Genomic DNA, 54,997 nt, shown 5'->3' on the forward strand with positions numbered 1-54,997 from the left:
ATGGCTGGACTCCCCTCAACCTGGCAGCAACTGCAACATATCGAAGTCGCAGGTAGAGGTCACCCGTATTATCGACGTCTGCAACCCACGAGGATCGCTACCCATGTCGCTTTAAACTTCTTGAGTGGGTTCTTGCTTCCAGTGAGCGCCATAAAAACAAATAAAGAACATTCAGCCGACATCATCAGGCAAAACAAAACAGGAGTGGAGGGTTAGGTAGTTTGTCGACCCTGCCAACAACACCCTCACCTGGCTTCGGGTTGTACCTTTGCCGACAAGGACGCCGCGAGTGCCGGCAAGTTTCGGTCCGGCCGATGCGGAAACGATTATTCGTTGGCCTACCGCGAATTTGTTCTCGACCGCGAGGTCGTTAAGTGTGGGGAGATACCGATAATTTCGCGCCATTCTTTTATTTTACTCGCCTATGTCGTCTGTTTGAGCATGGCTTGCTCCACCTCATTGGCGAGCCTCCGTTAGGTGCTCGGCGAGCCGATCGAACAATTCCCACTTTGGTCTCTCGGACGCAAGATCGCAGATGTGGGCGCACTTCGCCGCATCTTTCCGCAGCTGTTCGCTTTGTGCCCGATGGTTCTGCATGGCGGGGGCGTGCACGGCCTTCTGAACTCCGTTCCACAGGCGCCTCGCGACGCCCAGGGCAGCCATTGCGCGTCAGGCACGTGCGAGTTGATTTAGATCAACCTCCAGCAAGTGTGATCGTCGAAGAGTCGGAGCATAAGACCCTCGATCTGGGGCAATAGTCATGAAAGGCTGGATGGCGCTTCTGATCTCGACGTCAGCGTTAGTCGGATCACACGCAAGCGAAGCCGCCGTGCGCATCACAGACGATCCCGGTGGACGAATCGGGAAATATATCTTCCGCTATGAGCGGCTGCGCGCTTCTGGCCACAGTGTCATTATCGATGGTTTCTGCGCGTCTGCCTGCACGATTGTCTTGGCGATGTTGCCCTCCGATAGGATTTGCGTCACGTCGCGTGCAGAACTCGCGTTTCACGCCGCTTGGGACATTGGGCCTCGTGGGCGGCCACTGACAAACGCCGGCGCGACCCGCATGATGTACTTGATGTATCCTGCCTCAGTGCGTCGCTGGATCTCCCAACGTGGCGGATTAACGCGGCGAACAATATTTCTGAGCGGAAGCCCACTAAAGGCCATGTATCGCTCATGCTCACCCGAGCCAGCGAGAGAAGAAGGTTCTGAGACGTCTGGCCCAAGGCAAGACTGACGGGGCAAATCGTGATTCAAATCGATTAAGCGAGGACGCACTCGACTGGCTTTGGTTGGTTATGAGCGCGCGATTTACCTGATCTATGGCGAAGACGTGTCGGAACACCTTATCGCGCGTATCGAGCAAATTGCGGGGCTATCGGTTACGCTACCGATTGAGCTTTGGGTTCACGCAGCACCCGGGCAACCAGCCGTGCATGTCAAAACTCTTTATCGGCTGGACGCATGAGCGATATCGATGGTTTCGCTCAGCTCTGGATTTCGATCCCGGCCAGCATTTGCGATCTGCGCGCGTCTGCACGCGTTCTTTCAGTGCAAGATTGCTAGATCAGATGACAGCGTCGAGGGACCGCCTGGCCGGTACGCCTCGCGCGCCGTCCTTGGTGGCAGGAAGCCCACGCCCGCAGCGGCATTTCAGTGAGCGAACGGAGCGGCGGTCAACCAGCCCGCGAACGCTTCTCGTCCTTGGACACGAATTGCATATCGTTGTCGGTCACTGCGTTTGAATTGAAGAAAGGATCCCCGCGTGTGCGACAGCATACGTGAGCATGCGTGAGCGGATTTCAGCTCGTCGGAGGCACTGAACTGTAGCCGAAAATGGGAGCGAGACTGAGCTCCGGCTTGGCCTTGTGATTAGGGTCCCTGAGTTCGCCAACGTTCGCCGACGCTTATTCAACGGATATTCGACGACTTCTATCGAAAGAGCCTAAGTCATTGAAATTTATGGCGCTCCCTAGGGGAATCGAACCCCTGTTTCAGCCTTGAGAGGGCTGAGCAGCCGAAGCGAGTTCGCGGCCGACATTGTCGCTGGCTTCAAGCGCCGAGTCCTTGGGGAATGGAGGAGACTGGTTCAAGCAAATGAGCAAGCAGCAACGACGACGGCCTTCAAGAGATTGCCTATGAAGGATTCAGCTACGAAGCTCTCAAGGACTAGATTACCGTTCGCAGCAACACGGCGCTACGGATGCGCTATGGACCGGTATTACGTCGAGGCGATCGGCATAACATATTGATATCGTGTGATTTTATGGTAGCGGGGGAGGGACGCGCTGCCAGGTCCAAAACCGAAGCGAAATCCTGAGGTTTTCCAGCACGTTGGCCGGAATGTGGTAGCGGATTTGAGGGTGTTACATCCCACCCGGATGTCTCACCCCGCCCGCCCCCGGAAAGGCTGCCAACGTGGCTCGTCCCTCCTACCTCGCCCGGCGCGGCGACGGTCGCTATTTCCTGCAAATTCGGTTGGGGAAACAGGCCGCAAAGCTCTTTGGGCTCCCCCTCCTCCGTGTCAGCCTCAGGACCGGAAACTTTGATGAGGCGAGGCGCCGGCTGGTGGACAATCTCGGATGGGTACAGGAGCTGATCGCAGCTCCCGACCTGGAGGCGTTGGGGACCATCCTCGACGCCCGGCTGCACGTCTATGTCGACCGTGGCGTGCCGGCCGACGAGCGGCTGCTGGCCGAGCGCTGCGCCTTCGAGCACGAAGTCAGGCGCTACCTGGCCCGCGCGCAGGAGCGCGGCTATGCCTACCAGCAGCGTTTTCCTCGCATGCCGAGCACCTGGGTCGACTTCGTTAACCAGAACAAGGCGGCCGAGAGCGAGGTCGCCCGCCTGAACGTTCGGCGCGCCTATGAAGACGGCCGGCACGAGGCGGCCGAGGCGGTCAAGGAAGGCTGGACGACGCCCACCACCCCGCCGGTGGTACAGCCGTTTGATCCTATCGCGATGATCGATCGCCTCGTCCAGGATGCCGTCGCTCAACGGCTTCAGGTGCTTCCGGCACCGAACGTCGGGTCGATCTCGCCAGCCGCGGACCCCGCATGCAACAATCAGGCTGCCGAAAACAATTCCTGCCGGATGTCCGATGTGCTGGCGGAGTTTCTCAAGCCGTTAGACCGCAAGCGCAAGCACACGGCAAAGGGCCGCGGCGAAGCGGCGCCGGTCGTCCAGTTCGCCGTCGATCTTCTGGGCGATCCTCGGATGGACGAGTTGACCGAACCCAAGTGGAAGCTGCTCGACGAGGCGCTGCCGGACATCCCCAATCGCGACAACATCCCGCGAAAATTCTCCGAGACGCTGTTCCAGCGCTACAAATATGCGGAATCGACCAAGTGGTCGAAGCTCGAGCGCGTGACCACCACGACCATCAAGAGCAGGTATTGGGCCGGGCTCTATAAGTTCGTCGACTTCGCCATCGCTGAAAAGCATTATCGCGGACCGCGTCCCAAGTTCGTGTGCATCGACCCGGAAAACCTGGCGCCGCTGCCGCGCGACGCCTTCGATGATGACGAGTTGCTGACCCTGTTGCAGTTGCCGCTCTTCACCGGCTGCAAGAACCGCGTCCACGTCTGGCAGCCGGGCGGGTACTTCGTGCAATCCCACATCTACTGGGGCTTCTTGATCTGCATCCTCACCGGCATGAGACCGGGCGAGGTCGGCCAGCTCAAATGCGCAGACATCCGCACAGATGGTGAATTTTACTATTTTGACTTGCGCCCGTTCGATGCCCGCAACGGGCGCGTCGCAGTCAAGGATTTGCGCAATCTAAAAACGAACGCCGCTGGGCGCGTCATTCCGATCCATCCGCTCCTCATCGAACTGGGACTGCTCGATCGGATGCAGGAACTGATGGACCAGAAGGAAGACCGACTCTTCCCCGAATGGGATGCTTATACTCGGAAGGACGGCACGATCCGCTGGTCGCAGCCGCTGAGCAAGGCATGGCAGTACGTGAAGACGAAACTGAAACTCGATCGCGCGGACCTTACCCTCTATTCCACGCGGCATCTTATGGCCGACTGGCTGGACAATGAAGCGATCGCACAGCGCACGCGCGATCGCATTCTCGGGCACGCCAGCGACGTTCGAGGGCGGTATGGCCGCAAAGGCATTCTTGATCCGCAGATCGCGGCGAAGATCGAAGCCCTAGAACCGCAGGTGATCAAGCAGATGAGGGAGATCTTGCTCGCCGCCAAAAACCGAGCCGATGCCGGCGAGCTCACAATGCTGAAGACGTACTGAGTCAGAGTTCGTTGGACTATTCTGAATGGCGCGCCATTCAGAATAAAACTGCGAACTCGTATGTCATTGAAATCAATCGGCAATCGAGAAGCTTGGCTTCGTGTGCGCCATCCATTGCCGTCTATATGATCGCGAGCCGGGCTCAAATCCCGGAGACGCAACCACCGATACCGACATTCAGTTTAAGTCGCGATCTAACCGAGGGGGCCTGCGCCCCTTCCGCGTCCGACGTCGGACGGGTTTTCTCGGCTGTGGGTATCAAGCCGCCTTCAACTTGGAATCCCTGCTTCGCGGCCTGCATCCTGCGTTTGACAACATTCTTAGCCGGGCTCCTGGAACAATCCTGTCGCGAGCCTATTGGCTCACTGACACAATCACTTTTGGAGAAATGCTATTATGAAAACCTTCGCAATCACTCTGGCAGCCGCCGCAAGTACGCTCATTGTGACCGCCGCTTCAGCCGCCCCGCTTTCCGCCAATGTATCAGTCGTACCGGAGAGCAACATTCAAAACGTTCGCATGGTCTGCAATGAAGATGGTCGCTGCTGGCGTGAACGCGGCGAACGCCATGTTATCGTCCGCGACGGGCGCGATGCTTACGGATATGCTCCTCGCGAGCGTTACATCGAGCGACGCGGCTATGAAGACCGCGGCGGCATCGGTTTCAGAGCTCCCGGCGTGAGCGTCGGAATCGGGACCGACCGATACTGATAGACGAGATACCTTATAAAAATGGCCGCGGAGTAGTCCGCGGCCATTTTCATTGGGGCTCATCTTCAAATGGCATAGATCGCATGCTCACTCGGCGTCTGATGTGATCTAGCCCGACTTTCCGATGCGAGGAGCGTTCGTCCCTCGCAACCGTTCCGCAAACCAGAACGCCCCGATCGCGACAAACGCGAGAAGAAAAATTCCTCCACACGACAGGAAGGTAAGCGTAAAATTTGGCTCCATGACATTCTCCTGAGAGAGGTGCTCGGGTGCAGTCTCGGTTCAACTTTGCCGCTACCCTGGTGTCAGCCCAGCCGAGATTTTTCAGATGGCCGGGGCCGACGTTTCGCCATTCGTCGAGCAGTTTCGCTGATCAGGCCGAGCCTGCAGACGCAGGATCGGTTCAAAAATTAGCGGCGACCAGGTCGTAAGAGCCCCTGCTGCCGCGGACGTACACCTTGGCAGCGGCGGCGCATATCAAGTCGCGATTGGAATCGAACGCGCGCAGAAAACCCGACTCGTCGTAACCGATATCTGGTTGAATTCGCTTCAGCGCATTTTCGTTGATGAAAAACGATGCCTCAATAGCGCTGTCGTGTCCCCAAAATCGTACGGCACGCCGCGTGCGGTCATATGACCGGCTATGGTTCGGAAACTCGATCATGTTGTCGGGGCCGATCAGTTGTCGGAGCACGAGACCTCCGTGCCGGCTGCACGCGATTTGCGTCGCGGCATATTCGATGGCGATAGCCGATCCTGTCTCCGACGCACTCGCGTGCAACCGGTCGATACGCTGACAAGATGTGCGGTAGCCAAAGCTTGGCGCCAAGGGAGGGAGTTTGGAGCGATCCGGTTGCGCCAGCCTCCAAATGGCTATGCTGGAAGCGGATTACAACCCCGCTCGATCCTGTCACAGCAAATAGTTGCGCCTGGCCTCGTTATTCTGCGGATCGGCACTATATCCTAGGCATCACCGCCCGCCCCTCGGCTGTTATCGGTGACTGAGAGCATCGTGCTCCCGCCGCGACCTAGAGGCGGTTACTATGTCAGATATCTCCAAATTCAGCGTTCGCGAGTGGCTGGTGCCTCCGGTACTGCTGCCGGTCTTTTTTGTGCTGCTGATCGCTGCTGCGATGCTTATTAAGTGGTAGTTTCCCTCGGTGGGCCCGCGCCGTCAGCTCAAGCCAACCGCTCATTCCGGCCAGTCAAGCGAGTCCAATCCTCGTTAGCTTGCAAGCTGAACATCCGGGCGGCAGACGCCCTGGATAGAGCCCGCAAGATGCCGCCGGGAGACGAGCGTGCGGATGCGATGAAAATGGCTACGATCCTGGAGAACGCCGCTGAAATGCTCGAGCATTTCAGCGGCAGGGTCGGCGTGCCAGCAAAATGACGGTTGAGAGCTATCTTCTTCCCGCGCTCCACCGTTCAGGCCCAAACTCGGATATTTAGGAAAACAGCACCTGGGCATGGATCGTAGGGGCACCGAGATGCTTGTCTCAGATCAATCGCTTGTTTCAGTCACACCCGTTTTCCCGTGGATGCCCATCCGATGGTGCCCGATCTTTCACGCAGTCCGGCCGTCGTTCTCGTCGTAGAGGACGAGATGATGCTCCGCATGCGCGCGGTCGACATGGTGGAAGACGCCGGTTACACGCCGCTTGAAGCTCTGGATACCGACGAAGCCGTCGCAATCCTGGAATCCAGGTCCGACATCGCGCTCATGTGCACCGACATTCAGTTGCCCGGCAGCATGGACGGCCTGGGTCTTGCGCATACCGTGCATAAGCGTTGGCCGGCGATCAAGATCATCCTGGTGTCGGGACAATTGAACCCATCGAGCATCGATCTTCCCCCCTGCAGCAGATTTTTTGGCAAACCACTCCAAGCCTGGCAAATCATAGCTGAGTTACGCAGCATGATTGGCCACGCCTGAATCTCGTCGTTCTTGGCGCCGGATGCCGCCAGAGGGAACGCTCGGCCGAAATCAAGTGCGGTATCCAGCCCAAGGTGATACAGTTGCAAATGCTTGAAGTTGATCTCCGTACGGACAAACGCCCCGGCGGCGCAGACTTCCACCAGGACTTTCTGGCGGCGGAGAATGTCAGCCTGCGGCTACTCCTGGCGCAGGCTGAGATCAATACGAGGAGCCTGCTTGCCAAGGCCGGTATCGATGCCAAAGAACGCGAGGCATCCGACAAGCTGCAGAAGCTGATCCTCGAAGAGCTGCATCACCGCATCAAGAACACGCTCGCGACCGTCGCCGCAATCGTCTCCCAGAGCCTGCGCAACCTGCAGGGGGTTGAGCACGCGCAGCGCGCCATCGAGGGCCGGCTCTTGGCACTCGGCCGGGCGCACGATCTCCTTCTGCAGGCAAAATGGTCCAGCGCCGATCTTGGCACGGTCGTTCGCAGCGCCGTCGAAGCCTTCGACAATCCCGACGAATCGAAATTCTCGATCACGGGACCCGATATCCGGATGGCGTCGGGTGCCGTCATCGCCGTCGCGATGACGCTCAACGAGCTTTGCACGAATACCACCAAGTTTGGCGCCCTGTCGGTCCCGGAGGGACGCGTCGACATCATCTGGACGGTGGACCAAGCGACACAACGCTTGCACCTCACCTGGACCGAAAAGAATGGCCCGATCGTCCAGCCGCCCGCAAAGCGCAGCTTCGGAACACGGCTGATCGAAACCCTGGGCAAGCAGTTGCGGGGTGACGTGCAACTAACCTATGCGTCGACGGGGTTTTCGTACACGTTCGAAGCGCCGATAGCCGCACTGAGCACCCCGGCCACATAGCTCGTGCGCGACGTATCGCGTGATGGACTCCCTTTTCGGGCTTCGGGCCCCTAGGTCTTGAGCGATATTACTTGTTCATCTGCCGTCAACCGGCAGACGAGCTCGCAATTGGGGCATTCGAAAGTTCGCAGGTCAGGATTGCCGTGGTCCGATTCGATCCGGGTCAGCGTCATGCGGCCTTGGCACTTCGGACAGCGCGGTCTTGCGATCGGAATAAGCGAGGGCTCGGGTCGTGCGAAGATTTCGGGCATGTGATGCTCCTTTGCGGGGTCGTCACCTGTAGTCGTGAAGCGAATCGGACGGCAAAGCACCAAGATCGCGCACCACCTGACCGGCCGCTGATCAATATTGCTCACATTTTCCGAGAAGTGATTGCAAGATCGGTCAAGGAGTCAGGCCCGCATTCGCGGCATCCGTAGACCTGTGCCTCGTTCAACCCGCGTCCTTTCTGAAGCGCTGGCTCCTGGACTGAGCAATATTGCTCAGCAAGACATACGGACGCGGATTAGCATTTGGTCTGATCGCCGCATGTACTGGGATAGCCCGCGTCGCTTATCGGCGCGGTGCTCGGTGCCATGGGTTACCTCGTGCCGGACCCGGGCTCGTCGTGATCATTCCGGTCGTCGATGACGTCGCGGCCTTGGCTTTGGCGGGTCACTCCGAAAGCAGCTAGACATGGTTCAACATCCACCGGAAACCCGCGCGCTCGCAGCGCTGCTCGCCCGGTATCGCCAACCCGATGACGCGCGCGGCATTTTCGAGCTGGTGATCACGGCAGTGCCCTTTTCTGTCATCTGGGCTCTGATGCTCGTCGGCGTTGCCCGTGGCCATGGGATTGGCCTGCTGCTGGCCGTGCCCGCGGCAGGCCTGCTCGTTCGTCTCTTCATGATCCAGCATGACTGCGGCCATGGGTCTTTCTTCCGCAGCCGGCTTGCGAACGATTGGATCGGCCGAGCCATCGGCGTTGTTACTTTAACTCCCTACGATTATTGGCGGCGCAACCATGCGCGGCATCACGCGAGTTCGGGCAATCTCGATCATAGAGGCTCGGGTGACATCGACACATTGACCGTGAGTGAGTTTGCCGCACGGTCTCGATGGCGCAAGATTCTGTATCGCCTGTACCGGCATCCGATCGTCATGTTTGGCGTGGGCCCGACATATCTGTTCATCTTGCGGCATCGATTGCCGATTGGGATGATGCGTAACGGCTGGCGGCCCTGGCTGAGCACAATGGGCACGAACGTCGCCATCGCAGTTCTGATCGCAGGCATGATCCGGCTGGCAGGCCCTGGGCCATTCCTGCTGGTGCATCTGCCGATCATGGTTCTGGCTGCGTCGATCGGCGTCTGGCTGTTCTATGTCCAGCACCAGTTCGAGAACACCTCATGGTCATGCGATGAAGCCTGGAGCTTTCACGAAGCTGCGCTCTATGGCAGTTCGCACTATCACTTGCCGTGGATCTTGCGCTGGTTCACCGCAAACATCGGCGTCCACCACGTCCATCATCTATGCAGTCGAATTCCCTGCTATCGGCTGCCGGACGTGCTCCGGGATCATCCGGAACTCGCAAATGTGGGCCGAATCACCCTCGTCCAGAGCTTGCGATGTGTGCCGAAGGCCTTGTGGGACGAGAAGGAGCGACGGCTCATTTCGTTCCGAGACGCCAAAATAGGTCTGGTCGCGCGCCATACGCGGACGCAGAGCAATGGTTCCGTTGCGGGTCCTGGAATTCGCCGCTTGAATTCGTGAACTTAACGATGGGTTCGCGCTTGGTTCATTGGAGAACCCGCTTGAGCCGCATGTTCAAACCCTTTGTGTTTCTGATCGCAGCCATCTACTTCCTGGTGGACGCGGTCTTTTTCACCCTCTTCAAACCTGTCTTTCGCCGGTTGGCGAACTGCTGGGTTTTCGAGCGCGTGCGAGCGTGGATCGAGTCGCTTCGCCCGTATCCGGCTCTGGCACTGTTCCTCGTGCCGGTCATCTTGCTTGAACCTGTCAAGCCTCTTGCGGCTTACCTGACGGCGACCGGGCACATCGGTCGCGGGTTTGCGCTCCTCATCGTCGGCGAGCTTCTCAAACTCCTGCTCATCGAGCGGCTCTTCTGCGTCAACCGCGACAAGCTGATGTCAATTCCTGCTTTCGCCTGGTGCCACGGTAGGTTTTGCCAAGGCCAGGACTGGGTCGCGTCCCTGTCAGCATGGCAACTCGTGCGCGGCTGGAGCTTCAATGCCAAGCTTGCTGTTCAACGACATGTCCTGGAATTCAAGGCTGCGCAGAAGCGAAAGCGGCTTTCCTGGCGATCTTGATCCGTCTCTTCGGGGCGGTCGAGCGGCAGGCATGGACTGCTGGGAGCTCAGATCGCAACCACATTTGCAGGCCGCGCTCTCTGCGCGCAGGAACGTCGCGGGGTCCTGCCAGTTAGCTCGCCGAGACTTTCACCCCAAGGAGTATCTGCTATGGAGAGCGATCGCATTGCCGGTTCGGCGAAGGAGTTCGCCGGTAAACTCGAGGGCACCGTCGGCGATATCGCCGGAGATGCAAAGAGCCAGGCAGCGGGCCGTCTCCGCGAGGCGAAAGGCACCGCGCAGAACCTGTACGGCCAAGCCAAGGACGCAGCGCGCGACGTTACGGATGCCGCCGCCGACTACGCCAAGGACGCCTATGAGAACAGCGGCGAGACCTTCCGCGACGGCACACAAGCGATCGCCAGGAAGGTGCAGGATAATCCGCTCGGTTCGATGCTGATCGCCGGCGCGATCGGATTTGTGTTGGCGCAATGGCTGGCGCGCCCGCCGCGGCGCGCGCGATAGCGTTTGGGACGGGTACAGCCGAGCAATTGCTGGATTGGAGATTGAATCATGAGTGACGACATCCCGCTCGCCCCCTTCCCCCACGAAAGCCTGGATCCTGCTTCAGAGCCGAAATCTCCTATCGCGGAAGTCTCCGACGCCGTGAAGGGGACCGCCAATCGGGTTGCGGGCGCGATAGAGGCTGGACGAAAGCCAGGAATGCCGCTGAGCGTCCTGAGCAATATCGCGCGCGAAGCCCCTCTTGGCTCTCTGCTGGTCGCCTTCCTGTTGGGAGTTGCCATCGCCCGCCGCCGATGACGGCCTGCGCAGCTCGCGTGATGGCTCAATCGGGGAAAGCGGAACTCTAGGAGGTCGGAGCCGTTGCACCTATGGCCGGCGTCCGTCGGCATAGATTCAATTTGAATTGGAAAATCAGATGAGAAAGTCATTAATGGTTTCTGCGGCCGTTGCGGCCCTATTGGCCACGACCGGGTTTGCGACAGCTCAAGGCGCCAATCAAGGAGCGGCGAAGGACTCTCCGACGGCCGCTTCGCCGAAAGGTGATAATGCGGCGCCGATGAATGCACCGGCGGCAAAGGGAGTCGAGAAGGCTACCCCAGGTGCTGGGTCAAAGGAGATGGCGCCCCAACATGCGCAGGGCAAGCCGGATGCGAAAACGACAGGTGACATGAAGGCCGATGGCAAGTCGAAGGCCTCGGAGTCAACGACGCCGGCCGCCACGAAGGACCTGAAGAATCCGGCCGCCGAAACGACGTCGCCTTCGGGCGGCAAGGCGGCGAGCGAGATGAAAGCCGAAAGCAAGACGAAATCGTCTGATTCGGCCGCGACCTCGAAGGACTTGAAGACACCGACTGCCGAGACCAAGCCCTCGACCTCGGACAACAAGACGACCGGCAACGCCGCAACCGCAGCGACAGCGACGCCTCCCGCCGAGAAGCGCACCCAGATCAGTTCGGCGATGAAGCAAGAGAAGGTCGAGGAAGTTGCAAACGTGAACTTCAACCTCTCGATCGGAACGGCCGTCCCGGCGGGCGTCCGCTACTATCCGATGCCGGCACGTATCGTCGAGATCTATCCGGAATGGCGTGGATACGATTTCATCCTCGTGCACGGAAGGTACATCGTTCTTCGCCCGCGCACCCACGAGATCGTCTACATCATCGAAGGCTAGGCGACCACGCCAGGCGTATGACAGGCAGTTACGAGGGCGGCTCGAGAGCCGCCCTTGTTGTATGGGTCAACCAGACATGCGAACCTGCCCTGGCATCGCTTGCGCCACGCCCTTCCGAAGATCTCGTCAGTTGTCGGCAAATTCAGATACATTTCCCGTCGGAATGCGATCGTCGCCATCAACCGAGCGAATCGTGAGCCCTTAACCCTCGTCGACCGGCGACATCATGGCGATCTTCATCGTCCGGCATAGTACAACGTACCGGTACGAGCGCGAGGTAAGGCTCGGCCGGCATCAGCTAATGGCGCGTCCGCGGGACAGCTTCGATCAACGACTGATTGACTTCTCGCTCGATGTGACGCCGAAGCCCTCAGAGGTGAGATGGCTTCATGATGTCTTTGGGAATTGCGTCGCGCACATCGAATTTGACCGCGCGAGCGATTACTTGCGATTCGACTGTGAAATCAAGGTTGACCACACTCCGGAGAACGCCCCGGACTTCAGGATTGAGGATTACGCGACGGACCATCCATTCACGTATCATGACGAAGAGGCGCCTGACCTGGCACCTTATGTTCAGAGATGGTTCTCCGACCCGGAAGATCATGTTGGCCGGTGGCTGGACACCTTTCTCACGCGGGGGACGAAACGTCCGACGGGCCAGCTCCTGATGACCCTCAATGAAGCAATCTCGGATGGCTTCGCATATGACCGCCGCACGGCGCCAGGAACTCAAATTCCCTCCACCACACTTGAACTGAGGAAAGGCACCTGCAGGGACTTTGCCGTTTTGATGATTGAAGCCGCACGCAGTCTGGGCTTTGCCGCGCGCTTTATCACGGGCTACATCTACGTACCGGATCGCGATGGACCTACCTGGCTGGGTGGGGGAGCCACTCATGCCTGGTGCCAGATTTACGTCCCCGGTTCGGGCTGGGTCGAGTTCGATCCGACCAACGGCATCGTCGGAAACCGGGACTTAATTCGCGTCGCGGTGGCCAGAATCCCGAGCCAGGCCATTCCCCTGTTCGGCACCTATTGGGGAAGTCGCGAGGACGAGCTTGGGATGAATGTGGAGGTCAACGTCAAAACGGCGTCGGCTCTATTGTAGCTGCTGTGATGACGTGGCTGGAACACAAGTACCACCAGGGCGTTGGGGTTCGCGCCGCGCTGTGTCGCGAGTGTAGGGTGAGCACACACAAGATCGAAGCAGTCGAGCAGCCTTCTCGACTTTGGAGGACGCCGCGTGAAGATTCGGGTCGGCTATGAGATGATCTACGAGTTTCCGCAGCCCACACCCATGATCATGGTCCTGGGCGTTCATTTTACCCGGGCTTCCGACGTTATCGTGCCTGACTATCTGACCACTGATCCTCCGGTGGCGATCAACCCATACCGCGATGGCTTCGGTAACTGGTGCAGCCGTATCGTTGCTCCAGCCGGTCGACTGCGGCTGGCGGCTGATGGCATCATTCGCGACACGGGCTTGCCGGACGCCACCGTGCCCTCGGCTTTCCAACACGCGGTCGAGGACTTGCCGGCAGAGACGATCGTGTATCTTCTCGGCAGTCGTTATTGCGAAACCGACCAGCTATCCGACACCGCGTGGAAGCTCTTCGAGAAGCAGCCGCCCGGATGGGCGCGCGTTCAGGCGATCTGCGATTTCGTCCACAATCACATTCAATTCGGCTACGAGCACGCGCGCGCCACCAAGACCTCCCGGGAAGTGTACCACGAGGGCAAGGGCGTTTGTCGCGACTTTGCGCATCTGGCCATTACGTTCTGCCGCTGCATGAACATTCCGGCAAGGTACTGCACCGGCTATTTGGGCGACATCGCCATGCCGCCCCCCTATGCCCCAGGAGACTTCGCCGGATGGTTCGAGGCCTACATCGGCGGACGTTGGTACGCGTTCGATCCGCGCAACAACGTGCCACGGATTGGACGCATCCTGATTGCCCAGGGACGTGACGCTGCTGACGTTCCGATTACGCAGACCTTCGGGCCCAACACCCTGGTGAGCTTTAAGGTGTGGACCGACGAGATCACTTCCTAGCAACGCGACTTGCGGCTTTCCTGGAACGAATGTCGGCGGCGTTGCTTGGTAACGGGCGACCGGATGCAAGTGCCCCCACGCATCCGATGAAATGACGGCCCCAGCGCGCCCCCACGCCCTGGGGCCGTTCCTTTAGGAAAGCCCTTCTGGTCTGCTCTCTGGGCCTGGGCTTCTCGCCCAAAATCAGCACTTCACCGTTTCGAAACCGAGATCGCCGTCAGCCAGTCACTTTCGGGGCGCCGTTGGGCTTCTTCGGTATCAGCCATTTCCTCATCTCAGCGGCAAAGCCAAGTTGCTCGGCTTTTCTGATGGCTTCGAATCGCATCGCTCCAGGCGGCAACTGCCTTGCTTGCGCCAGAGCCTCGGATGCCCGGGTAGCCCAATCGTGACGATCCAGATCGTTCCACGGCAGCGTTTTCATTTCATCGTCCTCACTGTGGCACTCGAAAGCCAGCACCGGTCGCCGCGTCGCGCGAGGTGTTAGGGGTCCTGGCCTCTGACCCGAGCACGCTCGCCCCCTGCGGAATAAAGGTAGCGGCACTATCGAACTCTCTCTCACCGATCGGCGCCCACGGCCGGTGCGATCGCAGCAGTATGGACCCGGCAGCGCCGCACGCTGGTCAATATTGCTCACGACAGGGAGTTCGACGGGATCATCGCAGTCCGCGGCAATGCTCTTTGCACCACGCTGGACGCCAAACGATGCCAACTATCGTGCAAGTTTATTTGGACCCTGGGCTCGTTGTCCGGACCTTTGATCCCCATATCTATTTGAGTCTGATCACCCCATCGGGGTTTGTTCGGAAGGGCCGCGACTTTCAACGAAAGGGGCCCGGCATGTTTAAATCTCAGCAATCTCGGGCGAGAGAAGCCAAGCACGGCGAACTGGCCGAGCACCCGCCCGATCCGGATGAGAACCGCTCGTATGGTGCAGCCCTTGCGGCCCAAGAAGAACGTGTTTTGCGGTGTCTGGGCGCGGCCATCATCATACGATGGAACGCCCTGCCGACGACGCTGCAACGGCCGATCTTCGACACTGCGGGGTCGGTCGGCAAGTTACTGGCGACATCGGCGCTCCGCAGCCAAATCGCCCGGTTTCTTCACAACCAAAAGGATGATGCCGGTCGCGGCAAATTACCGGTGACAGAAGACTCGCCTGCCGATGCAAGATCAAGTGCCCTGGCGCTGTCGCGATGGGACAACGAGGGAGGAGCAGTCCACGACTGCCCGCCGATCTAGATGGACGCCGATAACAGGAGGACTCCCATGTCGCTTACACAGTTTCGAGTCGATGACGGACCACACGTCATGGATGGACTAAGGCTTCTCGCTCAGGATGGAAATGATTGCGTGGAAGCGTTTATTGGGCGGAAGGTGATGGACGTCTGGGCGGACTCCATCGAGCATGGTGGTGGGCGACAAAGCCTGTTTCGCGATCAATACAATGCGCTTGGCAGACTGAACCTTGCCGCACTTCAGCGGATCGTGAGCGCGAAATACCAGCGAGGCGCGGTATTCAACCGACAGCATCCCTTCGTCGAGGTTCTATTCTCCGACATTGCGGACAGCGGGGAGGCGCTGGATCTGAGTCAACTGGTTCGAGAGACGTTGCCACCGGCATTTCACAGGATGGCCTGAGTCTCTGATTCCGAGAATGCTGCGACGTTGGCAGCGTCGCCGCGGAACCCTCTCAAGCCTGGGCCGTTCCAGACTTGCAACAGTCGTCAAGAGTATTGAGGAGCCACCGGTGCGAATACTTATGGTCGAGGACGATCCACTTGTCCGCGAATTGGTGGTCGACGCTCTGCGCGAGGAAGGCTACGAGGTCTTTCACGCCTCCAATGGTGAGCAAGCGCTGGCATTGTGCAAGAGGCAGATCGCGGACGTTCTGGTCACCGACATCAGGCTGCCCGGCGGAGTTGACGGGTGGCAGATCGCCGAACGTTGTCGGGAGCATGATCCCCAGCTGCAGGTGATCTACGCGACCGGCTTCTCGCCCGTCGAGGCCCGTCCGGTGCCTGGCAGTCTCACCTTGCACAAGCCCTACCAACCCGACCGCATCGTCGAAGCGGTCAGACAAATGGGAAAAGAAAGACGGCCTCCTTCCATCAGCTGACGGCGCTCCTTGCGGTCCGTCGATCGCCAATAGCTGACTTGCAGACATCTGCGGTGTGGCTTCCGCTTCGCCAAGGAAATCATTCAATGCGCGCAAATCTGCCCATAGGCTCTACGTCCGCGAATGCTCAACCAAGCGGCAATTGGTTCGCCCGGCTGGCAGTTGCGACCTCGCGCATTTCCGGCCGACCGACGACCTTTCTGCTGGCAGTTGCCGTCGTACTCGTGTGGGCGATCACAGGTCCCTTATTCGGCTTCAGCGATACCTGGCAGCTCGTCATCAACACGGGGACGACAATCGTGACGTTCCTGATGGTCTTTCTGATCCAGGCAACGCAGAACCGCGACACGCTGGCCTTGCAGTTGAAACTCGACGAATTGATCCTGGCGACCAAGGCCGCAAGCAACCGCATTGCGGGCATCGAGGAGGCGTCGGATGAAGAAATCAAGCAAGCGAAAGTCGAGATGCTCGAGCGCGCCGGCTGATCCGGATCGGCTCGCAGGACCGGACATCTCCACTGCATTCAGGCCTCGCAAACCGGACCGCGGCCCGGCGACGTTGGAGGAACTGCACGATAAAGGGCGATTCAGGGAGTCCTGATGGCAGGCACAATCAAACGAAATAACGTTCGCGTTCGCGGCGCCGGCCACCGGACGATGATCTTCGCACACGGCTTCGGGTGCGACCAGAACATGTGGCGCTTTGTGGCTCCCGCGTTCGAAAAGGATTTCATGACCGTTGTGTTCGACCACGTCGGCGCCGGCGGCTCCGACCTTTCGGCCTACGACAGCGCCAAATATTCGACCCTGTCCGGCTACGCCAAAGACGTGGTCGAAATCGGCACGGAGCTCGGATTGAAGGATTCCGTCTTCGTGGGACATTCCGTCAGCAGCATGATCGGCGTGCTGGCCGCCCGACAAGCCCCCGGGATGTTCGGCAAGCTCGTGCTTATCGGTCCGTCACCCCGTTACATCGACGACGACGGATACGTTGGTGGGTTCAGCGCCCAGCAGATCGAGGAATTGCTCAGGTTTCTCGACTCGAACCACATGGGTTGGTCGATGCAGATGGCGCCGATGATCATGGGCAATCCCGATCGACCGGAACTGGGTCAGGAGCTAACCAATAGCTTCTGCAGCGCGGATCCCGAAATCGCCAAAGCGTTCGCCCGGGTGACCTTCACCTCCGACAACCGCGAAGACCTCGCGGAGGTCTCCCTTCCGACCCTCGTTCTCCAGTGCAGCGAGGATATTATCGCCCCTCCGGAGGTCGGCGAGTTTGTCGCCCGCAATATTCCCAACAGCCGGATGATCGTCCTGGACGCGACCGGGCATTGCCCAAATCTGAGCGCGCCGGAAGAGGTCATCGCGGCGATGCGACCTTTTGTCTAGTGCGCGCCTCCGATCCCCAGTTCAAGGACATGATCGACAATGCGCCCTGCGGTTACGTCACCCTGCAGCCGAACGGCCGGATCGAGTACGTCAACCTCACCTTCCTGGAATGGAGCGGACATACGGCGCCACAGATGATCGGGAAGCGCTTCAGCGATTTCCTGACCATGCCGGGCCGCATCTATTACGAAACCCATATCGCGCCGCTGCTCCGAATGCAGGGATCCTTCGACGAATTCGCCATCGACGTGTTGACCGCCGCCGGTACGCCGCTGCAGATGATCGCCAACGCGAACGAGCGCCGCGATCCGGAAGGAAGGCTGCTGCTCATCCGTCTAGCCCTGATCAAGGCGACGGATCGGCGGCGCTACGAGCACGAGCTTCTGGCCGCCCGAGAATTGGCGATTGGCGCCGAGAAGGCGACGCAAGAACTGCTGCGGCTCGAGCACGAAACCTCCGAGTTGCGCGAACAGTTCATCGCCGTGCTCGGTCACGATCTTCGCAATCCTCTCGCCTCCATTAGCGCCGGCGCGAGAATTCTCGACCGAACCGTCCATAGCGAAAAGGAACACCAGATCATCGCCATGATGCAGACCACGGTCATGCGAATGGCCTCGATGATCGACAACGTTCTCGACTTCGCGCGCGGTCGGCTGGGCGGCGGCATTACCCTGGAACGCGATGCAAGAGCGCCGCTCGAACCTGCCCTTGCCCAGGTGGTCGACGAACTGAGACTGGCCTCACCCGGCCGGGTCATCGAGACCGAATTTGCCATCCACGAGCCGGTGAACTGCGATCGCATCCGCATCGGCCAGCTCCTCTCCAACCTTCTCGGCAACGCGGTGACGCACGGGGCAACCGACAAACCCATCGTCGTTCACGCCGAGACGCGAAAGGGATCGTTCGAACTCTGGGTAGCCAATGCGGGTGAGGCGATTCCGGAAACGGTGATGGAGAAGTTGTTCGAACCGTTCTTCCGCGGCAAAGCTCGTGCGAGCAAGCAGGGGCTTGGATTGGGGCTCTACATCGCCTCTCAGATCGCAAAGGCCCATGGGGGCGCTTTGACCGTCGCATCGAACTCCGCTGGAACCCGCTTCACCTTCTCTATGCCTCTTTCGTAGCCTGCCAGCACTGGCCGTGCCCCGCCGGCGGTACGTCCTCAATCCATCACCAAGACGCTGCGATTATCCTTCGAGGACGTGCCCCAAAGCCTTTAGCGGACGGACGCGATCGCTGACGATCTTCAGGATGGCCAACATTGGAACGGCCAGGATCGCGCCAGGCACCCCCCACATCCAGAACCAGAACACCAGCGACAGGATGATCAGCACGGGATTCAGGGTGAAGCGTCGCGCAAGCAGCATGGGAGTCAGGGTCTCGCCCTCGGCGAGGTGGATGCAGAAGTAAAGAATCGCCGGCAGCAAGGCCCACCACAAGCTGTCGAAACTCAACATTCCGGCGAGCAGGAAGATGATGGTTCCCAACAACGGCCCGAGAATTGGAACGTAGTTGAGCAGGAAGGCAGCGGCTCCCCACAACAAGGGATCTCCAAGCCCGCAGAGGTACATCGCAGCCGCCGTCGCAATTCCCACCGCAGCATTCATGGCCGTGATCGTGAGCAGATAGGCCGATATGTCCGCTTCGATCTGCTGGAAGATGTCCACGGCCTGCCTCTTGTCGGCAAAATTCGGCAGCACCTCGACGATGCGTCGCAGAAAAATGTCGCCTGCGACCAGAAGGAAATAGAGCACCAGAACCGTCGTGAACAGGCCGTCGAGAACGGCGCGCGTTCCGGCAAAGAGCACGCCGGTCAGACCGAGATCGCGGCGAACCGAAACGGTGGGCTCCTTTTTCCCGGGAGAGTCCGCGACGTGCTCCGCCTGCTGGACAACCTTTTGCAGCGCTTCGATCGGGCGCTTCAGGACGACCAGATGAGTTTCCAGGCGCGGTAAGCCGTCCGGCAACTTCTCCGCCCACGACGCGGCGGGTAGTGACAAGGCTGCCACGAAGCCCACGAGCGCTCCCACGACCAGCAGGATCGCCAAGAGCGCGCCGACGGCACGGGGTAGGCCGATACGCTCGAGAAGATCCACGGCAGGTTGCAGAATGAGTTGCAACACGAAGGCGAGCACCACGGGCAATATGATCGAGCTTGCCACGTATACGGCCGCCAGGACGGCCAGTGTCAACAGGCTACCGAGAAAAAACGTCTGCGGACTGGACGGCAGCGGCATCTCGACATTGTCGACCGCCTGCGTTGGCAAGGCCCCCGATTCCGACGCGCCGGCGTCCTGCCCTGGCGACGAGGAGGCCTCCTGCGGCAACATCGAAAGCGAAACCAAGGCGTTTCCTCCATCCTCCACGCAAATCTATCCTGCCGGCAGCCAGGTATCCCTGCGCGGTCATGGCGAGCGGTACTCGCCACCGCATCGCCGCCTCCGACGGACTAGTGCAGGGTCTCGGCAGCGGCTTCGTCGATAGCCGCCATCAGATCTCGCGTGGCAGATTGCTGGATCATATGTCCAGCTCCGGCAATGCGGTGCAGCTTGCTCTGCTTGACCTCGTCATGCAGCCTGGCCGATTGCTCATCGATATCGATCAAACGATCATCCTCGCCCGCGAGTATGATCGTCGGCATGTCGAGTTCGCCGTAGGTCTTCGAAGAAGCAAATGCAGCGGGAACCATCAACGTCGATTCCGCCGCACTGGCGCGGAGCTGTGATGGCCGGACGGCCATTTCCTTCGGAAAGCCGACGAATTTTCCGGGGACTGGTTGCGGGCCAAACACCTTGCGCAACATTGCCGGCCACATCAATCGACCCAGGATCGGTGAGACGGTGTAGCTGATGATATCGCCAAGCGCGGGTGTGGCGGGTAGAGATGAGGCCACTGCGTCGGCTCGCGCGGTCGGAAAATAGTATCCCGATGCCAGCACCAGCGCTTCGACGAAGGAAGGATGCCGTATCGCCAGCGCAACCGCGACCGACGCCCCCCACGAATGCCCGAGTACGATGGCTCGCTGAACGCCAAGCCCATCAAATGCCTTCCTGAACAGGTCCGCCTGTGCCTCCGGCGTCCAAACCACATTTCGCGGCCGCAGGCTATGCCCGAATCCGGGTCGGTCGAAGACGATGACCCTGTAATTCTCGGCTGCCAGATCGATCAGGCCGCTCGACTCGAAATCCTGGATCATGCTGCCATTGCCGTGGAAGAGAACCAGCGCCCGGCCATTGCCGCGCTCCACATAGTGCAGACGGACCCCCTCGACGTCGATGAACCGACCCTGTGGCGGGTTATCACGCTGCGCTTTCTCGGCAAAATGCCGGTTCGCGATCGCCGTCGCCGCCACAAGGGTAGCGGCCCCAGCAAAGGCGGCGATGGCGGGATATCGCCTGAAGGCGGCCAGGCAGTCGGACAGGAATGCGGAAGAACGTGTTTGCGAACGAGCCATGTGCAACACCTCAAGTGGTCTGCACGACGCCTCACGCCAATGAGAAATGTTGCAGGTCATGCTCAACGGGGACGAGCGAGCTTTCGTTCCAAGCGGTAAATCGCAGCTTTGGGAACATAGAGACCTCGGTCCCGTTCAACATTGTTACTCTTCCCAAGGAGTGACTGGTCCAATGACTAACAAGAAGAACCCAAATGAGAAGCAGCCCGGCGAGAACCCCGATGGCAAGTACCATTTCAATCCCGGAAACATGGCAGGGAAAACGCCGGGGGATGCCGAGCAGACTGACGAAAATCGTGGCACGCCGCATGAGAAGGAAAAGCCAGCCGGTTAGCAGTGGTCGATGAGACCGCCAGATGGCTGCGTTGCTGCGCCGACAGGAACAGATGCTGTGAGCAATTTTGCTCAGACTCAGACTGACGATCGTTTCACACTATCTTTGCCGTGCGGAGTGAGGCGGCGCGAATGATCGAAGCGTTTGTTCGCCAGATCGACGCCACGAGGCGTGCCAGTCCTGTCGGCTGGCGACGCTACCGCTTAATGGGACATGGAGCTCAAACTACCAAGCGAGAGGCTGCGCCATGCAAGACGTCGAGAAACGTGTCATCGGCAAGGTGATGTGGCGGCTCATTCCGTTCCTGATCCTGTGTTACTTCGTGGCTTATCTCGACCGGGTCAATGTCAGCTTTGCCAAGCTGCACATGAACGAGGCGCTCGGCTTGAGTGAAGCAGCCTTTGGATTGGGCGCAGGCCTGTTCTTCGTCGGTTATTTTCTGTTTGAAGTACCGTCCAACATCTTTCTGGAGAAGGTCGGCGCGCGCGTGTGGATCGCCCGCATCATGATCACTTGGGGGATCGTCTCGGCGGCCTTCGCGTTCATCCCATCGATATCGGCGGCGACCGGAATTCCGACGACGGGCGTCTTCTACTCGCTCCGTCTGCTGCTCGGCGCCTGCGAGGCAGGCTTTTTTCCGGGCATCATCTTCTATTTGACCCTGTGGTTCCCGGCGGTTTACCGCGCCAGGGTCATCAGCCTGTTCATGCTGGCGATCCCGATATCATCCATCATCGGATCGCCAATCTCCGGGATGCTGCTAGGCCTGACCGGCTGGGGACTGGACGGCTGGCAGTGGCTGTTCATTCTCGAGGCGCTGCCATCGGTTCTGGTGGGCATCGGCGTCCTGATCTACCTGACCGATTTGCCGCGCCAGGCGCGTTGGCTGCAACGGGATGAAATTGCGTGGCTGGAGAACGTGCAGGCGACCGAGAAGCTGAACAAGGAAAAGGTCGAGCACCTGTCCCTGGGGCAGGCGCTCACGGATCCGCGCATTCTCATGTGCGCGTTGGTGTATTTCTGCCTGAACGCCGCAAGCTACGGAGTGGCGTTTTTCCTGCCGACCATCATCAAGGGGTTTGGCGTCAGCGATACCCAGACCGGATTGCTTGCGGCGCTGCCCTTTGTCTTCGGCGCCGTGGGCATGGTGCTGCTCGGTCGTCATTCGGATCGGACCATGGAACGAAAGGGTCACGTCGCGGTGGCACTGCTCATGGCCGCGATTGGAATCGGATTGGCAGGGTTCGTCTCAAACGCCGTCGTCGTCATGGCGCTGCTTTGTTTTGCACAGATCGGCGTCTCCGCGGTACCCCCGATGTTCTGGCCGCTGCCGGCGAGTTTCCTGACGGGCGCATCGGCCGCCGCCGGCATTGCCGCGATCAACTCGCTCGGAAATCTTTCGGGTTTCGCCGGTCCCTACGCGATGGGCTATCTGAAGGATCTGACCGGCAACTTTACCGCCGGCCTTCTCCTGCTGGCGGGGTGCGCGCTGGCGGGCGCGATCGTTGTCGTGATGTTGCGGATTGATGCAAGGCGCGAGCATTTGTCGGGTGAGATCGCGATGGCGCACTAATGCGCGAATCGTCATACACCCCTAAAATGAGGGACGTCTTCGTTCGGCAGCGGTGAAAGCGTGCCGAACGAAGTGGAGCGAGCCTGCAGCCGACATGTTGAGATAACGGACGCCGCCGCATTCGGTCGGGCCGCGCCCCGCTCACTCACGCTGCTTCGTCTTGCTCAGCGTCCAGGTTGATGACGGCTTTCGCAAGCTTGGTCAGCGCGGCGTCAGTCGCACGTTCCTGGTCGAGGGTCTGCTGGAGCAACTTGACCGACTTGGTGTAACCGAGTTCCTCGGCCCAGGTACGAAGCGTGCCGTAGCGGCTCATCTCGTAGTGTTCGACGGCCTGCGCAGCGGCGAGCAACCCGGCATCGTGGGCGGGCATGCCCTCGTACTCGTCCATGATCTCCTGCCCTTCCTTCGCGATACCCACGATGGCATCACAGGTCTTGCCCTGGGGCTTCTTGTCGATTTCGGCGAACACCTGCTCCAGGCGCTCGATCTGACCTTCGGTCTCGCCAAGGTGTTTCTCGAAAGCGGCCTTGAGGTCGGCATGCTGCGCAGCCTTCATCATTTTCGGCAGGGTCGCGAGAATCTTCTTCTCGGCGAAATAGACGTCCTTGAGAGTGTCGTGAAACAGGTCTTCGAGCTTCTTCATTTTCGCCATGGTCCATCTCCGCGATGTGGGGGGGATTGTGGGAGGCAATCCCGCGCGTCCGGCTAAGTTCCTCAAGCGTCAGTTGACGAGTCGTCGCAACCTCCGGCGCGATACGCGACCGCGTTCCCGGCAACTGAAGCGCTACCTAGCCGCCGCGGAACTCCACCTAACGCTGCGGCGCGAGGAACTAACGCGGCGACGAGAGATTGGGCTCCCACCTGAACACTGGAGAAAACTATGAAACGTTCACTTCTGCTCATTTGCATTGGATTATTGGCGGCCACCACGGCTTCGGCGCAAAATCCGCCCGCGCAGTCGGGGCCGAACAACAGCGCCGTCAATAGCCCCGGTCAAAACAACTCCAACGCTCCCGTCGCCGGTCGTAACAGTTTCACCGAAGGACAAGCCAAGTCGAAGATCGAGGATGCCGGCTACACCAACGTCACCGAGTTGAAGAAGGACGACAATGGTGTCTGGCGCGGCAAGGCGAGCAAGAGCGGCTCAGTCGCTGCGGTCAGCGTCGATTTTCAGGGCAACGTCAATAGCGCCAAGTAATAGCGCGAAGTAAGGAAGGCTCAGCATGACCGTTACAATTTCTCGTCTTTACGACAACCACAATGATGCCCAGCAGGCTGTTCGACGCCTGGAAGCCGCAGGCGTGCCGCACTCGGACATCAGCATCGTCGCCAACAATTCAGACAGCTGGTTCAACACCGACAAGAAGGTGGACCGCGACGGCGATGGGGTCGACGATCGCGCCGAGGGTGCCGGGACAGGCGCCGGCATTGGTGCGGGCGTGGGTGGCACGGCCGGCCTTCTTGCCGGGCTCGGCCTGCTGGCGATCCCCGGCCTCGGGCCCGTTGTCGCAGCCGGCTGGCTGGCCGCGACGGCGGTCGGCGCAGCCGCAGGTGCAGCTACCGGCGGAATTGTCGGAGCGCTGACGCAGGCTGGCGTTTCGGAGGAGGACGCGCACTCCTATGCCGAGGGCGTCCGTCGTGGCGGCACGCTGGTGTCGGCACGCGTGGCCGATGCAGACCAGTCTCGCTTCGATGCAATATTGAACGAGTCGGCCATCAACCTGCGTGACCGCAGCGCTGCCTGGCAAAAGGCCGGGTGGAAATCATTCGATCCGGCCAGCAAGCCCTACGGCGCCGAGGAGATTCGCAAGGAGCGGCAGCAATACGGTGGCGCGCTTCGCTAGGCAACATTCAAAGGCCCGCTCCGGCGGGCCTTTTCTTTCGACCTACGTGGAGAAACTCTTTCGAAGCAAAACCCCTGGAATGGATCTCAGATCGATGGAGCCGGAACGAAAAGCCCGGCCGCGAGGGCCGGGCTGATCGGAAGTATGATTTCAAGTCAGGCAATTCAAGAATAGAGCGCGGGTAGACTGCGCTGTCTGTTCAAATAGGCACACAACGCGGGCGGGGGCATGCGGCACATCTGCGCCCATCCGAGTTGGGCCTCCACACGCCGAATGAGCAATTTGGTACAGCCGCCCAGCGATCGACATGCTTGGCTTCCTCAAGCTATCTCGATCCTCTCAGTCAAAGGCGACATCATGGACATCTCCCGGGAGACAAAGGCGACCGCGCGCTCCGTTCTGTGGGGTGCTGTGGCTGGGGCGATGGCCCTGGCGATCGTTGGCTTCAGCTGGGGCGGCTGGGTGACCGGTGGGTCCGCAGAGACCCTCGCTGCAAGCCGCGCTGCGACGGCCGTCGTCGCAGCTCTCACACCCATCTGCGTTGAAAAGTTTCGACAGACCGCTGATGCCTCGGCGAACCTGACCGAAATGAAGAAGGCGACCTATGTATCGGAACAAGGCAAGTTCGTCGAAAAGGGAGGTTGGGCCACGATGCCGGGAAGCACCGAGCCAAACTCGGCCGTTGCACGGGCTTGTGCCGAATCGCTCGGCCGCGAAAAAGCGGTGGAGCAACGCGGATAGCCGGCGAACCTGCGCAGGGCGCGATCTGCGCAGTATTTCGGGATGTCCATACCTGGCCCCCCCTTGCGGGCCGGAATTCCCTGATGTGATTTCCGTTCCCGCTCTCCCGCGCTGCGCCTTCCACGAAGCGGACATTCTGCTAATATTACGGGGCACTACACCTAGGGAATGAGAGCGTCCATTTGGCAAAGCCTGCGAAGGACAAGTTTGATCCCAAGACCTTCCTCGCCAAGGTTGGGGCAGGAAAATCGATCTCGAAGCTTGGCAAGGGTCAGAACGTGTTCGTGCAGGGAGATGTCGCGGACGCGGTTTTCTACATTCAAAAAGGAAAAATCAAGCTCACGGTCGTCTCCGACCAGGGCAAGGAAGCCGTCGTCGGGATGTTGGAGCCGGGACAATTCTTTGGTGAAGGTTGTCTCAACGGCCAGCCATTGCGTATCGCGACGACTACGGCAATGGAAGACAGCATCATCACTAGAATATCGAAACCGGCAATGTTTTCAGCGCTCGAAGGCAGGCCCAAGTTCTCCCAATTGTTCATGGCGTACCTGCTCACGCGCAATAGCCGGATCGAAGAAGATCTGATCGACCAACTATTCAACTCCAGCGAAAAACGTTTGGCGCGGCTGTTGCTTCTGCTCGCAAATTTCGGCAAGGAAACCAGCCCGCAGCCTATTGGGGTCAAGATCAGTCAGGAAACACTTGCCGAAATGATCGGCGCGACCCGATCGCGGGTTAGCTTCTTCATGAATAAATTCCGCAGGCTTGGGTTCATCAGCTACAATGGAAAAATCGAGGTCCATAGCTCGCTCCTGAACGCCGTTCTGATTGAGAAGTCGGAGCTGGGCCGGAAGGACTGACCGGCGCGCGACCGGTCGATTGATCGACGGCAGATGCGTGGCATCGCCATTTGGAGGTCGGGGACGTCGACCCCCTCGCCGGTCTTTAGCATTCGCCCTCTCGCTGGATCGCTGCGATGCTGATCGCGATCCAGTAGGTTGTCATTTGGTATGATCGCGGCAGTATCGCTGCCGAGCGCGATCAAGATCAAGCCGACGGCAGTCGTTTCAAGGTCGATCAAGCAAGGTGATGCGCGTGAATGCGTTCAGCATACAGATCAGGCATCGAGATGATTCAGCCGAACGAACACGGCGAGGACGGTCGGCCGACGTTTCAATTCGAAGGCCCTCAGACCAGTCTTACCTCCGTGCCCGCATCAGGGCGCGTGAGCAGGTGGGGACCAACAAGTGGCGCGTCGAAGAGTGAGCAAAATTGCACAGCGACCGCAAGCTGGATGTGATCGGATCACGCCGGGCGTCGCGGGCCGCCCCCGCGCCGTTCGGGCGGCCCGAGATCGCGACCAGTGCCGAACTCGGGCCGCTCTTGTTTGGCTTGGCGCAGGAGCGCAAGAAGCAGGACGGACCGCTGAAGCGTCATCGATCATGGAAGCGCGCGATATGTAATGAAATTGGTGGCCGCAGATCCGCGGAACCTGAAAGGTCGATATGTTGCTAAAGATCAAAGAGCATACCTGCCCTGGATGCAGCGGAACGGGCTTCGCTGCGGTGATGCAGCCCGTGGAACCGGGCCGAAAGATCTACCCAGCGAAATGCCAGTCATGCAAAGGCAAGGGCAGGATCACGGACGCCGACTAAGGCAAAGGCCCATTCTTATCCGCTCGCGGCGCGTATGTCGGAGTGCGCAGGCCGGCCGGCGCGGGCCGATCACGGAAATTGATTCCGCCAAGCCTCGTTCTTCCGCTCACATGCGCTGCCTGGCACCACCGCGCCCCTCAGCCGTTATCGGTGTACAAGATGGAAGCAAAGCGGATGTCGTCCGATAAGATATCGATGCCGGTTTGGAATGAAAAGCACTTGCGTGCTGCGACCGACGCCGCCGGCGTGGCCTTGTGGGCCTGGAACGTGGATACGGACGCTATTACGATGGACGAACGCGCCTACGACCTGTGGGACGTTCCGAAGAGTGAAAAACACATCACATTCGAGATCTTGTCCAGGAACATCCATCCTGCTGATCTGGAACGAGTCAGGTCTGCGTTTGCCGCTACTCGCGCAATAGTAGGCGCTTACGAGATTGACTTTCGCATCTTGTTCGACGGCGACATCCGTTGGATCTCCGCGCGCGGGCAAGGCGACGATGCGGACATCGCCGATCGAACCATGTTTGGCATCTTCCTCGATGTTACCCAACGCAAGCAAGCCGAAGAAGCGAACGAGTTGCTTGCCGGTGAGATGAGCCATCGCGTGAAGAACCTTCTGACTATCGCGACCGCGCTTACTCAATTAACATCGCGTTCGGCCGCAACCAAAGAAGACATGGCCCACGAGCTAACAAATCGGCTGATGGCCTTGGGACGTGCACAGGATCTCATTCGCCCCATACCGGGAAGGAAGAGCGAAGGAGCGCTTCTTGGTGACCTCGTCTCCATCTTGCTCGCGCCTTACGACGAAAGAGAGGCGAGCGTCCGCATTCGCGTTTCGGTGCCGAAGATGAATGTCGGCGAGATGTCGAGTACAACGCTCGCTCTTGTGCTGCACGAACTGGCAACAAACTCGGCGAAATACGGTTCGCTATCGCTGGCAAGCGGCACCTTGGACGTGTCGTGCAATGCCCATGGCGACGAAGTCGTCGTGACCTGGACCGAGCGGGGCGGCCCGCCTCTTAAGGCTCCCGCAAGGCTCGATGGCTTTGGAAGCAAATTGGTGCAGCGGAGCATGGCGGCCCAACTCGGTGGCTCCATCGCATTCGACTGGTCGGAAGAGGGGCTGGTCGTTACGCTGATCATGAGCAAAGATCGCCTGGCAAGGTGAGGAACCTTGAGACCTTCGCACAGTAGCGTCCGGCGCAACGCGGAGCCTGGAAGACAGAGATCAGGTCCGCGTTCCGGAGTGGCTGACACTTCCGGGAGACTGCATGGGGCGGCCTCGCACAATACCCATCCGCTCGACCTCTGCGGCCAGCGCCTGCGCCTAACCCGGCAATCCGCCCGAAAGGCCAGCCCGGGACGCTGCGGATATGCCGCTTCCCGTGGACGACGCCAAGGCGTCGCCCACCATGCCACAGCAACCGCAACACGAAGCACAACAGTTTCAAGCCGCAATTCCAATTGACCGCGCCGGCTCGCGCATGCCGGAGAGCAGCCAGAACGCTTCGCTCCCGGGCGAGACCAACTTGGAAAGGTGGGCGACAAGGAGATGCGCATGAATATGTTCGAGATTACGATCGCACGCATCGAGGTGATTCTGCCGAATGAACGTGGCGAGGACATTCGCCTGACGTTTCAGTTCGAAAGCCGTCAGACCAGTTTTACCTTGCCAATTTTCCTGAAGTCTTGCGAATTCGACGATACCGAGATCGTCAGGGTAGCCCGAAGCCAATTACACGACGTTTTCGCGCAGCTTTGCAGCCAGTGCGAGGATTGGCAGCTGACAGAGGACGAGCGTCGCGAGCTCGCAAGGATAAGCGTGCGGCCTGGCGTCAAGGCGCAGGAGTAGCTCGGGAACAAAAGCAGCTATTGAACTGGATGTATGCTCCTGAGATCAGCTGGCCGCGCCCTAGCATTTCATCGCGTTTATGAGCTCGGAAATCTCGATCATTGCGAAATTCGAGAATGTGTCGGACACGGCATATGGCAGGATGATCTGGTTATTGTGCCGCATCCCGCCGCACGTATAAACGACGTTAGGGACGTATCCTTCACGCTCGGATGGTTCAGGCCGCAATAGCGGCTCGCGCGAACGTGCCAGCACCTTGGATGGGTCGTGCTTGTCGAGCAGCGCCGCACCGATCGAGTACTTGCGGACCGGGCCGACACCGTGCGTCAGCAGCAGCCAACCCTCATCGAGTTCGATCGGCGACCCGCAATTGCCGATCTGGACGAACTCCCAGGGAAACTGCGGTTTCAAAATGGCTTGACCGCCATCCCACGTGTGGAGGTCGTCTGAATAGATTAGATACAGGTTCTCATTGTCCTGCCTCGCGATCATGGCATACTGGCCGCCGATCTTGCGCGGGAACAGTGCCATTCCCTTGTTCCGAGCCGCAGCCCCTCGCAGGGGCGCCAGTCGAAACGACGTGAAATCACTGGTCTCGATTAATTCGGAGCGGATGGCTCGACCGCTGTAAGCGGTATAGGTCGCGTAATACGTCTTTCGATCGCCGTCGCTGAATTCGACAAAGCGCGCGTCCTCTATGCCGTTCGATTGGGATTCTGTGACGGGAAAGATGACGCGCTCGGTCAGGTCTTCTTCGGGCTTGAAAATCAGCTCGACACGCTCGCCGTCCGGCCCCGATATGCGATGGCAAATCCTCGGAATCGACGCGAGCCGAGCCGTCGGATCAACGGCCAGACTGCCGTCAGCCGCGATGGTCCCGGTTCGAAACGTCAGTGACGATACATGCCCTTCGCCTATGGCACGGAGACTGAGGATAAAGCGCACGCCGCCCTTCGGCGCCCCCGATTGATCGGGATGCGCCACGATGCTGGGGTTGAACAAGGCAGAGGCTTCGAATGAATACTCATTGAGGAAATAGGCGCCGACCAGCTGGCGCTGCTTCTTTGAGAAGACGCCATGCGTCGCGAAAGCGTCCTCCATTTCGTCCGCGCGGGCCTCGAATCTTTCCAACAGGTTGCGATGTCGCCCCTTGAAATTGTCCAGCACGTCCGCGAGCTGAGCGGCAACGGCTTCCTGATCGAGTGCAAGAACTCGCTCGACGATATGATTTGCGCGCATCTTGTCGTTGGGGTTGAGATCGCGCGGTTCAGTCGCCGGCTTGAATGGCCGCACGATAACTCGCGCGGGATCGGGACGCAGATGAAGCGCCTGCCGGTTCAGGAAGGTAGCTTGTGACACGGTATCCTCAGGTCGCTGGATGAAAGGGAAATTCAAACACCCACGGCGCGTAAGGCCGTGGGCTTGTTCAGGCTGGTGTTGACGCGCTCGAGCTGACGAATCTCCGCAAGTCCAAGCAAATAGCAGACGACCGACTCGCCTCCACGGTTTTCGTTGGCGCGATCGGGATGCAATCCATCGCGGCAGCTCCCGGTGTGCGGATCGACCAGTGCCACGGACAGATCATTGCTGCCCAGAAACCAGCCGAAGGCGCGCATGGCCATGGTTTTCCACTCGGCATCGCCGTCCGCACGCCACGCCGTCAGGCAGGCAGCGATCGTTGCCGTGGCTTCCACGGGTTGCTGATCGAAGGCGCGGGGATGTTGCCGCTGTTCGCCGAAGCTGCCGGTGCCCACCGGCCGGAAATGACCTGCCACGCTCGTCTGCTGCGTCATCAGCCAGCGCAATGAGCGCAATCCCGCATCGCGGTATTGCGGCGTTTGAGTCGTCATCCCTGTCAGCATCAAGGCTTGCGGCAATCGCGCGTTGTCGTAAGCGAGCCCTTCCTCGAACCACACCCAGTCCGGCGTCTCTACCGACGCCAGACAGGACATCAACCTGTCAGCAAGCGCGTGCCGGACTTCCCTTGCATGGAGATCATCCGGAGCAACAGTGCAATAAGCGTCCAGACCTAGCAGCATGAACGCCCACGCGCGGGGCGAGCTGAAGCTCTCGGCCGTCGACAAAGCCTGGGCGAACAAATCCGTGGCCCACCTGCGCCGCGACGGGCTTGCGTCTCCGCGCGCCGCCTCGCCCAATGCCCATAGCGTCCGCCCGTGACTGTCTTCCGAGCCTCTGTCCTCGAGCCAGGTTCGATTGAAGCCCATGAAGTTGCGAAATCGCCTGATGTCGGGATTCCACGCATGCTGCACGAATGCTGCAAAGCGGGTCGTCAGGATTTCCGGCAACGCCTGTTCGCCGGGATTGTTGAGGGCGCAGGCCAAGAGTAACGCCCGGGCATTGTCATCGACGCAATAGCCGTGCGAGCGATCCGGCACCGACTGAACCGCGTGCTGGAACAAGCCGATGTCGTCGCACATCGTCATGAAATGGCCGATCTGCATGACGGGCGCAGCGGGGCCGCGTGGTTCCGGCGCGCCGGAATCGGGACGCGCAAAGACCTTGAGCCGATGACCCTGCCGCGCGGCCTCGAAGGCGGACATGTAACGCTCGGCCGTGCGTTCCCACGTCATCATCCGGCTCATGGCGTATGCGCGTTGGCCCATCTCTTGCCGGCGCGCGTCGTCGGTGAGCAGTTTGGCGATCTCACCGCCGATCGCCGCCGCATCGCCGAATGGTACCAGAACTCCGCATCCGTCAGTAAGCAGCTCGCGTGCGTGCCAGTAGGGCGTCGACACCACCGCCTTCCCGAGCCCAAAACTGTAAGCCAAGGTTCCAGAGGTCATCTGGGCCTCATTGAGATAGGGCGTGACATAGACGTCGCACATAGAGATGAATTCGAGCAGCGTGGCCTGGTCCACGAACCGGTCGAGGAACACCACGTGGTCCTCGACGCCCAGCTCGCGGACCCGCGCCATCAGACTTTCGCGATAGGCTTCGCCCTGGTCTCGAACCAGATTGGGGTGCGTTGCGCCGAGCACGACATGCACCGCATTCGCGCGGTGTTTCAAAATCGAGGGCATTGCATCGATCATGACTTCGACGCCTTTGTTGGGGGACAGCAGCCCGAACGTCAGAATGACCGACTTGCCGTCAAATCCGAGCCTGGCCTTCGCCGCATCGGGCCCGGCAAAGGCGACATCGGGAATGCCGTGAGCGATCACCTCGATCTTGTCGTCCGGCACGAGGTAGACGCTGCGCAGTAGCTCGCGGGCCTTGTTAGCCATCACCACCACCTTCGACGACGCATCGACGATGCGCTCCATGACCGCGCGTTGCTTGGCTGACGGGTTGGCCAATACGGTATGAAGCGTCGTCACGACCGGCATGGTCAGGCGCGCCAGCAGCGGGAGGATATGGGCGCCGGCTTCGCCGCCGAAAATGCCGAATTCGTGCTGCAGGCACACGGTATCGAACCGGCCGGCATTCAGGAAATCCGCTGCACGCAGGTAGTCTTCGACATTGTCGTCCTTGATCTGGAAAGCGACCGCCGGCGGATAGTCGTAGGCCTGGCCGCGATCGGTCATCGCCACGATGCAGGTTTCCAGATCAGGGCGTGACGCCGATATCGCTCTCTGCAGGTCCGTCGTGAAGGTTGCGATTCCGCAACGGCGAGGCAGCGAGTTGCCGATAAGGGCGATGCGGCGGAGCGACGTCATGTCTGTGCCTCGATGATCTTGCCCGATTTCCTGGAGCCCGTACCGGTGGATGCATCGGGAGACTTGGTCGCTCGTCCGGTGCAGTCCTGCAGCAGCGAAACCATGGGATCCGGTCCCGGATAGGCGACCAAGCCGCTCATTCCGTCCAGGCCAATCGCGATGCCGGCGCTGTCGGCCTCAATGAAGATCGCGTCACCGACGGTCGCATCCGTATGCCCGATGCGCGCCTTCCCCTCGATCACAAGCATCCAGGTTTCCCGGTCGGCATCGAGCGCCCACTGCGAATTGGCCTGGAAATCGACCCGCTCGAGCACGAATTGTGGGCTCGCGACGAGAATTCTTCGTGCGTCCGTGAGACGCCGCGGAGCGGATTGAGCCTGGGATGGCCCGGCGTCGGAAGCGGCCACCGCGTCGTCTTCGTGCAGCTCGCGGTGCCTGCCAAAGTCGAACAGGCGGAATGTCGTATCGCTGCGTTGCTGAATCTCGGCGAGCACGATACCGGCGCCGATGGCGTGGATTGTGCCGCCGGGGACGCAGATGAAGTCGCCCTTCGCAACAGGGCGCCATTGCACGAGACCGGCGATCGAGCCGTCCCTGATCGCTGCGCGCAACGCCTGCGGCGTGAGGCGCCGCGTCAGTCCCAGCGCTACCCGCGCGCCCGGCGCTGCTGACAGGATGTACCATGCCTCGGTCTTCCCGTTCGGCAGATCGATGGCGTGCGCGAACTCATCGTTGGGGTGGACCTGGATCGACAGAGGTTGGCTGGTAAACAGGAGCTTGAGCAGCAGGGCGGAGCCTGGTGCATCTTTATCGATGCGCTCGAACCACAACTCCCCGACGGGGTCGCCCGAAACGTCGATGCAGCTCCATGGTCGGATGTCTGCGACCCCCCATGGTTTGCGCGCAACCTGCACCGAGGCATGTTCGATGGTCATAGATTGTCCTTACCCTTGACGCGCATCTCGAAGCGACTGCTGTTGGTCGGTGCGGTCGGTAAGATCTGGCGTGGCTAAAAAAAACGTCGCGCTCGCGACGCGCGCTGTCACCGCGATCCGATCGTGTCCTCCATCAGGTGGCTACTCCGGCATCCGATAACAACCTTTGCGCGTTCATAAAGACGGGCGTGCCTTCATCAATGTTCGTTGCCGTTCGCGTCATTCTTGTGCTTGTGCAGAAATCGCGCGATCTGCCCACGAAGCTCCGCCGTCTCCAGCAACTTGCCGACCGATCAAGCAGTGTCGAAGATCTCCCGCTGCAACGTCGTCGGCAGAGCGTTCCATTGCATGATGACAGCCGCGCCAAGACACCGCAGAACGCGTTCCTCTTCGCTTGCAAGGGCCGCGCCGCGAGATTGGTCCGGGCCTATGACATGAACTGCGTCGTGGTAGTCGTCCGCCAGTCTCTGCTCGTTATCAGCAAGCGAGACGAGGCGGTCCTGCAGTTCCTGAAGTTTGCGGCCTTCATCCAGATCGGTCGAACCCTTGACCCGTTCGCCGTATTTGGCCGCTTCTGCACGATATTGTTTAGACTTGAACATGTCCGGCCTTTCATAGGCGCAGCCATCCATTACGATCAAACTCGATAGTCGACCAGAACAGACACGGCGGCGTTGCCGCAAAATCCGAGTTGCTGTTGCAAAGCGGCAGCGACGCGTCGACAGCGCGCTCCTCGACTAAGGTCGCCGTCTCTTTGTCCAGCTGCCTTTCCGCACAACATTCACGCCGATCATCCCGCAACGTTTTCTTTCTGCCGAGGCGAAAACCGTCTGCCCGCCGTTTGCTCTGGCGCGGCAGCACAGCTGTTCCCTCAGGCTTCGAGCTTGTCGAACTCGTCAGGCAGCAGGATCTGGCCTCGCGGCGTGCAGATCCGCACGTCCATATAGCCTTCCTGCAAGAGCTCCCGCGCCTTCTTCAAGGCGGCAGCCACCGTGTCGCGACTCAGATTGACGCGGCCGGCTCCATTGTGGCCGCCAACCAGGTATTGCATTCGTGTTGCGCTATCCACGCGGGACAACCGCTGCAAATACCAGGAGCACAGGAACAGCAGGAAGATCACCGGCGACACGATCCAGTCGGCTGCCAAACGAGATCGAGACATCCACGCTCCTCTTCCTTTCTTTCGGCGGGAGCGTTCGTTACCCTCAGTCACCGGTGAAAGCCGCAGGATGGGCGGTGATGAGCAACTCTACGCTTACGTCCTGGGAATAGCGAGCGCTAAAACGTCGAGGAACAGCAGCGAGATCGAATTTGCAGGGCTCTCCGCCTCGGAGTGCCGGGCGATGCTTCTTGCACAAAGCGACGAGGTCATCGAGTGATGCGAGTCGTTGGCTCGAATTCGAAGTCCGGAGCAGCTTCCACGAACGTCCCGAATGGCGATTGAGGTTCGCTCCACAACCAAGCAACTGTTCTGCGCCTCCCTGATCTATCGAAATAGGGACCCCACAGCATTGAGGCTGCCTCCGTTGGCGGTCGTCGCCCTCGCCGTACCCGCAGAGTTGAATTGAATCGTTCACTCCCATGAGGCGACGACGAAACAAAGTCAGACTTCTCAGCCGGCACGTGCTATGAGCCATGAAGAGATTGTTCGTGGCGCTGATCGTTGCAGGGTCGCCACCACAGCCCAGACGATCAACCCGTCGACTGCTCCGGAAGAGGAGCCTTCCTTGCGCGAATTAGGCCGCCCGCGCCGAACAGAAGGCGGATGATGCCGGTGGCCCTAGAGAACGCTGCTGGGACTGAGGCACCAATGGGCGCGACATTGAGATACGCCCGTGAAACCATCGGACGGGTTTGCAAAGCCCTAAGCGGGCGCCTTCCTGCCCTCAACCGAGCGCCTAATGAGGTCCGCTAACCGTTCCAAGCCGTATGTCGAGGCCGGAGACCATAGGATGAGTGACGATCGGGAACTTCATCGCGCTGCCAAAGCGAACCGAGAGCGCCTTGCGGTCGCGCATCGCGAGGTGGTCTTGCAAGAAGAGGCAAAAAATGCCGTTGATATTCGCGAAAACATGGCGCGCCTCAAGAAACTGAGATTGGCCAAGGAAGCACAAGAGACTCGAACGCAAATCTCCAAAGCAAACCAGCGCCCGGCGCCTAGGCCGGGACGATCCAGATAAAGCTGATTCAGTTAGCGGGACTTCCTGTTCAGTTTCGCCTTTCGCCGCCTAGCGGATCGTCGTCGCAATGGGGGCAGACGTAGCGCTCCCCGCCTCTGATGGCCTCGTCGCGCACAAGCTTCATCGTCCGCCCGCAGTGAGGACACGGCTTCCGGATTTGGTGCTGCAGCGACATCTGGCTTCCCCCGCCGCGCTTAGCCTATTCCCGAACGCGGCGCGGACACAAGCGAGCTCTTAAGCGAACCGCGCCACCCAATCAAATCCTGCTTCGGTGATGTTTGGGGTGGCCATGGGAGAGTTCTACAGCGGCTTCGCAAACGGGCGCGCGATCAAAGAGCGGCTCCGTTCACACGAAGACGGCTGCTCGAGAGCGCTATTGAACTGCAAATGAGTGGCAGTCAGGCCGACGTGGATAGGTTTTGCGATGCCACGCTCGAAGTCAAGATATCCAGGCCCTCGGGTCGACCGGCGATGATTGCGACCGTGATGCCGCTTGGGGTGGAGAATTCCGAGCGGCTGCTTTCGCCGCTCTCCCGTGCGATCATGTTCGTTAAGAAGCCCGACGAGAAACCGCGCCTTGATCCGACGATGCTAACGAATATTTTTGGCCTTTCGCCTCGGCAGGCGGCCTTGACGGCATTGCTTGCGGAAGGTGCTACACTCATTCAGGCTGCAACAGCCCTCGGCATAGGCTTTGAGACAGCTCGCTGGCATCTGCGCACGATATTCGAGCAAACCGGCACGCATCGACAGGTCGATCTCGTCAGGCTCGTACTGCAGATGACCGCGGTGTCGGCCTCACCTAAAGGTTAATCGGCGAGCAGCGAGCGACCGAGCGGGTCGGTCGTGCCGCCGATCGAGAAGGCACCACGCATTCGCGAGAGTAAGCTCATCGAAAAGCCCCCAGCCGGATCAACAAGCTAGGGGGCGGCGTGTCGAACGACACGTAAGGGTGGCACTGCCCTGCCAGGGAAGTGAGAGCTTGGTGATTTTCGGAACAACGGTTGCGCTGAATCGCCTCGGATTCGCCCGGATGTCCTACACCATCATACCTTGACGCGCCGAACGCCCGCTAAGCCGACTTCCGCTGGGGCTTGGCCGCCGGCTTCTTCGCTGCCGCCTCCTGGGGCTTCTTGCCCTCGATCGGCATCAGCATCTCCTTCTGACCAGGCGAGGCCTTCTTCGCCTTCTTGGCGGACTTGCCAGCCTTTGCCGGCGCAGCTTCCTTGCCGACCGATCGGCGCAGCGCCTCCATCAGATCGACGACGTTGGTCGCCGCTGGCTTGGACTTCGGCGTAATGGCCTTGCCGGCCCGCTTCTGGTTGATGAGGTCGATCAGCGCGGTCTCGTAGTGGTCCTCGAACTTCTCGGGGTCGAACCGTCCCGCCTTCTGGTTCACGATGTGCTTGGCGAGATCGAGCATGTCCTTCGTGACCTTCACGTCCTGGATCTCGTCGAAATACTCATGCTCGCTGCGCACCTCGTACGGATAGCGCAGCAGCGTGCCGACGAGCCCCTTGTCCATCGGCTCCAGCGCGATGATGTGCTCGCGGTTCGTCAGCACGACGCGCCCGATGGCGACCTTGTTCATCTCGCGGATGGTCTCGCGGATCACGGCGAAGGCGTCGTGCCCGACCTTGCCGTCCGGGCGGATGTAGTAGGGGCGGATCAGGTAGCGCGGGTCGATGTCGGCCTTGTCCACGAACTCGTCGATCTCGATAGTCCGCATCGACTCCAGCGCGATCTCCTCGAGCTCCTCCTTGGTCACCTCGATGAACTGGTCCTTCTCGAGCTGGTAGCCCTTGACGATGTCCTCGTTCGGCACCTCGTCGCCGGTGTCGGCGTCGACCTTGAGGTACTTGATCCGGTGACCGGTCTGCCGGTTGAGCTGGTTGAACGAGATCTTCTCGCTCTCCGAGGTGGCCGGATAGAGCGCGACCGGACAGGTGACCAGCGAGAGGCGGAGAAAGCCCTTCCGGTTGGCGCGCGGGGCCATGGTACGCAGAACTCCGGAGGGACGGTGCTGGACTCAAGACGAACGGCAGGCGGCAGTTCCGACAGTCCAGCCGCCGATCCCGGAGATTCGTCCCGCGCCGGCTGCCGCGCCATGCGAATTCGGGAGAGGGACGCTTGACTCTTTGGAACGAAACGGGAACATAGTCGCGTGAACGCCACTTCCGAGCAGGCCGCGTCGAGCCCTGACGGATCTTGAGGCGGCCACCTACCAGGCGTTTGGAATCATAAGAATTATACTATTTTTGCAAAGTTAGTATAATGAGGTGGAACCCTATGATTTTTATAGTTATACTACTTTCGAAAAAATAGTATAACGGAGTTCCTCATGGGAGCTGACGGGCTCGATATCGTCTTTCAGACGCTCTACTCAGAGTTGGTCCAGCGAAGCTTGGACGAGAGCTTCACATCAGAATTCTCCTCCGATGGGCGTTTCGTCGCCGTGGAGGTGAAAGGCAAAAAGTACTGGTACTTCGACACGCCCAAGCCGGACGGCGGCGGACAAGATCGACGTTATGTCGGTCCCGTGGATGATCTGGAAATCACCAAGAGGGTCGAGGCCTTCAAGGACCTAAAAGCGGATATGCGGGGACGACGCCGGATCGTCTCGACCTTGACGCGAGAAGCGCGGTTGCCTCGTCCTCCGAACACCACGGGCCGAGTGGTGGAAGAACTCGCGAGGGCCGGTTTCTTCCGGTTGAGGGGAGTCCTTGTCGGAACGGTCGCCTACCAATGCTACTCCGCCGTCCTGGGAAGACACCTAGACGCAGTCGCCATGCAGACGGCCGACGCAGACTTCGCACAATTCCACGAGATCTCGGTGGCCGTCGGCGATTCCTTACCGCCCATCATGGACGTTCTAAGGCGCATCGATCCGACGTTCCGTGAGATTCCCAGCCAGGCGGACGGACGGGTCTCCAGTCAATTCATTTCCCGAGAGCAATACAAGGTGGAGTTTCTGACGCCCAACCGGGGGTCGGACGATCTCGCCGGCAAACCAGTTCAGATGCCGGCCCTTGGAGGAGCGGGGGCCTTTCCGCTTCGCTTCCTCGACTTTCTGATCCGACAACCGATCCGCGCCGTTCTTCTGCACGGAGCCGGCGTGCCCGTGCTGATTCCCTCGCCGGAACGTTATGCGGTCCACAAGCTCATAGTTGGATCCCGGCGAATCGCAGACCGCGAAGTGACGGCGAAGAGCGCCAAGGATCGGTTGCAGGCCCGGTCAATCTTCGAAGCCATGATCGCCAACCGCCAGAATGCCGACCTAGCGTTCGCCTACACGGAAGCGTGGGGACGCGGCGACGCCTGGAAAGATGCGATCCGGAAGAGCATTGAGAGCTACGACGACGAATTCAAGGCTCTATTGCGCAAGGAGCTTGCGAAGGGCGTAATCGAATTAGGAGAGAATCCTTCCGATTACGATCTGAACAAAGAGCCGTCGTCGGATGATACCGTGGGCGAATCCGCCGTTCCCGGCAGCAAGAAGTAGCGTTGTCGAGGGGCACGCGTTGATGCTCCTCCCGAGAACGAGCGTGGTTGCGCTCGCGACACCGGTATCCGAGGGGACGGTACGCGTGGCTCGAGATCGAATGTTCGCGCTGCAAGACCAGGCGGGACGTCGCCTCCGCTGCTGCAAGTGCGCCAAGGCGAATCGCCGCCCGCCAGCGACGCTGCCACAGTTGGCGCAGCGCCCTCGCCAGGCCGCTGCGGAGACCTGACGAGATGTGCAACGTGCATTGGACGTCACCAAAGCATCGCTGCGACCGTGATTTGGGTAAGCGCTTTGGAGATCACGCGTACGCGCGCGAAGAACTCGTCGCTGAAATCGGGGCTGCGTTCCTCTGCTCTGATCTTGGCATTGCGCTGGAGCCGAGACTAGACCATGCCTGCTATCTCGCCAGCTGGTTAGCTGTGCTCAAATCCGACAAGCGGGCGATCTTCACCGCCGCTGCCTTTGCGCAGAAAGCAGTCGATTGGTGTCAATCGGCGTTCAAATTTGGCTCTGACTCACTTTTGATGCAGTTCGGAGGATGTCTGGCGCTTTGATTGGGAGAATCAGCGCCATGCAGCAAGCACTCCACCGCTCCAGTCTGGTACCGCGTGGGTTTGTTGTAGAGAGTGCGTGCTACGAGGGTGATAAGGCCGTCATCACTGTCCGGCCATCCGGAAGTTTTGGCTTGTGTCCATCATGTGGGACAGTTTCGCGGCGGATCCATAGCCGGTATCGGCGCCGCGTGACCGATCTGCCGCTTTCCGGGCGGGTCGTTGAGCTCCTGGTGATCGCCCGCCGCTTCCGCTGCGAGGCCGTCCTGTGCGGACGCCAGATCTTCACTGAGCGTTTCTCCGACGGGATATTGGCTCCATCAGCGCGACGCACGGCGAGGCTGGACTCTATCGTCCATCACCTTGGTCTGGCGCTTGGCGGCCGGCCGGCAGCAGGCTTCGCAAAACGGCTGATGTTGCCGGTGAGCAAGGACACACTTCTGCGCGTGGTCCGACGCCGTCACCGTCCGCCGGCTGACCAGCTCAAGGTTATCGGCATCGATGATTGGGCCTGGCGTCGCAATCACCGATACGCCAGCATCGTCTGCAACCTGGAAAGGCGCCGGGTAGTCACCCTGCTGCCGGATCGTGAGCCCGCGACCGCCCAAGCCTGGCTGGCTGCGCATCCCACGATCGCGATCATCGCCCGCGATCGTGGCGGCGGATATGGCGAAGCGGCGGCCAAAGCCTTGCCCCACGCGGTGCAGGTCGCCGACCGCTGGCATCTGATGGAGAACGCCAGTCGGGCCTTCCTTGACGCCGTCCGCGATGCGCCAGATTCGCATCGTCATCGGCGCGACCACAATTGATCCCAAGCTGCTAACAGCCGCCGAGCGCCTCCAGTATGAGGGCTATCTGCGCCGCGAGGAGGCCAATGAAGCCATCCTGGCTCTGTCGAAGAGCGGCATACCCATCAAGCAGATCGTGCGCCAGACTGGCCATAGCAGGAAGCTGGTACGGCAGGTGATCCGCGGCGAACGCACCGATGTCTTCCGGACCCGACAAAGCTCTTTGGATCTGCATTTGCCATGGCTGGACGATCAGTGGGCCGCTGGCTGTCGCAATGGGGCCGAACTTTGGCGCCGCTTAACGGCGCGTGGCTTCCGCGGCTCGCTCCGCGTCGTCAGCGAGTGGGCGACCCGCAGACGACGGGCCGAAAAGGCCGACGCAAAAAACCTTCAGCGGATTCCGTCGGCCAGAACAATCGCGCGCCTCATGACCATCGGTCGGGACCTGCTCACGAAAGCGGAGACCGTCACGGTCGCGGCGATCGAAGCTGGCGTACCAGCCCTGATCGAGGCACGCGAGATCATCGCCGAATTCCACCTGATGATCCGGCGCAAGACCGAGGCGGGCCTCATGCCATGGATCGAGCGCGCCCGCGCCAGTCTCGTCGCCTCGTTCGCCAGCGGCGTCGCGAAAGATGAAGCAGCGGTTCGAGCAGCAATTACTTTGCCCTGGTCCAACGGACAGACTGAAGGTCAGATCACGCGCCTCAAGCTCGTCAGACGTCAAATGTACGGTCGCGGGAAAATCGATCTGCTTCAAGCCAGATTGATCGGCGCAGAATAATCGGAGCTGCACCAAAATTGCGTCAGAGCCAATATTGCAAGCCGAATGACACCCGGTGCTGGGCGAGAGCGCAATCGGTCTCTCAGTCACCAATAGAAGCCACCTGTCGGACGGTGATGCGACATTCGACACCTGTTTCGGGAGGAAGTCTAGAGGACTTGAACGGGACACTGTCGCTTCGCAAGCAATTTTCGCTCGTCAGCGCCGGTGGGCCTCAATTAGGCCCGCGACATCGAAGTTCACGCCCACCCACTCGCGGAGAAAACAAACGGTAGCACGGCAGCGAATTGACTCGCGATTGAGACCAATCAGGCGCACACTTTCATTATCACCGGTCCGCGCCCAGGCATTACTGGTGACCGAGAGCATCGTGCTCCCGCCTGTTTCGGAGGGGGAGCCCTATGCCCAAATCTCAAGACCGTTTATCCGACGTTGCGCCCATCGCATTGCAGCGCCCCGGCTGTCCGATCTGCAAATCTTCGATGATGCTTATCAGCATTGAGTCAGAACGTCCCGGCGTCGACTTACATCGCTTTCAGTGTGCCCTGTGCAATCACTTACTAACGATCCTTGCCGCTTCCGAAGACACTATGCATTCCAAGGCGGGCCGGTGCCTTCAAGGCGATTTGCATCCGCCGAAGTAGGGCGCATGCCACATCCTCGATATGGAATGGCTGCAAGACGGCGCGTGCGAATGCTACGAGACGGTGAAGCGTTGCTCCGCGAGACTGTTGGGTTCCGGCAAAGCATGCCCTGCTGCGCAGGAGAGACAGAGCAGTACTGGAAGCAACCCTTCAATGGAATTGGTCCAGGGAGGATCAACCTCCCGCTCTCACTTCGTATACCGCGGTCGTCAGCTCCGTGGCCGAATATGGCTTCATCAAATAAACCCCTCCCTTCGGGAGGTCGTCCTGGTGGAGCCTCATTCTGCCGGACGTGACGATGATCTTTAGCAGAGGCCACCGCTGGCTCACCAAGTGGGCAAGCCGAACTCCGTCGATTGCCCCCGGCATCTGTACGTCAGTGAATATGATGCGGACATCTGCCCGCTGTTCCAAAGTCGTGAGCGCCTCCCCAGCGTCCGAGGCCTCAAGAACACTGTAGCCAGAATCTTGGAGCACTATCATCGTGCTCCAGCGCAACAGCTCGTCATCCTCAACGACAAGCACGACTGGCCATTTGCTGGCGTCTTCGAGTTGCATCCGGTCCGGCTTCCCTATCCGTTTGCCAGATTGTGCGCGGGCCGGCTTTCCGCGCGAGCCGCGCGGCCCAGCTAGAGCCTATTGGTCTGCTCCACGACGAAATGAATCGAGCCGGTGTCACTCCTATTCGTCAAGCGCGCACTCTGATCCCGAGTGAGGCGATCCACGACCAAGCCTGCGGGTGCGCCCGTCAAGTCTTTGTCGCTGTCTTGGCAATCTCTGTTTCGATCCCTGTGGCACATGCCTTGGCGAACGAGTAATCCATGCTGGTGGACGCCACATCTTTCACGAATTCGCTGACGATGTTTCCCCTTGAATAGGGGCTGGCCGCCTTGAACTTGGCCAGAGCGCCGTCGGCGGCTGTGAACTGCGCGACACAAAGCGGTACCAGAACGGACATTCTGCCATCGCTCTCCGCCGTGGCGCGCATGATCCTGGCGGTTTCCCCAGTGACCCAACCTCCCCAGATAAATCCAATGGCCATCGTCGCCACCGCCCCGAGAGCGATACCTTGAAGCACGCGCGTCCGTGCCTCGCCAAGCAAGATTGCAGGAAGTTTCATGAAGGTCGCCTTTCTTGAGCGCACACAGATGCGCGCTTGCGCCGCTGGCGCACCGTAGGGGAATAATTCTTATGATTGCGCCTTCCGATGGCACGGGAGCTGCTGCTACGAGGTCTGGCGGCGACTTCGGAGGTCGCTGCTTAATGGGCAGCTTCAAGGTGAGCATCTGCTAACCTGTAGGCGAAACGCTATACCGCTAACCTGGTCGTGTAAAGGGCTCTGTGTTCTAAGCCGCGCTAGGTGTCCAAGTTGCCTCTTGCGTCGAGACTGCGATGGCTAAGGTGCGCGACTCCCACCTGTTCGGGACGGATTCCCTCCGCCGGACCAAGGCGACCTTGATCTATCGCCGAACCGGCAACCTGTGAGCATTACAGCGTCTTCTGGGGCACACAAAAATCGAGTGTACCGTTCGCTATCTCAGCATCGAGGTCGACGATGCCTTGGCGGGTAGCAGAACAGGTAGGCATCCGACTGAAAGGTAGACGGACGCGCTCTGCTCTGCCCTCGCAGACGGTTTCGGGCAAGAAGATGTTAGAAGCCCCGGCTGAGATTGCCGGTTCGCAGCCGCCCGTACGAGGAGACCTCCGTTATTTCTTCTTTGCCGGCCCGAAATCCGGCTGCCAAGCGGCCTCCTTGCGGCTTGGCGCCGCAGCGATCACCTTGGTCTTCTCCTTCTTCGGTTTCTTGGCTTCGCGATTGCCGCGTTGCTCTCCCTTGGCCATGTAGGTCTCCTCTTGAGGTTTGTCTTGGGGTTTGAGTTCGTCCAGTTCGTCAGATTGTAGCACGCGGCCGCGCGGCGTGCAGACGCGCACGTCCATGTAACCGTCGCGCAGCAGTTTTCGCGCCAGCCTCAGCGCGAGGGTCGGGCTGCCCCGGCCGTGATTGGCGCAGCCATATTCGTTCGTTCCGGTGACGAGGTAGGGCACGCGGATCGGCCTAGCCATGGAACAGCGCAGCCGCCGCGACGAGCAGCAGAAGGAACAAGGGAACGATGACGGGCGGAACGATCCATTCCGAGGCACGAAAACGCGGCATCGCATGCTCCTGCACGAGCACGACGAAGTCGTGCTTCAATGACTGGCTTCTCGGCGGGAGCGCACGTGACCCTCAGTCACCGGTCGATGCCGTGGCGGAACATGCGGTGATGCGGATGAGCCTACGCCTGCATCAAGGAGATAGCGAGGACTAAAACGCCGCGCGCCCGATGGCCTCGATAGTGCTGGCTATTGCCGTGTTCAGAGCGCATGGTCGTGATCGCCGGTGTCGGTTAGGGCGGCTATCGCAGGAAGGCAGGCGCGCATGACCATCCGTTCGCGGCGGGAAACCGTCACATTCAGGCATCCGTTCCACATCCGCGGCATCGCGCGGGAATTGCCGGCGGGCCCCTATGAGGTCGTCACCGACGAAGAGATGATCGATGGGTTGTCGTTTGCGGTCTGGCGCCGTGTCGCCACCATGATTACGGTGCCGTCCGAAGCGGTGCGGGGTGCGACAGAGGTGCGCTCGATTGGTTCGGTCGACCTCGCGGACGCCCAACGCGCCGATGTGAAGCGCCGATGACCGACATCCCGGTCGAGCTCGACAAGCACCGCGGCATGGCCGCGCAGAAGGCCACCGACCTGCGCCGCGCGCTGGCCGAGGTCGAGAACAATGTCAGGGAGCTGCGCGAACGCGAGGCCGATCTCGAAAACCGCCTGATGACGTGCCGGCGACCTCATGGCCTGAGGCGGCGGTGAAGGCGCGCTATCTGCTCAACCTTTACGTTGCGAGCCTCCCCGCCGAGGACACGCGCCACCGCGCCCTGGTATCGGCGCTGTTCGACGATTTCCGCCGGCTCGGCGAGGAGTGCTGAGGCGACTAAAGCATATTGGAGCAGGCTATGACATTGACCAGCGGCTGCTTTATCGGTCACGAGTATGACCGGATGATCGTACGGTTCTCGATGCACGACGGTGACAAGGAGATTCCTTGCGCGATAACGACCTCTGCGATGGACTATCTTGAGCGCGGCCCGCAAGTCCGGCCCGAGCAGCGGGAAGCCCAGTTCATCCGCCTCGGCAGGGCTGCAACAAGGCACACTTATGTATGCGAGCTGCCTTGACGCCTAAGGGTAGCCTTGTCGGCTTCCAGCAATTCGATGGCGCATCGGATCATTGCCAGGCTAAGGGTGTCCATCCCAGTTGATATCAACACGCGAAGATGTTCAATCTGGTTGTCTAGCTGGTCGCACTTATTGCACATGTGCATCCCACCACTTCGGGCGGGAGCAACAAGCTCTCGGTCACCGATAGTGCCCAGGGATTCGGAAAGGTGATTAAGCTTAAAGCCGATCTTCGAGCGGCGTTCCTAAAAAGGCCATATGTCACCATCGGCCGCGAGATGACGCATCCAATGGCTTACGACCTCAAAGCAAAAACGCCGCCCGCTTAAATCAAGCGCAGGCGGCGGCTTACCAGCCCCGGGAGGGTGAGAGTAAAATCCCGATAAAGGTTTGTCTCCACTTGGCATGCTGAAGTTCAATACGTCGGTCAAGAACAAGACTAAAATTCAGGTGGGCGGCTGTAGTCCCGGTGAGGACAACCAGTTGTTAATCTCCCCGGCAACATCGATCTGCCGGGCTTTTCGCAGAAGCTCCGTGCGGCGGACACCAGCAGGCATCCCGTTGGCCTGTAGGCGGAGATTGATCGCCTCTTGCGCGAGGCGGTATTCGAATGTCAGGGATTGTACTGGAGACCGTCTAGCCGGCATGTCTAATGCTCCGCTGCGGGGTTGAGCGGGAGCGCAGCTTGCGTCCACATCACCGATAGATGCTGAGGACCGCTCGATGGTAATGAGACAGTGCGCCGCTATGCGCCGAATAGCGAGCGCTTTGTTCGTATCCTGGGCGGTAACTTTTGCGATTGCTGTAGCTGATCGATGGTCTGTAACGGTACAACCCGGGAGCAACTCTCTTGCAATTCTCCGCCGCCTGGTTGCGAGCTTTTGCGACCCGCACTTGCGCCCTGCGACGCCGGCCTCGAGAGGCAACAACCCGATTTGTTTTGAAGCCAGAGCTGCAAACCGAGCGTCTCTATTGGCGTTGCTGATCTCTGATCGTTTGGCTGATTGATCGTTCGGCCGCGCTGATAGCTTCCGCCCGATTGAAGGCAATTCCGGTTCGGGGTGAGCGACCTTCTCGCTCAAACGACCACTTCCAACCGGGCGGATTTATCGTCTGGACCACAGTGTATTTGATGCCCTGATGTTCCATGCGCCATTCATGACTTTTCGGGCTGAGCAACCGTCGGCGGCGACAAACCTCGGTCATTCAGCATTGTCTGGGGTCTTCTTCGAACGATCTACTCGGACCTCCTTGAATTCCGCTGGCCCGTCAAGCAGGCGCTGCTTTCTGGCCGATTGGTCTCTTGAACTCGCGGAACGATCTGCCTTGCCATCCAAAGCCGTGCCAGCCAGGTGAAGGGCTCGCTTTCGTTGGCGACCCACTCGGCGATCTTTAGCATCGTTCGTCATGTTACAGGATCTCTTAATTGGCGCTCGTGTCCGGAAGCGAAACTCAGCAACCGCGGCAAATATTCTTGAGCTTCGCGGCGGTTCGGGCTTCTTCCGCAAGAAATGGATCCTTGTAGCCCGACGATGAGTCGATGCCGGCTTCCGTGGGCTTGCTGGCTTTTGGGGGAAATGCCGCATCGTAACAGGAGAGGCGCGCGCTGGTGCTTTCGATCGCACGGCAATTCGGCTCCGCGGCAAAAGCTGCTGGCGTGTATATGCCCAGTACCGATGCCAGCAAAAGCGCGGCGGTCCATGTGCCTGTTCGAACCATCCTCATGCTAGACACTCCACCGCTATTTGGTTTTACTCGCCCAAGTCGGAGTCTCGCCGGTCCAGGCCGGAAGCGCATCCCATTCGGACCAACGCATCCGGCGCTCCTCACCTCCGACCCTCACGAAAACAAAGGGCGCATCGTCCCGGCCAGTCTTCGAACCAACGAAGATTGCCGGAACCCCATACGCGTCCCTGATGATTGCCGTGTTTGCCATCTTGGGCTCCCGTTTGGCTTGAACAGGCTCAACGCCCCGATTGCAGTTCTGACGTAGGTAATTGAACGGATACCGCTATAAAATGGCCGTCATCGCAATCAGCAGTGAGGAAGGCCGGTACCAACAAAGGCGGTACGAGCCACTCTCGAATGTCGAATTTGTCGGAATTTGACATCTGACCGCCTTCTCTTGGGTTGAGGCGGGAGCGCAACGCTCTCAGTCACCGATAACAGCCAAGTAGCGTGCGGTGATGCGAACCGTGTAGCAGCCTTCTAAACAATTAGCGAGATCAATCTCAGCCCGTCTGGTATTCAATCGGTGCTTGCACAAGCTCGTCAGTCCAGACCTTGAAGCTGACGAGCGTGTTAGGTCCGAAAGTTTTGACAATCGGAACATCTGCCGCATCGCGGCCTTGAGCGATCAGGACGCGGCCAATTCGCGGAGTGTTGTTGTCGTGCGTCGAATGTGTACCAGCGGCACCTGACAAAGACGAAAGCCGCGTCATCACTGCTTGTTCTTGATCCGCGAACATGGCCGGCACTCCATATGCGTTCCTGATCGTTGCTTTGTTAGCCCTTGCGATCACCCTCCTGACGGGCTTGTTGCGCGACGAACTCTTGCTCTGCATTGTCGGCTATTTGTCAACTGTGTGCTCTTACTGGCAGCTCCAGAGATCGGATCATTTCCGCTTCGCGGGCGGAGGATTAATTTCCGCGATCCTGCGCAGGCAATCAGCCTCCGACTCGTGAGGACCGGACACAAACGTTCCACTGACTTTGGTCGAATACCATCCGGAAGCCACGCCGAGCCGAAGGGATTCTTCCAACTTGACGTGCCGCGGTGAGAGATTCTGCATATAAACTGCTTTCTGTTGCGAGCCCCGAAAAAGGGGCTCCTGTTGCTTGGCCACCAGCTCGCGCCAGCTCAGTTCTTCCCGACGAGCGGCGTGAGGTTCACAAGTGCCGAGGCGACCAGATTCCGATCGTACATACCGCGGTCAGCGCCAGGATTCGCGCAAGGTCGGGCACGTAGTGCGCCTTTGCCACGAGCCCGGGCCTTCATGATAACAACCGCGAGATCGACCAGAAAATCACGCATGAGACCCGCTCGCATCATCGCGTTGCGCATCCGCGAGCGATAGCGCGGACGCACAAAGGTAAGCCGTTGTTCGGCTTCGAAGGCACCGTGCGCGCTTTCCCAGCAAATAGCTATCGGTTTCTCACGCAGACCACTCGCCGCCGAATATCGCTCCGGCAGTGTCTTGTATGTCGCTCGCGCGGACATAGTTGCAGAAGGTTGGCAGTCTCGAGGTTAGACTGCTGGGGCCGAAAACAGAACAGAGGGCACTCATGAAATTCCGTCCGCTCCACGACCGAGTGGTGGTCAAGCGCATCGACGCCGAAGCAAAGAGCAAGGGCGGCATCATCATTCCGGATAATGCAAAGGAGAAGCCCTCGCAGGGCGAAATCGTCGCCGTTGGCCCCGGCGGCCGCGACGAAGCCGGCAAGCTGATCGCGATCGACCTAAAGGTCGGCGACCGCGTGCTGTTCGGCAAATGGTCCGGCACCGAAGTGAAGATTGACGGCCAAGACCTTCTGATCATGAAGGAGAGCGACATCATGGGCGTGCTCGAGGTCAGCGAGTCCAAGAAGAAGGCGGCGTAATCTGCCGTTGTCCGATCCGTCCTGAGCAGCCGGCGCAGTCGGTCTCTCGCAGGACGGGTCCAAGCCTACCTGATGATCTCATTGCCCAGACGACCTTCGGGCCTGGGCATGAGCATCCGTTCCCAAGGGGATCATAATGTCCGCCAAAGAAGTGAAATTCGGCGTCGACGCCCGCGATCGCATGCTTCGCGGTGTCGATATTCTCGCAAACGCCGTCAGGGTGACCCTTGGCCCCAAGGGCCGGAACGTCGTGCTCGACAAATCATTCGGCGCCCCCCGCATCACCAAGGACGGCGTCACCGTTGCCAAGGAGATCGAGCTCGAGGACAAGTTCGAGAACATGGGCGCGCAGATGGTGCGCGAAGTCGCCTCCAAGTCCGCTGACGCGGCCGGCGACGGCACTACCACCGCCACCGTCCTGGCCGCTGCGATCGTCCGCGAAGGTGCCAAGTCGGTGGCTGCCGGCATGAACCCGATGGACCTCAAGCGCGGCATCGACCTCGCGATCGAAGCCGTGGTCGCCGACCTCGTCAAGAACTCCAAGAAGGTGACCTCGAACGAGGAAATCGCTCAAGTCGGCACCATCTCCTCGAATGGGGACTCCGAGATCGGCAAGTTCCTGGCCGATGCCATGAAGAAGGTCGGCAACGAGGGCGTCATCACCGTCGAGGAAGCCAAGTCGCTCGAGACCGAACTTGAGGTGGTCGAGGGCATGCAGTTCGACCGGGGCTACATCTCGCCCTACTTCATCACCAACGCCGACAAGATGCGCGTGGAAATGGATGATGCCTACGTCCTCATTAACGAAAAGAAGCTGTCTCAGCTCAACGAGCTGCTCCCGCTGCTCGAAGCGGTTGTTCAGAGCGGCAAGCCATTGGTTATCATCGCTGAGGATGTGGAAGGCGAGGCGCTCGCCACTCTGGTCGTCAATCGTCTCCGTGGCGGCCTGAAGGTCGCGGCCGTCAAGGCTCCGGGTTTCGGCGATCGCCGCAAGGCCATGCTGCAGGACATTGCGATCCTGACCGGTGGCCAGGCCATCTCGGAAGATCTCGGCATCAAGATGGAGAATGTGACGCTTGCGATGCTCGGTCGCGCCAAGAAGGTGATGATCGACAAGGAGAACACAACGATCGTCAGTGGCGCCGGCAAGAAGGCTGACATCGAGGCGCGCGTCAATCAAATTAAGGCGCAGATTGACGAAACCACGTCGGACTACGACCGCGAGAAGCTGCAGGAGCGTCTCGCCAAGCTCGCGGGCGGCGTCGCGGTGATCCGCGTCGGCGGCGCGACCGAGGTTGAGGTCAAGGAGCGCAAGGATCGCGTTGATGACGCGATGCATGCGACCCGCGCTGCGGTCGAGGAAGGCATCGTCCCGGGCGGCGGCGTCGCCCTGCTCCGTGCTTCCGAGCAGCTCAAGGGCTTGCGTGCGAAGAACGACGACCAGAAGACCGGGGTCGAGATTGTGCGCAAGGCATTGTCCTACCCCGCTCGCCAGATCGCGATCAATGCCGGCGAAGACGGCTCGGTGATCGTCGGCAAGATCCTCGAGAGCAAAACCTACGCCTATGGGTTCGACTCTCAGACAGGCGAGTACGTGAACCTTATCTCGAAGGGCATTATCGATCCGACCAAGGTGGTGCGTGTGGCGATCCAGAACGCCGCGTCCGTTGCGGCGCTCCTGATCACCACCGAAGCGATGGTCGCCGAAGTCCCGAAGAAGAACGCGGCTGGCGGCATGCCGCCTGGCGGTGGCGGCATGGGAGGCATGGACTTCTAAGTTCGCCGCTCAGGCACTCGCACAAAGGCCCGGCAGCAATGTTCCGGGCCTTTCCTGCATCTATCGGTCAACGTTTCACTATTCCCTGGAGTTATTTCGTTGCCATCGGCACCAAGTCGCCTGCTTCAGCGTGAGCCCAGCAAGGACAACTTCTGCAGCCGTCCGTGCGGATTCATTTCTTCTTCGCCTTGGGTTGCTTCTTTGGCACCGGGCTCGCTACGGCTTCCCGTGCCAGCCGCTCGGCCTTCAATCGCTCTCGATTCTGAGCAAAGGCCTTCTCGGCGAGCGCGTGCTCGGACATGGCCTTCTCCGCGTCGACTTGGCGGAAGGCATTGCGTGCTTCACGCTCCGCTTTACTGATTGGTTTGGGCGGTTCGTATTCACCAAATATTTTTGTCATCTTTTTCGATCTGATGCTTCGCTTGTATGGGTTGGGTCAATTCTTGCTTTTGAGCCGGGCCTCTCGCGCCAGGCGCTCGGCCCTGAGACGTTTATGGTTTTGCTGGAAAGCCGGATCGGCGTGGCTGTCCGCTATCGTTTGCCGCGCCCCAACGGGGTTTTGCGCCTTTCGGTCTGCTTCATCCGCGACCTGTTGCTCGGCGGAGCGCTTCAGTTTGGTCATTGCCAGATCCTCGCACCGACGGTTGGTCCCGGGCTATCCAGACATTGGCTGCCCAAATCATTTCTGGGACCTATGATAGACGTTTGTCGCACAGGGGGCGACTTGAAACTTCTTCCCCCCGACTGGCGGCCATAGCGCTCGTTAGGGCGACTCACTAATCTGCACGCCACGTGGCAGCTGTGCTGACCCTGGATCGCTCATTCAAGTTCGGGGGCATCGCTTAATCGGCCCCCGTATAGAGCCAATTCATTCCAAAACCACTGAAATGGACGGAGGGCGCTTGTTGTAGAAGTGTTGTAGAATAGCAGGAAGGAAACCCACCAGAAGAGCAGCATCCAGGCTACAATAGGTTGATAACGCACGAAAATGAGATGGAGCGGGCCGAAGGGAATCGACCCTCGTATGCTGCTTGGGAACCGGCGATTGTAGAGACGCGCTTGCCCACGAAGATCGTCTCAACCGCGGTCTTCATGTTGTCGTAGATGCCGCGGGTGCAGTTGCCTTTGAACAGGTCGAACACTAGGTGATGATCTCAACCAATCGGTTCAGGCAGGAGATTCGGTCTCGATTGGAGGCAGCCGCAGCTGGGGGACGCTGCAGTCTCATCATCGATGCCAAAGAACTCTATCACGCCATCTGCAAGGGTCCGGTCTCCAATAGATGGATGATCTTCTGCTGTAATGCCATGCGAGCTGAAATGGCAGAACTCGACAATCTGATTTTCGACTACGCGAACGATACGTTGCTAACCGTGAATTACAAGCTGCCGCGCGCCGAATCCCGATAGTCGCGAGATTGGAGCGCCAAAACCCGCGGGAAAAAAGGATTCCCAAAGAGCCTGGTCAAATTTGTGACCCGCGCCGTGTACCACCGATTCGGCCTATGGGGGCTTCGATGTCGGCCGATTTCGAGGCAGTCGAGGCTGTCCGCTGCGCGGGATCCGGCAACCGCATCGGCTCAATCGATGCAGCGGCCGAAAGGCTGGTCGTCTCAGCACGACCGGGTGACGGCTATGGTCCGCGAACCTACCGATCAGGTGGCGAGTCTATTGGAGCGGCGCCGGACCGGTGGCAGGCACGCTTTAGCGACCTAGAGAGCCCAGCGGCAAAGAGATGGCTACCGAGAGGCCACCCAGAGTCCAGGTGCGGTGGATTCTGCCGCCGATCCGCTCGATCGTTGTCTCGACCAGCTTCGTGCCGAAGCCCGTCGACGTGGGGGCCGCCACGGCATCCGCGCCGGTCTCTGTCCAATCGATCTCCAGACGGTCGGCGTCGACCGACCACGTAACATCGATGCCCCCCTTGTCACGGCTCAGGGAGCCGTATTTGGCGGCATTGGTGGCCAATTCGTGGAAGACTAGCGCCAGATGATCGGCAGCTTGTTCGCCGATCGCGACCGGCGGCCCATTGAAATTGGAGGTCGCCACCCCGTGCGGACGAAGGATGCAGGCGACGAGATCGCCCAGGTTGGCGACGGCTGCGACGTCGTCGCCGAAAGAGCGTCGGATCAGTCCGTTGGCCTCCGACAATGCGTGTAGCCGGCCCGATAGGGTTTCAGCCAATTCTTCCTTGGTCTCAGCGTTGCGAGCCGTCATCCGGACCATGCTATCGGCGACGCTGAAGAGATTCTTGATGCGATGGCTCATCTCGCGCATCAACGTTTCCTGCCGCTGCATGGCCAGAGCGAGCTTCTGCTCACTTTGGATCATCCGCAGCGCCATGCCACCGAAGGCAGCCAATTCGGCCGTGACGCGCGCGTGCTCTTTGTTGAAATGTCCCGCATCGGAAATCAGCCACAGCGTCCCGATCGCTGCGGCGCTTTTCACGCCTAAGGGCACGAGCAGCACCTCGGGGATCGTGATGCGGGCGTCGCCAATCCAGTCGTAGGCCCGCTCGGGGTGTTCCATCAGTATCGGCGCTGCGAGGTCCAGGCACACGCCGCAAGGACTGAAATTGCGCGGCGTCGTGGCGCCCTCGAAAGTCGAGAGCTTGCCTGCGAGGGCGTACCAGCGGAATTGGTTGGCCTCGGGCTCGAAGATGCTGATGCCCGCGGAATGGGCGCCGCAGATTTCCATGCCGGTCCTGACCAGCCGGGGCAATATCTCTTCCGGATGGTCGGACATCACTTCAGCGAGATCCTGGATCGCGAGTTTCTCGCGCAGGAAATCGGGGGCGGCCGACCGCCGGTTGGCGAGCTGGTCGCTAATGATGACGGCGGCGACCGAATCAGGAAGCCGGGCCTGCGATCGCATGGGGGCACCGGGAGATGCGACGATCGCACTATCATGCCACCGCCGCGTGAGCGCATCAATGTTCGTCGCATCCATGCTCGGCATCTTGGTACCCTGTCGCCAATTCTCGCCCGCCTAGCACGGCAAGGAGGTCGAAAATGACTGCCATCAGCTACGCGATTGCAAAAGCCCAAAGCAGGAACATTGATCGATATTATCGTTTGCTCAACACGCGGCTATCAGATGTCGAGCGCAATTACGTCGAAAGCCGCGTTTTGGAACAACAGGCCGCTCTTCACGCTGCCGAGGAGCGTGAACACGCGGAGAAGGGTCGGCGTTGCTGACACCCCACACCTGCCCTATACGCTGCTGCTCGAACATTCCGCTTCAAACGGGTGGCCCACTGCTGCCCATCATTCAGTTGTCGCCGTCAGTCGGGGGCAATGCCTTTAGCCCGCCGCTGCCGGGAGAGCCTGCCGACTGAGACGACCTTACTGCTTCCTCAGGCGCTCGATCTGCACCGTGAAGCGTAGCCGCATCACAAGCCCGGATTCGTCACGGACCTCGATCGAGGACTCGCTCGGTTTGACGGGGCGCTCAAAGCTATCGGCTGCAGCATCTGCCATAGCGCGAGCGGCTTCTCGCTCTACCTGCTCAAGAGTGGAGAACTCTAGGCCCTCCTCGTCGACGGCGCGCCCGTATTTGTCCCTTACATCGAAATAGTACCTTCCCATCGGCAACCGATCTTTAACCCGTCAATTAACCCCTGTTACTTTCGTTCCTAAGACAGTTACGACGCTTTGCCAGCGCTCGAGCCGATAGATCTTCCCTCACCAATCAGCAAAGCTTGGAACTGCAAGAAGGAACAACGGAGGCTGCTACCCAATTTCCTTTGTGAACGACCGCACCCGTCCTAGCCTAAGCACAAAAGTGCTGAGGTTATCCGTCAGATGGATCTTGAAGACTTGTACCGGCTTCTGCGCAGCGAGCACGTCCAGGCGCAAGGGATCGTTGACACCCTGGAGGAACCCCTCCTGGTTCTTGACCAGTCGGGTTGCGTGCTTACAGCCAATCGTGGGTTCTACGAAACCTTCAGGGTCGCTCGCGATGACACCGTCGGGCGGAGCCTTTTTCACCTTGGCAACGGTCAATGGGATATCCCCGAGCTCAAGCGCCTTGTGCGCGAGATCATCCCCCGGTCTACGGCCGTCGTTGGATACGAGGTGACGGCCGAGTTCCCGACCATCGGTCGGCGCACCATGCTGGTCAGCGCGCGCCGTTTGGTTCACCCCGACAATAACAGCACGAGCATCCTCATCCTGTTCGAGGACGTGACCGACAGGCAGCAGCGCGACGCCCAAAATGACATTCTCCTCGCCGAAACCCGCCATCGGATGAAGAACCTTCTCGCAATCGTGCGATCTCTCGCCAGTCAGACAGAAGTGGAAGGCCGATCAGCCAAGGAGTACCGCAACGCCTTCTTGGGGCGCTTTCAAGCTGTGGCGGAAGCCGAGACCCTCGCACTGGCTGGCGCCGCTGCGACGGATCGACGAGTGAAGAAGCCAAGTTCACGTTCGCTATGCCGCTTTTGGCAGAGGCGTGAACTACTTCACTCGAGGAAGATATCCATCAGGGATAACAAGTCCTCCCTCTATTCAAGGTGCAAATGATTTCCCTGCGGCCCCTGACAATGCGGGCTCCGGAG

59 protein-coding genes, 1 tRNA gene and 5 pseudogenes are annotated in these 54,997 nt (G+C 59.8%); 43 read left to right on the top strand and 22 right to left on the bottom strand.

Going from position 1 to position 54,997, the window contains the following annotated elements; translation table 11 throughout:
• On the top strand, positions 1–216 hold a 216-nt coding region (locus HYH07_RS14550; protein ID WP_220003144.1), incomplete at its 5' end, for a hypothetical protein.
• Between the two features lie 544 nt (positions 217–760).
• Positions 761–1,243: a hypothetical protein gene (locus HYH07_RS36300; RefSeq protein WP_228749541.1), complete on the top strand. Its 483-nt coding sequence runs from the start codon at positions 761–763 to the stop codon at positions 1,241–1,243.
• Positions 1,244–1,969: 726 nt separating this feature from the next.
• On the opposite strand, the gene HYH07_RS14555 is transcribed toward HYH07_RS36300, so the two are convergent.
• Positions 1,970–2,064, bottom strand: a tRNA-Glu gene (locus HYH07_RS14555).
• Between the two features lie 360 nt (positions 2,065–2,424).
• Between HYH07_RS14555 and HYH07_RS14560 the strand changes: the two genes are divergently transcribed.
• Both HYH07_RS14560 and HYH07_RS14565 read left to right on the top strand, forming a co-directional pair.
• Positions 2,425–4,263 (top strand): site-specific integrase, encoded by a 1,839-nt coding sequence (locus HYH07_RS14560; RefSeq protein WP_312016666.1) that lies wholly within the window; start codon positions 2,425–2,427, stop codon positions 4,261–4,263.
• Between the two features lie 396 nt (positions 4,264–4,659).
• Complete coding sequence (locus tag HYH07_RS14565; protein ID WP_220003145.1) at positions 4,660–4,974, top strand: hypothetical protein; 315 nt, start codon at positions 4,660–4,662, stop codon at positions 4,972–4,974.
• Positions 4,975–5,377: 403 nt separating this feature from the next.
• Here the strand turns inward: HYH07_RS14565 and HYH07_RS14570 are convergent, their stop codons facing one another.
• On the bottom strand, positions 5,378–5,668 hold the full coding sequence (locus HYH07_RS14570; protein ID WP_244981007.1) for a DUF1488 domain-containing protein: 291 nt from the start codon (positions 5,666–5,668) through the stop codon (positions 5,378–5,380).
• 855 nt (positions 5,669–6,523) lie between these two features.
• On the opposite strand from HYH07_RS14570, the gene HYH07_RS14580 reads away from it, so the two are divergent.
• From HYH07_RS14580 to HYH07_RS14620, 9 genes are all read left to right on the top strand, one after another.
• On the top strand, positions 6,524–6,907 hold the full coding sequence (locus tag HYH07_RS14580; protein ID WP_172646929.1) for a response regulator: 384 nt from the start codon (positions 6,524–6,526) through the stop codon (positions 6,905–6,907).
• Positions 6,908–6,996: 89 nt separating this feature from the next.
• A complete protein-coding gene (locus HYH07_RS14585; protein ID WP_220003146.1) occupies positions 6,997–7,773 on the top strand; it encodes a sensor histidine kinase in 777 nt (258 codons plus the stop codon).
• Between the two features lie 675 nt (positions 7,774–8,448).
• On the top strand, positions 8,449–9,525 hold the full coding sequence (locus HYH07_RS14590) for a fatty acid desaturase (RefSeq protein WP_220003147.1): 1,077 nt from the start codon (positions 8,449–8,451) through the stop codon (positions 9,523–9,525).
• Between the two features lie 50 nt (positions 9,526–9,575).
• Positions 9,576–10,082, top strand: coding sequence for a hypothetical protein (locus HYH07_RS14595; RefSeq protein WP_220003316.1), 507 nt, complete (start codon positions 9,576–9,578; stop codon positions 10,080–10,082).
• Positions 10,083–10,232: 150 nt separating this feature from the next.
• Positions 10,233–10,586, top strand: a complete 354-nt coding sequence (locus HYH07_RS14600) for a CsbD family protein (protein WP_016845151.1) — start codon at positions 10,233–10,235, stop codon at positions 10,584–10,586.
• Between the two features lie 48 nt (positions 10,587–10,634).
• Complete coding sequence (locus HYH07_RS14605; RefSeq protein ID WP_220003148.1) at positions 10,635–10,883, top strand: hypothetical protein; 249 nt, start codon at positions 10,635–10,637, stop codon at positions 10,881–10,883.
• A gap of 106 nt (positions 10,884–10,989) precedes the next feature.
• On the top strand, positions 10,990–11,757 hold the full coding sequence (locus tag HYH07_RS14610; RefSeq protein ID WP_228749542.1) for a DUF1236 domain-containing protein: 768 nt from the start codon (positions 10,990–10,992) through the stop codon (positions 11,755–11,757).
• A 226-nt stretch (positions 11,758–11,983) separates the two neighbouring features.
• Positions 11,984–12,868 carry a transglutaminase family protein gene (locus HYH07_RS14615; RefSeq protein ID WP_038959674.1) on the top strand — a complete coding sequence of 295 codons (885 nt, stop codon included), beginning with the start codon at positions 11,984–11,986 and terminating at the stop codon, positions 12,866–12,868.
• A 135-nt stretch (positions 12,869–13,003) separates the two neighbouring features.
• Complete coding sequence (locus HYH07_RS14620) at positions 13,004–13,813, top strand: transglutaminase family protein (protein ID WP_220003149.1); 810 nt, start codon at positions 13,004–13,006, stop codon at positions 13,811–13,813.
• A 217-nt stretch (positions 13,814–14,030) separates the two neighbouring features.
• Here the strand turns inward: HYH07_RS14620 and HYH07_RS14625 are convergent, their stop codons facing one another.
• On the bottom strand, positions 14,031–14,234 hold the full coding sequence (locus HYH07_RS14625; RefSeq protein ID WP_228749543.1) for a hypothetical protein: 204 nt from the start codon (positions 14,232–14,234) through the stop codon (positions 14,031–14,033).
• A 281-nt stretch (positions 14,235–14,515) separates the two neighbouring features.
• Here HYH07_RS14625 and HYH07_RS14630 point away from each other — a divergent pair, with 281 nt between their 5' ends.
• The 6 genes from HYH07_RS14630 to HYH07_RS14655 all read left to right on the top strand — a co-directional run bounded on the left by HYH07_RS14630 (position 14,516) and on the right by HYH07_RS14655 (position 18,441).
• Positions 14,516–15,052 carry a hypothetical protein gene (locus HYH07_RS14630; protein WP_228749544.1) on the top strand — a complete coding sequence of 179 codons (537 nt, stop codon included), beginning with the start codon at positions 14,516–14,518 and terminating at the stop codon, positions 15,050–15,052.
• A gap of 27 nt (positions 15,053–15,079) precedes the next feature.
• Positions 15,080–15,451, top strand: a complete 372-nt coding sequence (locus tag HYH07_RS14635; RefSeq protein ID WP_038959677.1) for a hypothetical protein — start codon at positions 15,080–15,082, stop codon at positions 15,449–15,451.
• A gap of 121 nt (positions 15,452–15,572) precedes the next feature.
• Positions 15,573–15,929 (top strand): response regulator, encoded by a 357-nt coding sequence (locus HYH07_RS14640; protein ID WP_035632832.1) that lies wholly within the window; start codon positions 15,573–15,575, stop codon positions 15,927–15,929.
• Between the two features lie 86 nt (positions 15,930–16,015).
• Positions 16,016–16,414: a low affinity iron permease family protein gene (locus HYH07_RS14645; protein WP_039153463.1), complete on the top strand. Its 399-nt coding sequence runs from the start codon at positions 16,016–16,018 to the stop codon at positions 16,412–16,414.
• Between the two features lie 114 nt (positions 16,415–16,528).
• Positions 16,529–17,320 carry an alpha/beta fold hydrolase gene (locus HYH07_RS14650; protein WP_038959680.1) on the top strand — a complete coding sequence of 264 codons (792 nt, stop codon included), beginning with the start codon at positions 16,529–16,531 and terminating at the stop codon, positions 17,318–17,320.
• A gap of 29 nt (positions 17,321–17,349) precedes the next feature.
• On the top strand, positions 17,350–18,441 hold the full coding sequence (locus HYH07_RS14655) for a PAS domain-containing sensor histidine kinase (protein ID WP_248879809.1): 1,092 nt from the start codon (positions 17,350–17,352) through the stop codon (positions 18,439–18,441).
• A 63-nt stretch (positions 18,442–18,504) separates the two neighbouring features.
• On the opposite strand, the gene HYH07_RS14660 is transcribed toward HYH07_RS14655, so the two are convergent.
• Complete coding sequence (locus HYH07_RS14660; protein WP_220003150.1) at positions 18,505–19,683, bottom strand: AI-2E family transporter; 1,179 nt, start codon at positions 19,681–19,683, stop codon at positions 18,505–18,507.
• 83 nt (positions 19,684–19,766) lie between these two features.
• On the bottom strand, positions 19,767–20,771 hold the full coding sequence (locus HYH07_RS14665; RefSeq protein WP_228749546.1) for an alpha/beta fold hydrolase: 1,005 nt from the start codon (positions 20,769–20,771) through the stop codon (positions 19,767–19,769).
• A gap of 172 nt (positions 20,772–20,943) precedes the next feature.
• Here HYH07_RS14665 and HYH07_RS14670 point away from each other — a divergent pair, with 172 nt between their 5' ends.
• Both HYH07_RS14670 and HYH07_RS14675 read left to right on the top strand, forming a co-directional pair.
• Entirely contained in the window at positions 20,944–21,105 is a 162-nt protein-coding gene (locus HYH07_RS14670) for a hypothetical protein (protein WP_220003151.1), read from the top strand.
• A 247-nt stretch (positions 21,106–21,352) separates the two neighbouring features.
• Entirely contained in the window at positions 21,353–22,678 is a 1,326-nt protein-coding gene (locus tag HYH07_RS14675; RefSeq protein ID WP_014493213.1) for an MFS transporter, read from the top strand.
• Positions 22,679–22,823: 145 nt separating this feature from the next.
• Here HYH07_RS14675 and HYH07_RS14680 read toward each other — a convergent pair whose 3' ends face one another.
• On the bottom strand, positions 22,824–23,330 hold the full coding sequence (locus HYH07_RS14680; protein WP_039153471.1) for a ferritin-like domain-containing protein: 507 nt from the start codon (positions 23,328–23,330) through the stop codon (positions 22,824–22,826).
• Between the two features lie 228 nt (positions 23,331–23,558).
• Between HYH07_RS14680 and HYH07_RS14685 the strand changes: the two genes are divergently transcribed.
• From HYH07_RS14685 to HYH07_RS14710, 7 genes are all read left to right on the top strand, one after another.
• Positions 23,559–23,876 (top strand): hypothetical protein, encoded by a 318-nt coding sequence (locus tag HYH07_RS14685; RefSeq protein WP_014493211.1) that lies wholly within the window; start codon positions 23,559–23,561, stop codon positions 23,874–23,876.
• 25 nt (positions 23,877–23,901) lie between these two features.
• Positions 23,902–24,522 carry a general stress protein gene (locus HYH07_RS14690; protein WP_014493210.1) on the top strand — a complete coding sequence of 207 codons (621 nt, stop codon included), beginning with the start codon at positions 23,902–23,904 and terminating at the stop codon, positions 24,520–24,522.
• Positions 24,523–24,879: 357 nt separating this feature from the next.
• Complete coding sequence (locus HYH07_RS14695) at positions 24,880–25,263, top strand: hypothetical protein (RefSeq protein WP_014493209.1); 384 nt, start codon at positions 24,880–24,882, stop codon at positions 25,261–25,263.
• A 182-nt stretch (positions 25,264–25,445) separates the two neighbouring features.
• The gene (locus HYH07_RS14700; RefSeq protein WP_220003152.1) at positions 25,446–26,123 is read left to right on the top strand and encodes a Crp/Fnr family transcriptional regulator; all 678 of its coding nucleotides are present in this window, start codon (positions 25,446–25,448) and stop codon (positions 26,121–26,123) included.
• 645 nt (positions 26,124–26,768) lie between these two features.
• Positions 26,769–26,918: a hypothetical protein gene (locus HYH07_RS36805; RefSeq protein WP_409363895.1), complete on the top strand. Its 150-nt coding sequence runs from the start codon at positions 26,769–26,771 to the stop codon at positions 26,916–26,918.
• Between the two features lie 174 nt (positions 26,919–27,092).
• Complete coding sequence (locus tag HYH07_RS14705) at positions 27,093–28,094, top strand: sensor histidine kinase (RefSeq protein ID WP_228749547.1); 1,002 nt, start codon at positions 27,093–27,095, stop codon at positions 28,092–28,094.
• A 390-nt stretch (positions 28,095–28,484) separates the two neighbouring features.
• Positions 28,485–28,778: a hypothetical protein gene (locus HYH07_RS14710; RefSeq protein ID WP_225895068.1), complete on the top strand. Its 294-nt coding sequence runs from the start codon at positions 28,485–28,487 to the stop codon at positions 28,776–28,778.
• Positions 28,779–28,838: 60 nt separating this feature from the next.
• Here HYH07_RS14710 and HYH07_RS14715 read toward each other — a convergent pair whose 3' ends face one another.
• The 5 genes from HYH07_RS14715 to HYH07_RS36305 form a co-directional block, all read right to left on the bottom strand.
• Positions 28,839–30,137 (bottom strand): glycoside hydrolase family 130 protein, encoded by a 1,299-nt coding sequence (locus HYH07_RS14715; RefSeq protein ID WP_220003153.1) that lies wholly within the window; start codon positions 30,135–30,137, stop codon positions 28,839–28,841.
• Between the two features lie 32 nt (positions 30,138–30,169).
• Positions 30,170–32,455, bottom strand: a complete 2,286-nt coding sequence (locus HYH07_RS14720) for a glycosyltransferase family 4 protein (RefSeq protein ID WP_220003154.1) — start codon at positions 32,453–32,455, stop codon at positions 30,170–30,172.
• Positions 32,452–33,390 (bottom strand): class I mannose-6-phosphate isomerase, encoded by a 939-nt coding sequence (locus HYH07_RS14725; RefSeq protein WP_038959692.1) that lies wholly within the window; start codon positions 33,388–33,390, stop codon positions 32,452–32,454. The genes HYH07_RS14720 and HYH07_RS14725 overlap by 4 nt, the downstream gene beginning before the upstream one ends.
• A 293-nt stretch (positions 33,391–33,683) precedes the next feature.
• Positions 33,684–33,992, bottom strand: coding sequence for a hypothetical protein (locus HYH07_RS14730; RefSeq protein WP_228749548.1), 309 nt, complete (start codon positions 33,990–33,992; stop codon positions 33,684–33,686).
• A 269-nt stretch (positions 33,993–34,261) separates the two neighbouring features.
• Positions 34,262–34,552: a hypothetical protein gene (locus HYH07_RS36305; RefSeq protein ID WP_228749549.1), complete on the bottom strand. Its 291-nt coding sequence runs from the start codon at positions 34,550–34,552 to the stop codon at positions 34,262–34,264.
• A gap of 790 nt (positions 34,553–35,342) precedes the next feature.
• On the opposite strand from HYH07_RS36305, the gene HYH07_RS14740 reads away from it, so the two are divergent.
• On the top strand, positions 35,343–35,570 hold the full coding sequence (locus HYH07_RS14740; protein ID WP_220003155.1) for a transcriptional regulator: 228 nt from the start codon (positions 35,343–35,345) through the stop codon (positions 35,568–35,570).
• Between the two features lie 387 nt (positions 35,571–35,957).
• Complete coding sequence (locus HYH07_RS14745) at positions 35,958–36,383, top strand: hypothetical protein (RefSeq protein ID WP_220003156.1); 426 nt, start codon at positions 35,958–35,960, stop codon at positions 36,381–36,383.
• Positions 36,384–36,642: 259 nt separating this feature from the next.
• On the opposite strand, the gene HYH07_RS14750 is transcribed toward HYH07_RS14745, so the two are convergent.
• On the bottom strand, positions 36,643–37,566 hold the full coding sequence (locus HYH07_RS14750) for a Ku protein (protein ID WP_220003157.1): 924 nt from the start codon (positions 37,564–37,566) through the stop codon (positions 36,643–36,645).
• Between the two features lie 345 nt (positions 37,567–37,911).
• Between HYH07_RS14750 and HYH07_RS14755 the strand changes: the two genes are divergently transcribed.
• From HYH07_RS14755 to HYH07_RS14765, 3 genes and pseudogenes are all read left to right on the top strand, one after another.
• Positions 37,912–39,072 (top strand): GSU2403 family nucleotidyltransferase fold protein, encoded by a 1,161-nt coding sequence (locus tag HYH07_RS14755; protein ID WP_220003158.1) that lies wholly within the window; start codon positions 37,912–37,914, stop codon positions 39,070–39,072.
• A 242-nt stretch (positions 39,073–39,314) separates the two neighbouring features.
• Positions 39,315–39,629 (top strand): annotated as a pseudogene (locus HYH07_RS14760) (zincin-like metallopeptidase domain-containing protein); the annotation flags it as partial.
• Between the two features lie 17 nt (positions 39,630–39,646).
• A pseudogene (locus HYH07_RS14765) lies at positions 39,647–41,198 on the top strand (ISL3 family transposase).
• Positions 41,199–42,016: 818 nt separating this feature from the next.
• On the opposite strand, the gene HYH07_RS14770 reads toward HYH07_RS14765, so the two are convergent.
• A complete protein-coding gene (locus tag HYH07_RS14770) occupies positions 42,017–42,400 on the bottom strand; it encodes a response regulator (RefSeq protein ID WP_220003159.1) in 384 nt (127 codons plus the stop codon).
• Between the two features lie 190 nt (positions 42,401–42,590).
• Positions 42,591–42,962 (bottom strand): hypothetical protein, encoded by a 372-nt coding sequence (locus tag HYH07_RS14775; RefSeq protein WP_220003160.1) that lies wholly within the window; start codon positions 42,960–42,962, stop codon positions 42,591–42,593.
• Between the two features lie 299 nt (positions 42,963–43,261).
• On the opposite strand from HYH07_RS14775, the pseudogene HYH07_RS36310 reads away from it, so the two are divergent.
• A pseudogene (locus HYH07_RS36310) lies at positions 43,262–43,405 on the top strand (integrase); the annotation flags it as partial.
• Between the two features lie 144 nt (positions 43,406–43,549).
• Here the strand turns inward: HYH07_RS36310 and HYH07_RS14780 are convergent.
• Entirely contained in the window at positions 43,550–43,888 is a 339-nt protein-coding gene (locus tag HYH07_RS14780; protein ID WP_220003332.1) for a hypothetical protein, read from the bottom strand.
• 10 nt (positions 43,889–43,898) lie between these two features.
• Positions 43,899–44,036 (bottom strand): hypothetical protein, encoded by a 138-nt coding sequence (locus HYH07_RS14785; RefSeq protein WP_220003333.1) that lies wholly within the window; start codon positions 44,034–44,036, stop codon positions 43,899–43,901.
• A gap of 225 nt (positions 44,037–44,261) precedes the next feature.
• On the opposite strand from HYH07_RS14785, the gene HYH07_RS14790 reads away from it, so the two are divergent.
• The 3 genes and pseudogenes from HYH07_RS14790 (at position 44,262) to HYH07_RS14800 (ending at position 45,063) form a co-directional block, all read left to right on the top strand.
• The gene (locus tag HYH07_RS14790; RefSeq protein WP_220003161.1) at positions 44,262–44,522 is read left to right on the top strand and encodes a hypothetical protein; all 261 of its coding nucleotides are present in this window, start codon (positions 44,262–44,264) and stop codon (positions 44,520–44,522) included.
• Positions 44,519–44,814, top strand: a pseudogene (locus HYH07_RS14795) (hypothetical protein). Before HYH07_RS14790 ends, HYH07_RS14795 begins: the two are co-directional and overlap by 4 nt.
• Positions 44,815–44,841: 27 nt before the next feature.
• Complete coding sequence (locus HYH07_RS14800) at positions 44,842–45,063, top strand: DUF1488 family protein (RefSeq protein ID WP_220003162.1); 222 nt, start codon at positions 44,842–44,844, stop codon at positions 45,061–45,063.
• A gap of 1,452 nt (positions 45,064–46,515) precedes the next feature.
• Here HYH07_RS14800 and HYH07_RS14805 read toward each other — a convergent pair.
• Entirely contained in the window at positions 46,516–46,788 is a 273-nt protein-coding gene (locus tag HYH07_RS14805) for a type VI secretion protein (RefSeq protein ID WP_228749551.1), read from the bottom strand.
• Positions 46,789–47,294: 506 nt separating this feature from the next.
• Positions 47,295–47,487: pseudogene (locus HYH07_RS14810) on the bottom strand (hypothetical protein); the annotation flags it as partial.
• Positions 47,488–47,529: 42 nt separating this feature from the next.
• Between HYH07_RS14810 and HYH07_RS14815 the strand changes: the two are divergent.
• The 3 genes from HYH07_RS14815 (at position 47,530) to groL (ending at position 50,440) form a co-directional block, all read left to right on the top strand.
• Complete coding sequence (locus HYH07_RS14815; protein WP_220003163.1) at positions 47,530–47,748, top strand: hypothetical protein; 219 nt, start codon at positions 47,530–47,532, stop codon at positions 47,746–47,748.
• Positions 47,749–48,348: 600 nt separating this feature from the next.
• Complete coding sequence (locus HYH07_RS14820) at positions 48,349–48,663, top strand: co-chaperone GroES (protein WP_220003164.1); 315 nt, start codon at positions 48,349–48,351, stop codon at positions 48,661–48,663.
• Between the two features lie 136 nt (positions 48,664–48,799).
• Positions 48,800–50,440: a chaperonin GroEL gene (groL, locus tag HYH07_RS14825; protein ID WP_220003165.1), complete on the top strand. Its 1,641-nt coding sequence runs from the start codon at positions 48,800–48,802 to the stop codon at positions 50,438–50,440.
• Positions 50,441–50,612: 172 nt separating this feature from the next.
• Here groL and HYH07_RS14830 read toward each other — a convergent pair whose 3' ends face one another.
• Both HYH07_RS14830 and HYH07_RS14835 read right to left on the bottom strand, forming a co-directional pair.
• A complete protein-coding gene (locus HYH07_RS14830) occupies positions 50,613–50,840 on the bottom strand; it encodes a hypothetical protein (RefSeq protein ID WP_220003166.1) in 228 nt (75 codons plus the stop codon).
• Positions 50,841–50,876: 36 nt separating this feature from the next.
• Positions 50,877–51,062 (bottom strand): hypothetical protein, encoded by a 186-nt coding sequence (locus HYH07_RS14835; protein ID WP_128963670.1) that lies wholly within the window; start codon positions 51,060–51,062, stop codon positions 50,877–50,879.
• Positions 51,063–51,630: 568 nt separating this feature from the next.
• Between HYH07_RS14835 and HYH07_RS14840 the strand changes: the two genes are divergently transcribed.
• Positions 51,631–51,849: a hypothetical protein gene (locus HYH07_RS14840; RefSeq protein WP_220003167.1), complete on the top strand. Its 219-nt coding sequence runs from the start codon at positions 51,631–51,633 to the stop codon at positions 51,847–51,849.
• A 294-nt stretch (positions 51,850–52,143) separates the two neighbouring features.
• Here HYH07_RS14840 and HYH07_RS14845 read toward each other — a convergent pair whose 3' ends face one another.
• Positions 52,144–53,388 (bottom strand): sensor histidine kinase, encoded by a 1,245-nt coding sequence (locus HYH07_RS14845; RefSeq protein ID WP_228749552.1) that lies wholly within the window; start codon positions 53,386–53,388, stop codon positions 52,144–52,146.
• 62 nt (positions 53,389–53,450) lie between these two features.
• Between HYH07_RS14845 and HYH07_RS14850 the strand changes: the two genes are divergently transcribed.
• Positions 53,451–53,636, top strand: a complete 186-nt coding sequence (locus tag HYH07_RS14850) for a hypothetical protein (protein ID WP_220003168.1) — start codon at positions 53,451–53,453, stop codon at positions 53,634–53,636.
• A gap of 147 nt (positions 53,637–53,783) precedes the next feature.
• Here HYH07_RS14850 and HYH07_RS36810 read toward each other — a convergent pair whose 3' ends face one another.
• Entirely contained in the window at positions 53,784–54,026 is a 243-nt protein-coding gene (locus HYH07_RS36810; protein ID WP_220003169.1) for a DUF6894 family protein, read from the bottom strand.
• A 216-nt stretch (positions 54,027–54,242) separates the two neighbouring features.
• Between HYH07_RS36810 and HYH07_RS14860 the strand changes: the two genes are divergently transcribed.
• Positions 54,243–54,962: an HWE histidine kinase domain-containing protein gene (locus HYH07_RS14860; protein WP_312016667.1), complete on the top strand. Its 720-nt coding sequence runs from the start codon at positions 54,243–54,245 to the stop codon at positions 54,960–54,962.
• Positions 54,963–54,997: the final 35 nt, after the last annotated feature.

The organism is Bradyrhizobium sp. BR 10261 (genome assembly GCF_019455395.1).
In the GTDB taxonomy this organism is placed as follows: Bacteria; Pseudomonadota; Alphaproteobacteria; order Rhizobiales; family Xanthobacteraceae; genus Bradyrhizobium; species Bradyrhizobium manausense.

What these genes read in the sequence shown, in the direction of transcription:
- HYH07_RS36300 (WP_228749541.1), top strand. Translation starts at nt 761, where the DNA reads ATGAAAGGCTGGATGGCGCTTCTGATCTCGACGTCAGCGTTAGTCGGA.
- HYH07_RS14565 (WP_220003145.1), top strand. Translation starts at nt 4,660, where the DNA reads ATGAAAACCTTCGCAATCACTCTGGCAGCCGCCGCAAGTACGCTCATT.
- HYH07_RS14580 (WP_172646929.1), top strand. Translation starts at nt 6,524, where the DNA reads ATGGTGCCCGATCTTTCACGCAGTCCGGCCGTCGTTCTCGTCGTAGAG.
- HYH07_RS14585 (WP_220003146.1), top strand. Translation starts at nt 6,997, where the DNA reads ATGCTTGAAGTTGATCTCCGTACGGACAAACGCCCCGGCGGCGCAGAC.
- HYH07_RS14590 (WP_220003147.1), top strand. Translation starts at nt 8,449, where the DNA reads ATGGTTCAACATCCACCGGAAACCCGCGCGCTCGCAGCGCTGCTCGCC.
- HYH07_RS14595 (WP_220003316.1), top strand. Translation starts at nt 9,576, where the DNA reads ATGTTCAAACCCTTTGTGTTTCTGATCGCAGCCATCTACTTCCTGGTG.
- HYH07_RS14600 (WP_016845151.1), top strand. Translation starts at nt 10,233, where the DNA reads ATGGAGAGCGATCGCATTGCCGGTTCGGCGAAGGAGTTCGCCGGTAAA.
- HYH07_RS14605 (WP_220003148.1), top strand. Translation starts at nt 10,635, where the DNA reads ATGAGTGACGACATCCCGCTCGCCCCCTTCCCCCACGAAAGCCTGGAT.
- HYH07_RS14615 (WP_038959674.1), top strand. Translation starts at nt 11,984, where the DNA reads ATGGCGATCTTCATCGTCCGGCATAGTACAACGTACCGGTACGAGCGC.
- HYH07_RS14625 (WP_228749543.1), bottom strand. Translation starts at nt 14,234, where the DNA reads ATGAAAACGCTGCCGTGGAACGATCTGGATCGTCACGATTGGGCTACC.
- HYH07_RS14630 (WP_228749544.1), top strand. Translation starts at nt 14,516, where the DNA reads ATGCCAACTATCGTGCAAGTTTATTTGGACCCTGGGCTCGTTGTCCGG.
- HYH07_RS14635 (WP_038959677.1), top strand. Translation starts at nt 15,080, where the DNA reads ATGTCGCTTACACAGTTTCGAGTCGATGACGGACCACACGTCATGGAT.
- HYH07_RS14640 (WP_035632832.1), top strand. Translation starts at nt 15,573, where the DNA reads ATGGTCGAGGACGATCCACTTGTCCGCGAATTGGTGGTCGACGCTCTG.
- HYH07_RS14645 (WP_039153463.1), top strand. Translation starts at nt 16,016, where the DNA reads ATGCGCGCAAATCTGCCCATAGGCTCTACGTCCGCGAATGCTCAACCA.
- HYH07_RS14650 (WP_038959680.1), top strand. Translation starts at nt 16,529, where the DNA reads ATGGCAGGCACAATCAAACGAAATAACGTTCGCGTTCGCGGCGCCGGC.
- HYH07_RS14655 (WP_248879809.1), top strand. Translation starts at nt 17,350, where the DNA reads ATGATCGACAATGCGCCCTGCGGTTACGTCACCCTGCAGCCGAACGGC.
- HYH07_RS14665 (WP_228749546.1), bottom strand. Translation starts at nt 20,771, where the DNA reads ATGGCTCGTTCGCAAACACGTTCTTCCGCATTCCTGTCCGACTGCCTG.
- HYH07_RS14670 (WP_220003151.1), top strand. Translation starts at nt 20,944, where the DNA reads ATGACTAACAAGAAGAACCCAAATGAGAAGCAGCCCGGCGAGAACCCC.
- HYH07_RS14675 (WP_014493213.1), top strand. Translation starts at nt 21,353, where the DNA reads ATGCAAGACGTCGAGAAACGTGTCATCGGCAAGGTGATGTGGCGGCTC.
- HYH07_RS14680 (WP_039153471.1), bottom strand. Translation starts at nt 23,330, where the DNA reads ATGGCGAAAATGAAGAAGCTCGAAGACCTGTTTCACGACACTCTCAAG.
- HYH07_RS14685 (WP_014493211.1), top strand. Translation starts at nt 23,559, where the DNA reads ATGAAACGTTCACTTCTGCTCATTTGCATTGGATTATTGGCGGCCACC.
- HYH07_RS14690 (WP_014493210.1), top strand. Translation starts at nt 23,902, where the DNA reads ATGACCGTTACAATTTCTCGTCTTTACGACAACCACAATGATGCCCAG.
- HYH07_RS14695 (WP_014493209.1), top strand. Translation starts at nt 24,880, where the DNA reads ATGGACATCTCCCGGGAGACAAAGGCGACCGCGCGCTCCGTTCTGTGG.
- HYH07_RS36805 (WP_409363895.1), top strand. Translation starts at nt 26,769, where the DNA reads ATGTTGCTAAAGATCAAAGAGCATACCTGCCCTGGATGCAGCGGAACG.
- HYH07_RS14705 (WP_228749547.1), top strand. Translation starts at nt 27,093, where the DNA reads ATGTCGTCCGATAAGATATCGATGCCGGTTTGGAATGAAAAGCACTTG.
- HYH07_RS14710 (WP_225895068.1), top strand. Translation starts at nt 28,485, where the DNA reads ATGAATATGTTCGAGATTACGATCGCACGCATCGAGGTGATTCTGCCG.
- HYH07_RS14720 (WP_220003154.1), bottom strand. Translation starts at nt 32,455, where the DNA reads ATGACGTCGCTCCGCCGCATCGCCCTTATCGGCAACTCGCTGCCTCGC.
- HYH07_RS14725 (WP_038959692.1), bottom strand. Translation starts at nt 33,390, where the DNA reads ATGACCATCGAACATGCCTCGGTGCAGGTTGCGCGCAAACCATGGGGG.
- HYH07_RS14730 (WP_228749548.1), bottom strand. Translation starts at nt 33,992, where the DNA reads ATGTTCAAGTCTAAACAATATCGTGCAGAAGCGGCCAAATACGGCGAA.
- HYH07_RS36305 (WP_228749549.1), bottom strand. Translation starts at nt 34,552, where the DNA reads ATGTCTCGATCTCGTTTGGCAGCCGACTGGATCGTGTCGCCGGTGATC.
- HYH07_RS14740 (WP_220003155.1), top strand. Translation starts at nt 35,343, where the DNA reads ATGAGTGACGATCGGGAACTTCATCGCGCTGCCAAAGCGAACCGAGAG.
- HYH07_RS14745 (WP_220003156.1), top strand. Translation starts at nt 35,958, where the DNA reads ATGAGTGGCAGTCAGGCCGACGTGGATAGGTTTTGCGATGCCACGCTC.
- HYH07_RS14750 (WP_220003157.1), bottom strand. Translation starts at nt 37,566, where the DNA reads ATGGCCCCGCGCGCCAACCGGAAGGGCTTTCTCCGCCTCTCGCTGGTC.
- HYH07_RS14755 (WP_220003158.1), top strand. Translation starts at nt 37,912, where the DNA reads ATGGGAGCTGACGGGCTCGATATCGTCTTTCAGACGCTCTACTCAGAG.
- HYH07_RS14770 (WP_220003159.1), bottom strand. Translation starts at nt 42,400, where the DNA reads ATGCAACTCGAAGACGCCAGCAAATGGCCAGTCGTGCTTGTCGTTGAG.
- HYH07_RS14775 (WP_220003160.1), bottom strand. Translation starts at nt 42,962, where the DNA reads ATGAAACTTCCTGCAATCTTGCTTGGCGAGGCACGGACGCGCGTGCTT.
- HYH07_RS14790 (WP_220003161.1), top strand. Translation starts at nt 44,262, where the DNA reads ATGACCATCCGTTCGCGGCGGGAAACCGTCACATTCAGGCATCCGTTC.
- HYH07_RS14800 (WP_220003162.1), top strand. Translation starts at nt 44,842, where the DNA reads ATGACATTGACCAGCGGCTGCTTTATCGGTCACGAGTATGACCGGATG.
- HYH07_RS14805 (WP_228749551.1), bottom strand. Translation starts at nt 46,788, where the DNA reads ATGAGGATGGTTCGAACAGGCACATGGACCGCCGCGCTTTTGCTGGCA.
- HYH07_RS14815 (WP_220003163.1), top strand. Translation starts at nt 47,530, where the DNA reads ATGGCCGGCACTCCATATGCGTTCCTGATCGTTGCTTTGTTAGCCCTT.
- HYH07_RS14820 (WP_220003164.1), top strand. Translation starts at nt 48,349, where the DNA reads ATGAAATTCCGTCCGCTCCACGACCGAGTGGTGGTCAAGCGCATCGAC.
- groL (WP_220003165.1), top strand. Translation starts at nt 48,800, where the DNA reads ATGTCCGCCAAAGAAGTGAAATTCGGCGTCGACGCCCGCGATCGCATG.
- HYH07_RS14830 (WP_220003166.1), bottom strand. Translation starts at nt 50,840, where the DNA reads ATGACAAAAATATTTGGTGAATACGAACCGCCCAAACCAATCAGTAAA.
- HYH07_RS14835 (WP_128963670.1), bottom strand. Translation starts at nt 51,062, where the DNA reads ATGACCAAACTGAAGCGCTCCGCCGAGCAACAGGTCGCGGATGAAGCA.
- HYH07_RS14845 (WP_228749552.1), bottom strand. Translation starts at nt 53,388, where the DNA reads ATGGATGCGACGAACATTGATGCGCTCACGCGGCGGTGGCATGATAGT.
- HYH07_RS14850 (WP_220003168.1), top strand. Translation starts at nt 53,451, where the DNA reads ATGACTGCCATCAGCTACGCGATTGCAAAAGCCCAAAGCAGGAACATT.
- HYH07_RS36810 (WP_220003169.1), bottom strand. Translation starts at nt 54,026, where the DNA reads ATGGGAAGGTACTATTTCGATGTAAGGGACAAATACGGGCGCGCCGTC.
- HYH07_RS14860 (WP_312016667.1), top strand. Translation starts at nt 54,243, where the DNA reads ATGGATCTTGAAGACTTGTACCGGCTTCTGCGCAGCGAGCACGTCCAG.